The sequence below is a fragment of the Burkholderia sp. Bp9099 genome, assembly GCF_003857805.1.
GTDB lineage: Bacteria > Pseudomonadota > Gammaproteobacteria > Burkholderiales > Burkholderiaceae > Burkholderia.
This window is the reverse complement of sequence record NZ_QTPU01000001.1, coordinates 172,801-230,471: the sequence shown is the minus strand read 5'-3', so window position 1 is coordinate 230,471 and position 57,671 is coordinate 172,801. Positions and strand designations below refer to the sequence as shown.

The 57,671-nt window shown below is 69.3% G+C and carries 48 protein-coding genes and 1 pseudogene (2 of these 49 only partly in view); 30 read left to right on the top strand and 19 right to left on the bottom strand.

The features are described from left to right. The 5 genes in view from DIE17_RS00990 to DIE17_RS00970 are tightly spaced (at most 28 nt apart) and all read left to right on the top strand, a layout consistent with a single transcriptional unit that may run on beyond the window. Positions 1-2,833 carry the 3' portion of an efflux RND transporter permease subunit gene (locus tag DIE17_RS00990; RefSeq protein WP_124484909.1) on the top strand. 335 nt of this gene lie to the left of the window's left edge, so only the last 2,833 of its 3,168 coding nucleotides appear in the window; its start codon lies beyond the left edge, outside the window; it ends in the stop codon at positions 2,831-2,833. 28 nt (positions 2,834-2,861) lie between these two features. Continuing rightward, positions 2,862-4,094, top strand: a complete 1,233-nt coding sequence (locus DIE17_RS00985; RefSeq protein WP_124519522.1) for an efflux RND transporter periplasmic adaptor subunit — start codon at positions 2,862-2,864, stop codon at positions 4,092-4,094. Positions 4,095-4,099: 5 nt separating this feature from the next. After that, a complete protein-coding gene (locus DIE17_RS00980; protein WP_124920627.1) occupies positions 4,100-5,590 on the top strand; it encodes an efflux transporter outer membrane subunit in 1,491 nt (496 codons plus the stop codon). 21 nt (positions 5,591-5,611) lie between these two features. Next, positions 5,612-6,307 (top strand): heavy metal response regulator transcription factor, encoded by a 696-nt coding sequence (locus DIE17_RS00975; RefSeq protein WP_044843022.1) that lies wholly within the window; start codon positions 5,612-5,614, stop codon positions 6,305-6,307. Continuing rightward, positions 6,304-7,752, top strand: a complete 1,449-nt coding sequence (locus DIE17_RS00970) for a heavy metal sensor histidine kinase (protein WP_124920546.1) — start codon at positions 6,304-6,306, stop codon at positions 7,750-7,752. Before DIE17_RS00975 ends, DIE17_RS00970 begins: the two co-directional genes overlap by 4 nt. A gap of 73 nt (positions 7,753-7,825) precedes the next feature. Here DIE17_RS00970 and DIE17_RS00965 read toward each other — a convergent pair whose 3' ends face one another. From DIE17_RS00965 to DIE17_RS00950, 4 genes are all read right to left on the bottom strand, one after another. After that, a complete protein-coding gene (locus tag DIE17_RS00965) occupies positions 7,826-8,866 on the bottom strand; it encodes a helix-turn-helix domain-containing protein (protein WP_044843148.1) in 1,041 nt (346 codons plus the stop codon). A gap of 144 nt (positions 8,867-9,010) precedes the next feature. Further along, positions 9,011-10,537 carry an amidase gene (locus DIE17_RS00960; protein ID WP_124920545.1) on the bottom strand — a complete coding sequence of 509 codons (1,527 nt, stop codon included), beginning with the start codon at positions 10,535-10,537 and terminating at the stop codon, positions 9,011-9,013. 56 nt (positions 10,538-10,593) lie between these two features. Continuing rightward, entirely contained in the window at positions 10,594-11,652 is a 1,059-nt protein-coding gene (locus tag DIE17_RS00955; protein WP_124665855.1) for a phenylacetaldoxime dehydratase family protein, read from the bottom strand. A 95-nt stretch (positions 11,653-11,747) separates the two neighbouring features. Further along, positions 11,748-12,644, bottom strand: a complete 897-nt coding sequence (locus tag DIE17_RS00950; protein ID WP_124920544.1) for a transporter — start codon at positions 12,642-12,644, stop codon at positions 11,748-11,750. A 513-nt stretch (positions 12,645-13,157) separates the two neighbouring features. Here DIE17_RS00950 and nthA point away from each other — a divergent pair. The 4 genes from nthA to DIE17_RS00930 all read left to right on the top strand — a co-directional run bounded on the left by nthA (position 13,158) and on the right by DIE17_RS00930 (position 16,507). Next, positions 13,158-13,757: a nitrile hydratase subunit alpha gene (gene nthA, locus DIE17_RS00945; RefSeq protein WP_124891633.1), complete on the top strand. Its 600-nt coding sequence runs from the start codon at positions 13,158-13,160 to the stop codon at positions 13,755-13,757. Between the two features lie 47 nt (positions 13,758-13,804). Beyond that, positions 13,805-14,458: a nitrile hydratase subunit beta gene (nthB, locus tag DIE17_RS00940; protein WP_044843016.1), complete on the top strand. Its 654-nt coding sequence runs from the start codon at positions 13,805-13,807 to the stop codon at positions 14,456-14,458. Next, the gene (locus DIE17_RS00935) at positions 14,455-15,717 is read left to right on the top strand and encodes a GTP-binding protein (RefSeq protein ID WP_124920543.1); all 1,263 of its coding nucleotides are present in this window, start codon (positions 14,455-14,457) and stop codon (positions 15,715-15,717) included. Before nthB ends, DIE17_RS00935 begins: the two co-directional genes overlap by 4 nt. A gap of 184 nt (positions 15,718-15,901) precedes the next feature. Continuing rightward, entirely contained in the window at positions 15,902-16,507 is a 606-nt protein-coding gene (locus DIE17_RS00930) for a LysE family translocator (protein WP_124920542.1), read from the top strand. Positions 16,508-16,561: 54 nt separating this feature from the next. Here DIE17_RS00930 and DIE17_RS00925 read toward each other — a convergent pair whose 3' ends face one another. Then, a complete protein-coding gene (locus DIE17_RS00925) occupies positions 16,562-17,410 on the bottom strand; it encodes an AraC family transcriptional regulator (protein WP_124665851.1) in 849 nt (282 codons plus the stop codon). Positions 17,411-17,571: 161 nt separating this feature from the next. Between DIE17_RS00925 and DIE17_RS00920 the strand changes: the two genes are divergently transcribed. Continuing rightward, positions 17,572-18,366, top strand: a complete 795-nt coding sequence (locus DIE17_RS00920) for an SDR family NAD(P)-dependent oxidoreductase (RefSeq protein WP_124920541.1) — start codon at positions 17,572-17,574, stop codon at positions 18,364-18,366. Positions 18,367-18,405: 39 nt separating this feature from the next. Here DIE17_RS00920 and DIE17_RS00915 read toward each other — a convergent pair whose 3' ends face one another. From DIE17_RS00915 to DIE17_RS00895, 5 genes are all read right to left on the bottom strand, one after another. After that, positions 18,406-18,780, bottom strand: a complete 375-nt coding sequence (locus DIE17_RS00915) for a hypothetical protein (protein ID WP_044843011.1) — start codon at positions 18,778-18,780, stop codon at positions 18,406-18,408. A gap of 219 nt (positions 18,781-18,999) precedes the next feature. Further along, the gene (locus DIE17_RS00910) at positions 19,000-20,070 is read right to left on the bottom strand and encodes an AI-2E family transporter (protein ID WP_124891623.1); all 1,071 of its coding nucleotides are present in this window, start codon (positions 20,068-20,070) and stop codon (positions 19,000-19,002) included. Positions 20,071-20,229: 159 nt separating this feature from the next. Next, a complete protein-coding gene (locus DIE17_RS00905; RefSeq protein WP_044843009.1) occupies positions 20,230-21,339 on the bottom strand; it encodes an NADH:flavin oxidoreductase/NADH oxidase in 1,110 nt (369 codons plus the stop codon). Between the two features lie 145 nt (positions 21,340-21,484). Continuing rightward, positions 21,485-22,171, bottom strand: coding sequence for a type 1 glutamine amidotransferase domain-containing protein (locus tag DIE17_RS00900; protein WP_044843008.1), 687 nt, complete (start codon positions 22,169-22,171; stop codon positions 21,485-21,487). 366 nt (positions 22,172-22,537) lie between these two features. Further along, a complete protein-coding gene (locus DIE17_RS00895; protein ID WP_124920540.1) occupies positions 22,538-23,572 on the bottom strand; it encodes a substrate-binding domain-containing protein in 1,035 nt (344 codons plus the stop codon). Between the two features lie 167 nt (positions 23,573-23,739). Here DIE17_RS00895 and DIE17_RS00890 point away from each other — a divergent pair, with 167 nt between their 5' ends. Both DIE17_RS00890 and DIE17_RS00885 read left to right on the top strand, forming a co-directional pair. Next, positions 23,740-25,302, top strand: coding sequence for a glycoside hydrolase family 68 protein (locus DIE17_RS00890; RefSeq protein WP_124484917.1), 1,563 nt, complete (start codon positions 23,740-23,742; stop codon positions 25,300-25,302). A 200-nt stretch (positions 25,303-25,502) separates the two neighbouring features. Beyond that, the gene (locus DIE17_RS00885) at positions 25,503-27,158 is read left to right on the top strand and encodes a glycoside hydrolase family 32 protein (protein WP_124920539.1); all 1,656 of its coding nucleotides are present in this window, start codon (positions 25,503-25,505) and stop codon (positions 27,156-27,158) included. Between the two features lie 70 nt (positions 27,159-27,228). Here the strand turns inward: DIE17_RS00885 and DIE17_RS00880 are convergent, their stop codons facing one another. After that, positions 27,229-27,978, bottom strand: a complete 750-nt coding sequence (locus DIE17_RS00880) for an SDR family oxidoreductase (RefSeq protein ID WP_124665847.1) — start codon at positions 27,976-27,978, stop codon at positions 27,229-27,231. 144 nt (positions 27,979-28,122) lie between these two features. Next, positions 28,123-29,040: a LysR family transcriptional regulator gene (locus DIE17_RS00875; RefSeq protein WP_124920538.1), complete on the bottom strand. Its 918-nt coding sequence runs from the start codon at positions 29,038-29,040 to the stop codon at positions 28,123-28,125. Positions 29,041-29,338: 298 nt separating this feature from the next. On the opposite strand from DIE17_RS00875, the gene DIE17_RS00870 reads away from it, so the two are divergent. From DIE17_RS00870 to DIE17_RS00835, 8 genes are all read left to right on the top strand, one after another. Further along, positions 29,339-30,823 carry a PLP-dependent aminotransferase family protein gene (locus DIE17_RS00870; RefSeq protein WP_124920537.1) on the top strand — a complete coding sequence of 495 codons (1,485 nt, stop codon included), beginning with the start codon at positions 29,339-29,341 and terminating at the stop codon, positions 30,821-30,823. Positions 30,824-30,917: 94 nt separating this feature from the next. Then, complete coding sequence (locus DIE17_RS00865) at positions 30,918-31,355, top strand: carboxymuconolactone decarboxylase family protein (RefSeq protein WP_044843002.1); 438 nt, start codon at positions 30,918-30,920, stop codon at positions 31,353-31,355. Positions 31,356-31,367: 12 nt separating this feature from the next. Then, positions 31,368-31,793: a cupin domain-containing protein gene (locus DIE17_RS00860; protein ID WP_124920536.1), complete on the top strand. Its 426-nt coding sequence runs from the start codon at positions 31,368-31,370 to the stop codon at positions 31,791-31,793. A gap of 377 nt (positions 31,794-32,170) precedes the next feature. Beyond that, positions 32,171-32,869, top strand: coding sequence for a TetR/AcrR family transcriptional regulator (locus tag DIE17_RS00855; protein WP_124920626.1), 699 nt, complete (start codon positions 32,171-32,173; stop codon positions 32,867-32,869). Further along, the gene (locus tag DIE17_RS00850) at positions 32,866-33,831 is read left to right on the top strand and encodes an HlyD family secretion protein (protein WP_124920535.1); all 966 of its coding nucleotides are present in this window, start codon (positions 32,866-32,868) and stop codon (positions 33,829-33,831) included. The genes DIE17_RS00855 and DIE17_RS00850 overlap by 4 nt, the downstream gene beginning before the upstream one ends. Next, positions 33,828-34,799, top strand: coding sequence for an ABC transporter ATP-binding protein (locus DIE17_RS00845; RefSeq protein ID WP_124920534.1), 972 nt, complete (start codon positions 33,828-33,830; stop codon positions 34,797-34,799). Before DIE17_RS00850 ends, DIE17_RS00845 begins: the two co-directional genes overlap by 4 nt. Next, positions 34,796-35,950, top strand: a complete 1,155-nt coding sequence (locus tag DIE17_RS00840; RefSeq protein ID WP_044842997.1) for an ABC transporter permease — start codon at positions 34,796-34,798, stop codon at positions 35,948-35,950. The genes DIE17_RS00845 and DIE17_RS00840 overlap by 4 nt, the downstream gene beginning before the upstream one ends. A 10-nt stretch (positions 35,951-35,960) precedes the next feature. Continuing rightward, positions 35,961-37,451 (top strand): efflux transporter outer membrane subunit, encoded by a 1,491-nt coding sequence (locus DIE17_RS00835; RefSeq protein WP_124920533.1) that lies wholly within the window; start codon positions 35,961-35,963, stop codon positions 37,449-37,451. A gap of 226 nt (positions 37,452-37,677) precedes the next feature. Here DIE17_RS00835 and DIE17_RS00830 read toward each other — a convergent pair whose 3' ends face one another. Beyond that, entirely contained in the window at positions 37,678-38,898 is a 1,221-nt protein-coding gene (locus DIE17_RS00830) for a porin (RefSeq protein ID WP_044842995.1), read from the bottom strand. Between the two features lie 533 nt (positions 38,899-39,431). Beyond that, entirely contained in the window at positions 39,432-40,496 is a 1,065-nt protein-coding gene (locus DIE17_RS00820; RefSeq protein ID WP_124484928.1) for a phytoene/squalene synthase family protein, read from the bottom strand. Positions 40,497-40,922: 426 nt separating this feature from the next. Between DIE17_RS00820 and DIE17_RS00815 the strand changes: the two genes are divergently transcribed. Next, on the top strand, positions 40,923-42,068 hold the full coding sequence (locus DIE17_RS00815) for a glycerophosphodiester phosphodiesterase (RefSeq protein WP_124891613.1): 1,146 nt from the start codon (positions 40,923-40,925) through the stop codon (positions 42,066-42,068). A gap of 92 nt (positions 42,069-42,160) precedes the next feature. Here the strand turns inward: DIE17_RS00815 and DIE17_RS00810 are convergent, their stop codons facing one another. Continuing rightward, positions 42,161-43,786: a rhodanese-related sulfurtransferase gene (locus DIE17_RS00810; protein WP_124920532.1), complete on the bottom strand. Its 1,626-nt coding sequence runs from the start codon at positions 43,784-43,786 to the stop codon at positions 42,161-42,163. Positions 43,787-43,908: 122 nt separating this feature from the next. Continuing rightward, a complete protein-coding gene (locus tag DIE17_RS00805; RefSeq protein WP_044842991.1) occupies positions 43,909-44,475 on the bottom strand; it encodes a cysteine dioxygenase in 567 nt (188 codons plus the stop codon). A 74-nt stretch (positions 44,476-44,549) separates the two neighbouring features. On the opposite strand from DIE17_RS00805, the gene DIE17_RS00800 reads away from it, so the two are divergent. After that, positions 44,550-45,473: a LysR family transcriptional regulator gene (locus DIE17_RS00800; protein WP_124920531.1), complete on the top strand. Its 924-nt coding sequence runs from the start codon at positions 44,550-44,552 to the stop codon at positions 45,471-45,473. A gap of 73 nt (positions 45,474-45,546) precedes the next feature. On the opposite strand, the gene DIE17_RS00795 is transcribed toward DIE17_RS00800, so the two are convergent. Next, positions 45,547-46,884, bottom strand: a complete 1,338-nt coding sequence (locus tag DIE17_RS00795; RefSeq protein ID WP_124891610.1) for an acyl-CoA dehydrogenase family protein — start codon at positions 46,882-46,884, stop codon at positions 45,547-45,549. Positions 46,885-47,335: 451 nt separating this feature from the next. Between DIE17_RS00795 and DIE17_RS00790 the strand changes: the two genes are divergently transcribed. The 8 genes from DIE17_RS00790 to DIE17_RS00755 all read left to right on the top strand — a co-directional run bounded on the left by DIE17_RS00790 (position 47,336) and on the right by DIE17_RS00755 (position 55,483). Beyond that, a complete protein-coding gene (locus DIE17_RS00790) occupies positions 47,336-48,421 on the top strand; it encodes an LLM class flavin-dependent oxidoreductase (RefSeq protein ID WP_124920530.1) in 1,086 nt (361 codons plus the stop codon). Between the two features lie 20 nt (positions 48,422-48,441). Beyond that, positions 48,442-49,287, top strand: coding sequence for a class II aldolase/adducin family protein (locus tag DIE17_RS00785; protein WP_124920529.1), 846 nt, complete (start codon positions 48,442-48,444; stop codon positions 49,285-49,287). 35 nt (positions 49,288-49,322) lie between these two features. Further along, a complete protein-coding gene (locus DIE17_RS00780; protein WP_044842987.1) occupies positions 49,323-50,357 on the top strand; it encodes an ABC transporter substrate-binding protein in 1,035 nt (344 codons plus the stop codon). 4 nt (positions 50,358-50,361) lie between these two features. Further along, on the top strand, positions 50,362-51,468 hold the full coding sequence (locus DIE17_RS00775; protein ID WP_124920528.1) for an ABC transporter permease: 1,107 nt from the start codon (positions 50,362-50,364) through the stop codon (positions 51,466-51,468). Then, positions 51,462-52,286 carry an ABC transporter ATP-binding protein gene (locus DIE17_RS00770; protein ID WP_124484935.1) on the top strand — a complete coding sequence of 275 codons (825 nt, stop codon included), beginning with the start codon at positions 51,462-51,464 and terminating at the stop codon, positions 52,284-52,286. The genes DIE17_RS00775 and DIE17_RS00770 overlap by 7 nt, the downstream gene beginning before the upstream one ends. A 50-nt stretch (positions 52,287-52,336) precedes the next feature. Next, positions 52,337-53,521, top strand: coding sequence for a cytochrome c (locus DIE17_RS00765; protein ID WP_124920527.1), 1,185 nt, complete (start codon positions 52,337-52,339; stop codon positions 53,519-53,521). Positions 53,522-53,558: 37 nt separating this feature from the next. Beyond that, positions 53,559-54,518: an ABC transporter substrate-binding protein gene (locus tag DIE17_RS00760; protein ID WP_124920526.1), complete on the top strand. Its 960-nt coding sequence runs from the start codon at positions 53,559-53,561 to the stop codon at positions 54,516-54,518. Between the two features lie 98 nt (positions 54,519-54,616). Next, complete coding sequence (locus DIE17_RS00755) at positions 54,617-55,483, top strand: MOSC domain-containing protein (RefSeq protein WP_124920525.1); 867 nt, start codon at positions 54,617-54,619, stop codon at positions 55,481-55,483. 177 nt (positions 55,484-55,660) lie between these two features. Here the strand turns inward: DIE17_RS00755 and DIE17_RS00750 are convergent. Together DIE17_RS00750 and DIE17_RS00745 are read right to left on the bottom strand one after the other, a co-directional pair. Then, a pseudogene (locus DIE17_RS00750) lies at positions 55,661-57,054 on the bottom strand (sensor histidine kinase N-terminal domain-containing protein). 199 nt (positions 57,055-57,253) lie between these two features. Then, a protein-coding gene (locus DIE17_RS00745; protein ID WP_044842980.1) for a response regulator crosses the window boundary here: on the bottom strand, positions 57,254-57,671 show its 3' portion. The gene runs 257 nt beyond the window's last position; the window shows 418 of its 675 coding nt (coding positions 258-675); its start codon lies beyond the right edge, outside the window; its stop codon occupies positions 57,254-57,256.

Below are 57,671 nucleotides of genomic sequence, written 5' to 3'. Positions count from 1 at the left end.
CGCGCAGGCGATCGTGCGGCAGATGCCGCAGGGCGCGACGCCGCCGCTCGTGATCACCTATTCGGCGTCGAGCATCCCGGTGATCCAGCTCGGGCTGTCGAGCAAGACGCTCAGCGAACAGTCGCTCGCCGACATCGCGCTCAACTTCCTGCGGCCGCAACTGATCACGATCCCGGGCGCGCAGATCCCGTTTCCGTACGGCGGCCGCACGCGCGTGGTCGCGATCGACCTCGATCCGCAGGCGCTGCTCGCGAAGGGCCTCACGCCCGCCGACATCGTCAACGCGGTCAACGCGCAGAACCTCGTGCTGCCGACCGGCACCGCGAAGATGGGTCAGACCGAGTACCGGATCGACACGAACGCGTCTGCCGACACGGTCGCGGACATCAACGGCCTGCCGGTCCAGACCGTCAACGGCGCGACGACCTACCTGCGCGAGGTCGCGTCGGTGCGCGACGGCTTCGCGCCGCAAACCAACGTCGTGCGGCAGAACGGCCAGCGCGGCGTGCTGATGTCGATCCTGAAGACCGGCGACGCGTCGACGCTGAAGGTCGTGTCGGACCTGAAGGCACTGCTGCCGAAGGTGATCCCGACGCTGCCCGAAGGACTCACGATCACGCCGCTGTTCGACCAGTCGGTGTTCGTCAACGCCGCCGTGCAGGGCGTGATCCACGAGGCGCTGATCGCCGCCGTGCTGACCGCAATGATGATCCTGCTGTTCCTCGGCAACTGGCGCAGCACGCTGATCATCGCGATCTCGATTCCGCTGTCGATCTTCACGTCGCTGATCGCACTCTCCGCGCTCGGCGAGACGATCAACATCATGACGCTCGGCGGCCTCGCGCTCGCGGTCGGGATCCTGGTCGACGACGCGACCGTCACGATCGAGAACATCGAGCGGCACCTGCATCTCGGTACGAATCTGCACGACGCGATCCTCGAAGGCGCGGGCGAGATCGCGGTGCCCGCGTTCGTGTCGACGCTGTGCATCTGCATCGTGTTCGTGCCGATGTTCTTCCTGACGGGCGTCGCGCGCTTCCTGTTCGTGCCGCTCGCCGAAGCCGTGGTGTTCGCGATGCTCGCGTCCTACGTGCTGTCGCGCACGCTCGTGCCGACGCTGGCGATGCTGCTGTTCCGCCCGCAGCAGGCCACGAGCGGCCCCGATCATGCGACGTCGCGGTTCGCGCGCCTCCATCACGCGTTCAACGCCGCGTTCGAGCGGCTGCGCGCGTGGTACATCGTGCTGCTCAGCATGCTGCTGGTGCGCCGCCGCTTCTACGCGACGTGCTTCCTCGGCTTCTGCGTGCTGTCGACCGGCCTCGTGTTCGTGCTCGGCCGCGACTTCTTCCCGAACGCCGATTCCGGCAACCTGCGGCTGCACATGCGCGCGCCGACCGGCTACCGGATCGAGGAGACCGCGCGCCTTGCCGACCAGGTCGAGCGCGTGATCCGCGAAACCGTGCCGGCGGACGAACTCGGCGCGATCGTCGACAACCTCGGGCTGCCGGTGAGCGGCATCAACCTGTCGTACAGCAATGCCGGCACGATCGGCACGCTCGACGGCGAACTGATGATCGCGCTGAAGCCGGGCCACCGCGCGACCGCGCACTACGTGCAGACGCTGCGCACGCTGCTGCCGCAGCGCTTCCCGGGCGTCGAGTTCTTCTTCCAGCCGTCGGACATCATCACGCAGATCCTCAACTTCGGTCAGCCCGCCGCGATCGACGTGCAGGTGCTCGGCAACGATCTCGCGAGTAACATGGCTATCGCGAGCAGCCTGATGAAGAAGATCAGGCAAATCCCCGGCACCGTCGACGTGCACGTACTGCAGCGCAACGACGAACCGACCCTGGTGGCCGACATGGACCGTACGCGCATGCAGCAGCTCAGCCTCTCCGCGCAGAACGTCGCGCAGAACATGCTGATCTCGCTGTCCGGCAGTTCCCAGACGACCCCGTCGTTCTGGATCAATCCGCGCTCGGGCGTCCAGTACCCGCTGCAGATCCAGACCCCGCAATACAGCATCGCGTCGATCGACGACCTGCTCGGCACGCCGATTTCCGCGAGCGGGCGCACCGGCATGCCGCTGCAATTGCTCGGCAACCTCGTGCAGATCCATCCCGTCGCGAACCCGGCGGTGATCACGCACTACAACATCCGCCCGGCGATCGACCTGTACGTGAGCGTCGAGGGCCGCGACCTCGGCTCGGTCGCGGGCGCGATCGACCGCATCGTGTCCGACGCGCGCGCGACGCTGCCGCGCGGCACCGACCTGTCGGTGCGCGGCCAGGTCGAGACGATGCGCACGTCGTACCTCGGCCTCGGCGCGGGCGTCGCGATGGCGATCGTGCTCGTCTACCTGCTGATCGTCGTGAATTTCCAGTCGTGGCTCGATCCGCTGATCATCATCAGCGCGATGCCGGCCGCGCTCGCCGGCATCGCGTGGATGCTGTTCATCACCGGCACGCACCTGAGCGTGCCCGCGCTGACGGGCGCGATCATGACGGTGGGCGTCGCGACCGCCAACAGCATCCTGGTCGTGTCGTTCGCGCGCCAGCGCCTCGCGGCCGGCGCGCCGCCGCTCACGGCCGCACTGGAGGCCGGCGCGACGCGAATCCGCCCGGTGCTGATGACGGCGCTCGCGATGATCATCGGGATGGTGCCGATGGCGCTCGGTCTCGGCGAAGGCGCCGAGCAGAACGCGCCGCTCGGCCGCGCGGTGATCGGCGGCCTGCTGTTCGCCACCGTTTCGACGCTGCTGTTCGTGCCGCTCGTGTTCGGCGGCGTGCATGCGCGGCTGGCCCGCCGGCGCGCGCGCCCGGCCGGACACTGACTTTCTAGCCTATCGACCCGGTCAATTCATGGAAGAGAAACATCACAGCTCCGTCGGCATCCAGGTGGACGAACACGGCATGCACCTGCCGACGCGCACGTCGGTGTCGCGGCGCGGGCGGGTCGTCCTGATCGTGATCGGCGTGCTGCTGGCCGCGGGCGCCGCGCGCACGATCGTCGTCAACGTGCTGAACCGGAATCACCTCGACGCGGTGGCCGAGCAGAACACGCGCCAGTACGTGAGCGTCGTGCATCCGGTCGACGCGGCCACCGGCGGCAAGCTGGCGCTGCCCGGCACCCTGCGCGGCTTCGTCGAAGCGCCGATCTACGCGCGTGCGAGCGGCTACGTGCTGCGCTGGCAGGCCGACATCGGCGCGCACGTGAAGCAGGGGCAGCTGCTCGCCGAACTCGACACGCCCGAGCTGAACCAGGAACTCGCGCAGGCCACCGCGCAGCGCCAGCAGGCGCAGGCCGCGCTCGCGCTCGCGAAGACGTCGTTCGACCGCGCGCAGCAGCTGCGCCAGCGCGATGCGGTGTCGCAGCAGGAACTCGACGACCGGCAAGGCGCGTTCAACCAGGGCACCGCGAACCTCGCGGCGGCCGATGCGAACATGCGCCGGCTCACCGAGCTGAAAGGCTTCCAGCGCATCGTCGCGCCGATCGACGGGATCGTCACGCAGCGCAACGTCGACGTCGGCGACCTCGTCAATTCCGGCAACGCGGGCCGCGCACTGTTCACGGTCGTGCAGGCCGACCGGCTGCGCCTGTACGTGCAGGTGCCGCAGGCTTATGCGCAGCAGGTGAAGGTCGGCCAGCGCGTGAGCGTCGCGCAGGCAGAACTGCCCGGCCAGACCTTCGACGGCACCATCACGCGCACGTCCCAGGCGATCGACGTCGCGACGCGCTCGCTGCAGATCGAGATCACGCTGCCGAACCCGGACGGGCGGCTGCTGCCCGGCGCATACGTGCAGGCGACCCTGCCGATGACGCCGGTCGGCCGCCTGCAGATTCCGGCCAACACGCTGCTGTTCCGCGCCGAAGGGCCGACGGTCGCGACCGTCGACGCGAACGGCCAGGTGCGCCTGAAGGCGGTGACGGTCGCGCGCACGATCGGGCAGACGCTCGAAGTCGACGGCCCGCTGACGCCGCACGACCGCCTCGTCGCGAACCCGAGCGATGCGCTCGCGAACGGCGACACCGTGATCGTGCAGGCGCCGCCGGTCGTGAAGCCGGCCTCCGCGGCCGCGGGAGCGCAGTCGTGAGCGCGCTGCGCGCCTGCCTGCCCCCCGCAGCGGTCGTGGCCGTCGTCGCGGCCGCGACGCTCGCCGGCTGTACGGTCGGCCCCGACTACCGGCGCCCCGCCGTCGAGACGCCCGCCGCGTGGCGGCTCGACCCGGCCGATGCTTACTGGCACCCGGCCGCGCCGGCCCGTGCGCCGCTCGACCCGGCGTGGTGGACCGCGTTCGGCGACGCGCAGCTCGACGCGCTCGAAACCGACGCGCTGCGCAACAACCAGAACCTGAAGGCCGTCGCCGCGCGCTACGACCAGGCGAAGGCGACGCTCGCATCGGTCGCGTCCGCGCAGTATCCGGCCGTCGGCCTGAACGCGAGCGGCCAGCGCTTCAAGATCTCCGCCGACCGGCCGCAGACCAACTACGCGACGAAGAGCATGTCGACCGTGCAGAACGACATCCAGGTCGCCGCGAGCGTCAGCTACGAACTCGACCTGTTCGGCCGCGTGCGGCGCAGCGTCGAATCCGCGCAGGCCAGCTCCGAGCAGGCGCGCGACGATTTCGCGAACGCGCGCCTGGTGCTGAGCGCCGATCTCGCATCGAGCTACTTCGCGCTGCGCGAGCTCGACACCGAGATCGACGTCGTCAGGCGTTCGATCGACCTGCAGCAAAAGGCGCTCGACTACGTGAGCGCGCGCCACGACCTCGGCGCGGTGTCCGGCCTCGACCTGCTGCAGCAGCGCGCGCAACTCGACGCGACGCGCACGCAGGCGCAGTTGCTGATCCAGCAGCGCGCTCAGGTCGAGACGGCGATCGCGACGCTGGTCGGCACGCCGGCCCCCGCGTTCTCGCTGCCGCCGCGCGTGGCGCCGATCAACGCGCCCGCGCTGCCGACCGGGATGCCGAGCGACCTGCTGCAGCGCCGGCCCGACGTCGCATCGGCCGAGCGCGCGATGGCCGCGGCGAACGCGCAGATCGGCGTCGCGCGCGCCGCGTATTTCCCGCGCATCGCGCTGTCACCGGACCTCGGCTGGGACGCGACGCGCTTCTCCGGCCTGTTCACCGTGCCGGCGCTGCTGTGGTCGATCGGCGCGTCGGTCAGCCAGCCGCTGTTCGAAGGCGGCAAGCTGAAGGCCGGCGTCGATTTCGCGCAGGCGGGCTACGTCGCCGCGCAGGCCAATTACCGGCAGACCGTGCTCACCGCGTTCCAGGAGGTGCAGAATGCGGTGACGGGCCTGTCGGTGCTGGCCGAGGCCGCGCAGCAGGCGTCGGCGGCCGTCGACGACGCGCGCAAGCTCGTGTCGCTCGCGCAGGACCGCTATGCGGGCGGCCTGACGCCGTTCATCGACGTGCTGACGGCCCAGCAGCAGTTGCTGACGAGCGAGCGCCAGGCCGTGCAGATCCAGGGCCAGCGCGCGGCGCTCGTGGTGTTTCTTGCGAAGGCGCTCGGCGGCGGCTGGGACGGCGCCACGCCGACCGACGTCGCGGCGGCCGGCCCGCGCCCCGCCACGAGCGTCACTCCCTAACCCGGTTACGCGGACCCACCCATGAAAGTCCTGATCGTCGAAGACGAACCGAAAGTCGTCGAATACCTGAAGAGCGGCCTGAGCGAGGAAGGCTGGGTCGTCGACACCGCGCTCGACGGCGAAGACGGCGCGTGGAAGGCCGTCGAATTCGACTACGACGTGGTCGTGCTCGACGTGATGCTGCCGAAGCTCGACGGCTTCGGCGTGCTGCGCGCGTTGCGCGCGCAAAAGCAGACGCCCGTGATCATGCTGACCGCGCGCGACCGCGTCGACGATCGCGTGCGGGGCTTGCGCGGCGGCGCCGACGACTACCTGACCAAGCCCTTCTCGTTCCTCGAGCTGATCGAGCGGCTGCGCGCGCTGACGCGCCGCGCGCGCGTGCAGGAATCGACGCTGATCTCGATCGGCGACCTGCGCGTCGACCTGATCGGCCGGCGCGCGACCCGCGACGGCACACGCCTCGACCTGACCGCGCAGGAATTCCAGCTGCTCGGCGTGCTTGCGCGGCGCAGCGGCGAGGTGCTGTCGAAAACGACGATTGCCGAACTCGTGTGGGACGTGAACTTCGACAGCAACGCGAACGTCGTCGAGACGGCGATCAAGCGCCTGCGCGCGAAACTCGACGGCCCGTTCGCGGAGAAGCTGCTGCATACGATCCGCGGCATGGGCTACGTGCTCGAGGCGCGCGAGGACGGCGACGCGGAGCGGCACGCATGAAACGCTCGATCACCCTGCGCCTGTCGGCAATGTTCGGCATCGTGTCGCTGCTCGTGTTCACGCTGGTCGGCTGCGGGCTGTTCGTGATGATGGAGCGCCAGCTGCTCGCCGAACTGCGTGCGACGATCGACACGCGCGCGAAGGTCGCGCAGATGATCGTGTCGCACGCGACCACGGCCGCGCGCGGCCGCCTGATGCAGGAAAAGCTCGCCGACCTCGAACCGCCCGACGGGTCGACGCGCTACCAGGTCGACAGCCCCGACGCCGACTTCCGCTTCGGCCGTCCGGTCGACGGCGTGCCCGTCGGCGAACCGTTCGGCGCGTTCCAGCAGTACGCGCTGAACCACAGCAGCTACGACGTGATGACGAAGACCGTCCCGATCGCAGGCAGCGGCGAGCGCCCCGACCTGAAGCTGATCGTCGCGTCGTCGTGCGAGCGCACGCAGCGCATGCTGCGTCGTTTCGCGTGGACACTCGCTGCGCTGATCGCGATCGCCACCGTCATCACGCTGCTGCTGAGCCGCGCGGTCGCACGCTTCGGGCTCGCGCCGCTCGAACGGATGTCGCAGGACGCCGCGGCCATCGGCGCCACCGACCGCCGCCAGCGGCTGCACACCGACGCGCTGCCGACCGAGCTGCGCGATCTCGCCGCGTCGTTCAACGGCGCGCTCGAACGCATCCAGCAGACCTACGCGCGGCTCGAGGCGTTCAATGCGGACGTCGCGCACGAGCTGCGCACGCCGATCAGCATCCTGATCGGACAGACCCAGGTCGCGCTGACGAGCCGCGACCGCTCGGTCGACCGGATGCGCCAGACGCTGCAGTCGAACCTCGAGGAATTCGAACGGTTGCGCGTGATCATCAACGACATGCTGTTCCTGTCGCGCAGCGATCGCGGCGAACGCGCGACCGACCTGAAGCACGTGTCGCTCGCCGACGAAGTGCGCCGCATGCTCGACTTCCTCGAGATTCCGCTCGACGAAGCGCAGTTGCGCGCCGAACTGCACGGCGATGCGCGCGCGGCCGTCGACCCGTCGCTGTTCCGCCGCGCGATGACCAACCTGCTGATCAACGCGATCCAGCATTCGGCGCCTGGCGCAACGCTGAACGTGACGATCACGCCGCGCGATACGCTCGTCGACGTGTCGGTCGCCAACCCCGGCGAGCCGATCGACCCGGTGCAGCGCGCGCACGTGTTCGAGCGCTTCTACCGGCTCGAGGAAGCGCGCGCGAACAGCAAGGAGAATCACGGGCTCGGGCTGTCGATCGTCAAGGCCGTCGCGGAGATGCACGGCGGCAGCGTGTTCGTCGCATGCGCGGGCGGCGTCAATACGTTCGGCTTCTCGGTGTCGACGCAACCGGGAGGCAGCGGCCCGCTGCGCGCGGCCGACGCCGGCGACCCGCACGCGCTGCGGCCGGTCCACGCGCCGCGCGCGATGCATTGACGGCAGCCGCGCCTGTCGATATCCCGCCGCTACCGATCGGCGCGTGCCCGCCACGGACGCGGCCCGGGACGCGTCACGCGCGTGGCTTGCTGCCCTGCTCGCGCCACGCCCGCGGCGACATCGCGAACCGCTCGCGAAACACGCGACTGAAATGCGACATGTCGTTGAATCCCCAGCGCAACGCGATGTCGGACACGCGCAGCACCGCGCATTGCGGATTCACGAGATCCTGCGCGCACCGTTCGAGCCGCAGGTTCCATACGTAACGCATCAGCGACGTGTTCTCGGCCTCGAACAGCTTGTTGATGTACCGCGACGAAATCCCGATCGACCGCTCGATCATCAGCGGGTTCAGCTCCGGGTCGTGCAGGTGCTCGAGCAGATGCCGCTTCACACGCGTCAGCGTCAACGCCTTCATCCTCGACTGCGCGAGGTCGTTGCGCTGCATGCCCCCGAGCGTCATCGCGATCAGCGAGATCGCGGTATCCGACAACTGCCGCATCTCGTCCTCGGTCACGCTACCGATCTGCGACGACATCTGCTCGAGAAACGCGCGCATGACGCTGCCGACGCCCTCGCCGGTTTGCGTCGGGCTGGCCGTGCGGTGTTCCATCCCGACGACGAGCTGGTTCAGCGTCGTGCGGGGAATGCTGACGACGATCTCGCGCCACGACTGGCCGAACTGCAGGTGGTGCGGCCGTGTCGCGTCGTAGATCGCGAAATCCCCGGGGTGCAGCGTGACGATCTTGCCGTCCTGCTCGACCGATTGGCTGCCCTCGAGCATCAACACGCCGAAATACTTGTCCTCATACTCGCTGCGCGCCTGCCGATACCGCCGGATCACGGCCTGCTCGCTCGCGTGGATTTCCGAGATTCGCATCTTTTCGCATTTGCGCTGTCGCACCTGGCCGAAGAAATCGTCTTTCTGCACGGCCGCGATCTGCACGTCCGCGAACAGGCGCAGAATCGTCTCGCGCCAGAATTCGATACGCTGGCTGAGCGAGCCTTCGGTCGCCACCTCGATGGCCGAATTCGTCCGCTCATCCGGCGGGCTGTCGGACGCCGGGCCGGGCGCGTCGCCGCTTGCGGCGCGCGCGATAGGACGCATCGTCATGGTCGTGCCCCACATGGGTTAGCAAACACGCAGCCGGTAGCGTGCCCGTTCAAAAGCGCATTGTCCAATCGATCGCCGTGTACGCCGCGTTGCCGGTCGGACCGGCACGCGGCGCGGCGGCGATGCGCTACCGCTCCGGACATGTCATGCGAATGTCGTCTGCCGCCAGTCGGAAGACTGTTCGTACGCGTATGCGCAGCGGTAGAGCGTCGCCTCGTCGAAGCGGCGCCCGACCAGTTGCAGCCCGATCGGCAGTTCGTCGGCCACCCCGCACGGCAGCGACATGGCCGGATGCCCGGACACGTCGAACGGCGCGGTATTCGCGAGCATCTCGAACGCCCGCGTCAGCGACTCGGACATCGCGCAACCGGGCTCCGGCAGTTTCGACGCGCGCATCGGAACGGTCGGCATCACCAATACGTCGTACGACTGCAGCGCCGCGTCGTAAGCCGATCGCAAGCGCCGCGCGAGGTTCTGGCACTTCGCGTAGTAGCGCCCGCGATACCGGCTCGTGAAATATTCGCCGAGCAGCATCGTCACCTTCACGGTATCCGGCAATTCGTCGGCGCGCTCGCGCCAGCCCGCGTGATGATCGATCATGCCGGTCACGTACAGGCCGCCCCAGTTGAAACCGTGGCTGTTGCCCTTCATCATCTGCTGCGTCGCCCCCTCGGCCGCGATCGGCAGCCAGATCGCGGTGCCGGCCGCATGCAGCGGCACCGACACCTCTTCGACGCTCGCGCCCAGCTTGCGCAACCGGTGCGCGGCGACCAGCACGGCCTCGTCGACCACTTTCTCCGAATTCGCGAGCCCGAACGCCTCGCGCAGAATGCCGATCCGCAGGCCTGCGATGCCGTCGCGGATCCCTCCGAGATAGTCGGTGCGCGGCGGCAACGCCCGCTGGCGCGGATCGAGCCCGTCGTCGCCCGCGATGACAGCGAGCAGCAGCGCGTTGTCGAGCACGGTGCTCGTCATCGGCCCCAGATGATCGACGGTCGCCTCGATCGGCATCGCGCCGGTGTAGGGCACGAGCCCGTGCGTCGGCTTCATCCCGTAGACGCCGCAATAGGCGGACGGGATCCTGACCGAACCGCCCTGGTCGCCGCCGAGCGCCATGTCGACCTCGCCGCTCGCGACCAGCGCGCCGCTGCCGGACGACGAGCCGCCGGACGAGTGCCCGGCCTTGCGCGGATTGTGCACGGGCCCCGACGCGCTCGTGTGCGAGCCGCCGGAAAAACAGTAGTACTCGCAGGTCGCCTTGCCGGCGATCGTGCCGCCGGCGTCGAGCACGCGCGTGACGACGGTCGCATCGATATCGGGCACGTAGCCCTCGAACGTGCTCGCGCCATTGCGCATCGGCACGCCGGCGACGCAGATGTTGTCTTTCACGGCCACCGTCTTGCCGCGCAGCTTGCCGTCGGCGGCGCCGTGGATCGTGCTCTTGCGCGCCCACGCGCCGTACCGGTTCTCGTCGCCTTCCGGGCGGTAGCCGGGCGTGCGAGGATACGCGACGACGGGCAGATAGTCGGGCAGCGCGTCGATCGCGTCGTACGCGTCGAAGTTCGCCTGCAGCGCCTCGTCGTATTCGGCGAGTTGGCGGGAATCGACATGAAAGCCGAAACCGGCTGCAATGTCGGACAGTTGTTCGCGGGTCGGGCGTTTGATGGCCATCGACGTTCTCCAGTTCGGTAAGCGGCACCGCCGGCCCCCGGCGGTGCCGGCGGGATTCAGCGGGCGATGGCGACGGCGTCGCGCATCAGCCCCGTGCGCGGTTGGCAGTTCACGTATTCGTAGACCTGATGCCTGGCGTCGAAGACGGAAACCTCGTGATACAGCCGCAGTTTCGACAGCCCGGTGACGACGCGGAAGAACGTGACGAAGATCCGCAGGTGCGTCGGATGGGATTCGGCCCAGCGCTCGAGGCGGTCGAGCGAGCGCCAGTGGCCGATGTTGTAGCTCTCGTCGAGCACGTTGCCGTCGAGATCGATCGAGCGCACGTAGCGATTGCTGTAGCAGCCGACGTCCGTGCCGTTGTCGCGCAGGAATTCCATTCCGCTGCGCAGCGTCGGCTCGATCTCCTCGAGATACAGTCGGCGCTCGTCGTGCTCGGCCGCACGCCAGTCCTGACCGGATCGAATCAGCGCGATGTTGTCGTGGGCCAGTACGACCACGCGGCCACCTCGGGCCGGATCGCCCTCGACGATGCGCAGCTCGCCGTCCGCGCGCATCCAGTCCGTCTGCGAGATCGGGAACCGGTCGCGCATCGATCCCCAGTAGCCGTGCTCCTCGATCTCGCCGCTGACGCCGTCCATGATCGCGCCGACGCCCGGGAAATCGCTCGTGAATGCGTAAAGCGTCTCGAACTGCTCGGCGCGCGGCGCGACGATTTCCCGGAAGTAGCCGATCCCGTCCGCGAGGCGCGCGTCGGAGGCCCACCATTCGACGAGTGCCGGCGACGCGATCCAGCGCGCATACGCGGCCGGATCGCGCCAGTAGCCGACGGCAATCAGGTTCTCGTAGCCCTGGTCGTCGGTGTGTTGCGTCAGATCGAAGTTGTTCGGCCCGTCCTGCGCACCGAAATCGGCGACGATCCGGCGCAACGCGGCCAGTGCCGTGGCGCGCTTGTCGGCGCCGCGATATTGCACGCCGAAATAGCCCATCACGACCTGGCTCAGGTCTTCGGCGGCCCGGGCGACGTACATCGGGAACGGCGGCTGGTAATCGTCGGCGACGCGGCGCGACAGCGTCCGCGGGCAGATCAGGTGTTTGTCGATGGCGGATTCCATGCGTGACCTCTCTGGAAAGGGAATCGGATGTCGAGGTTTCGACGTGGGGGACAAGGAGCGGCCTGCGCCGGGCGTATCCCGGCGCAGGCGGGTCGTCAGAAGATGTGCGCGTAACGCAGGCCGGCGAGCAGGCTGTTCTTCGGGCCGTTGCGCACGCTCAGGTCGGTGCCGAGCTGGATTTGCACCTGATCGGCCTTCGTCACGAATTTCGCCGCGGTGATCCGCATGCGCGTCGTGCGAAGCGCGTCGTTGTTGTCCGCGCCGCCGACGCTCGTTTCACCGCCCCAGAGCTGGGTGACGCCGATCCCGAGCGACGTGCCCGGATCGGGCATGTAACGCACCATCGCCTGTGCGCTGTAGCTCATCCGCTGATGCAGCGTCGTGCCGCTCGCGCCGTATGACGTGTTGTTGCCGTACCAGATCGCGTCGCCGACGAGATCGAGCGACCAGTGCGGCGAAAAGTGCTTGATGTAGGCCGCCTGGAAATCGAGCGACCAGCGGTTGGCGCCGAGATTGAGACCGCGGTTCTGGTCGTAACTCCCCGTGGGCGCGTAAACGTAGACCGTCGCGGCGACGACGTCCTTCGCGTCGTTCAGGCGGAATTTCAACGGCGCGGTCAGGATCACGTCGCCGACACCGTTCGTACTACCAAGCGTTCCGGCGTTGCCGAAGCTGCTGACGTGACCGAACGGCAGCAACACCTGCGGATCGATCGTGAGCCTGTCGGTGAGCTGGAACACATGCAGCAGACGGGCGATGCCGACATTGGACTGCAGGTCGAAATCCGACGTCCGGTGGCCGTTCGCATAGTACGCGTTCGTCGCCGAATAGTTGTAGTACAGCACGCCGATCGTCGCGCCGACCGGATACTGCTCGTAGTCGCCGGGATCGACCTCGACCGCGCCCGCGTAATGCGATGCGACGACCATCAGCGACAAGCCGATCCAGCGCGCGATTCGCTTCAGTTTCATTCTGTTGCCGTTGTCCATCATGCTCCTCACCTGGATGCGCAGACACCGCCACGCTCGACGTACGACGAACGGGAACCGTTTCCGGACGATCAAATCGCGGGGTGCTGGCTGACTGTTGTTCCGCCGGTACTCGCGGGAGTGCCGGCGATTCGCGACATCGAACGGCCGTCGCTTGAGGGTGAGAATAGAAAGGCAAAATCCGCATTTCTGTTTTCCGGCGGAACAAGAAATTGGCTGTGGCGGACCTGTGCTGCCAGTGCCATACGGCGGTCGCAAAACGTGCGCGGGCGACCGCCGTCGCGAGCCGGGCGCCCCGTCGATGCCGCGAATCGCCGTGCATCCGATGCGCGCCGGCCCCTGCCGCGCGCGCGGGGCCGTCTCAGCATAGTTTCCGATCCGTGCCGGCAAAGAACCGCGCTTTTTCTCTTCTTACCCTGCTCGTCGAGCGTGGCCGACACCACGCCTTTGCACCCCGCCACGGCAGCCGCAACGCCACGGCGGCGGTCAACCCGAACCACCATAAGGAGCCCCACGATGAGCGCGACCCCTTCCGCGGAAACAGCCTCGACGCCCGGCGAACGTGCCTGGGCGCTGTTTCGCGTGATGAAAGAAAAGAACCTGATCCCCGACGGCTATATCGAAGGCCTGACCGAGCTGATGTCCACGACGTGGGATCCGGCCAACGGCGCGCGCATCGTCGCGCGTGCGTGGGTCGACCCGGCATTTCGCGAACTGCTGCTGAAGGACGGCACGGCCGCGTGTGCGCAGTTCGGCTACACCGGCCCGCAGGGCGAATACATCGTCGCGCTCGAGGACACGCCGACGCTGAAGAACGTGATCGTCTGCAGCCTGTGCTCATGCACGAACTGGCCGGTGCTCGGGTTGCCGCCCGAGTGGTACAAGGGCTTCGAATATCGTGCGCGGCTCGTCCGCGAAGGGCGCACGGTGCTGCGGGAACTCGGCACCGACCTGCCCGACGACGTCGTCGTGAAGGTCTGGGATACGACCGCCGAAAGCCGCTATCTCGTGCTGCCCGTGCGGCCGGCAGGCAGCGAGCACATGACCGAGGAACAACTGCGCACGCTCGTCACGAAGGACGTGCTGATCGGCGTTGCGCTGCCGCGCGCGCACTGACGCGCCCCCCGTTTCGCTCTCGACCTTCATCTCGGAGATCACCTCATATGGACGGCTTTCACGACCTCGGCGGATTCCAGGGTTTCGGCCCGGTGCCGCACACGATCAACAGTCTCGGCTACAAGCCGGTCTTCAAGGAAGACTGGGAGCATCTCGCGTACAGCCTGATGTTCGTCGGCGTGGACCAACTGAAAAAATTCAGCGTCGACGAGGTACGTCACGCAGTCGAACGCATCGACGTGCGCCAGCACGTCGGCACGCGCTACTACGAGCGCTACGTGATCGCGACCGCAACCTTGCTCGTCGAAACCGGCGTGCTCACGCAGGACGAACTCGACCGCGCGCTCGGTTCGCATTTCCGGCTCGCGAACCCGCCGCGATCCGGCGGCCGGGCGGCGCCGCCCGACTCGACGCGGTTCGAGGTCGGCGATCGCGTCGTCGTGCGCGACGAATACGTCAGCGGCCACATCCGCGCGCCGGGCTACGTTCGCGGCAAGGAAGGCATCGTGCTGCACCGGACGACCGAATCGTGGCCATTCCCGGACGCGATCGGGCACGGCGACACCGGCGCCGCGCATCAGCCGACCTATCATGTCGAGTTCCGCGTGAAGGATCTGTGGGGCGACGCCGCCGACGACGGCTACGTCGTGGTCGACCTGTTCGAAGGCTACCTGGATCGCGCGTCCGGGCAGAACGCATGACGACGCCGGAACACCGGCGAGCGCCGGCCGCCGCGCCGCCGAGGATTCCGGTCACCGTGCTGTCCGGCTTCCTCGGCGCCGGGAAAACGACGTTGCTGAACCACATCCTGCGCAACCGCGCCGGCCTGAAGGTCGCCGTGATCGTCAACGACATGAGCGAAGTAAACGTCGACGCCGACGATGTGCGGCGCAACGTCGAGCTGCATCGCGGCGAGGACGAACTGGTCGAAATGAGCAACGGCTGCATCTGCTGCACGCTGCGCGCCGATCTGCTCGAGCAGATCAGCACGCTGGCGCGGCAGCGTCGTTTCGATTATCTGCTGATCGAGTCGACCGGCATCTCGGAGCCGATGCCGGTTGCGGAGACGTTCGCGTTTCTCGACCGGGACGGTTTCAGCCTCAGCGAGCTCGCGCGGCTGGACACGCTCGTCACGGTGGTCAACGGCGAGACGTTCGAGGACATGATCGCGTCGGCCGAACCGGTCACGCGCGACGCCACGCTCGCGAACGGCAGCGATTCCGGTCCGCCGCGCAAGCTGTCGGACCTGCTGATCGAACAAGTCGAATACGCGAACGTGATTCTCGTGAGCCGACTCGACCGGATCGGCCATGCGGGTTTCGACCGGCTGCGCGCCATTCTGGCGTCGCTGAATCCCTCTGCGCGAATCCTGCCGATGCAGCACGGCAAGGTCGATCCGTCAGACGTCCTGGATACGCGGCGCTTCGATCTCCCGGCGCTCGTCGAATCGCCGGGATGGATGCAACGCATGCAGGTCGACGAGCGCCCCTCGGAATCGGATGCGTACGGGATCGCATCGTGGACCTATCGCGAACGTGCGCCGTTTCATCCGGCGCGCCTGCTCGCGTTGCTGCGTCGCCCCTGGACCAACGGCCGACTGCTTCGCTGCAAGGGATATGTCTGGGCTGCGCACCGATATGCGGACATCGCCATGCTCGTGCAGACGGGCGGAGCGTTCCAGTGGGGTTACGTGGGGCGATGGTGGCGATTCGTTTCTCGGTCGGACTGGCCGCACGACGACTATCGGCGCGATGGCGTGCTGCAAAAATGGCAAGAGCCGACCGGTGATTGCCGGCAGGAAATCGTGTTCATCGGGCAGTCGATCGATCACGTCCGGTTGCGTCGCGAACTCGATGCCTGTCTGCTGACGGTCGAAGAAATCGACGCAGGCCCGGAGTCGTGGCTCCAGCTTCCGGAAGCCGACGCGTTCGACGCGCTCGCGACCACCGCCCGTCCGTGACGCGAGACTCGATGACTTCGGCCGCAACGCCAGCGTCCAGTGGCTTTCGGTCGCCGGTGAGCGCTGCGCCCGGTTCAGCGTGACGTGAATCCCGACAGCGCCGCCGAGGGCAGTTTTCTTCAATACGGACCCGCACGGCTTCTTTAGTCTCGATGCGACTTTGACATTCGCATGGAGGCAATCAATGAGCATGCTGGTTTCGATGGCCGCGTTCGCGCTGGCGTCGTCGATCACGCCCGGTCCCGTCAACATCGTCGCGCTCAGCGCGGGCGCACGCCACGGCCTTGGCGCGAGCCTGCGCTATGCGGCCGGCGCGACGCTCGGCTTCGTCGCGCTGTTCCTGCTGATCGGCCTCGGGCTGCACGCGGCGCTCGCGCGCTGGCCGATGCTGACCACCGCCGCCCAGTGGTCGGGGATCGCGTTCCTGCTTTACCTCGCGCTGCGGCTCGCGCTCGACGACGGCCGGCTGTCGGCCGATCCGGACGATCCGGCTGCGCCGAACGTCGCCGGCCCGTCGGCGGCGGCCGGCGCGGCGATGCAATGGCTGAATCCGAAGGCGTGGCTCGCGTGCGTGGCTGCGATGGGCGCATATGCGGCCGACGGCGAGCCCGCGCAGGTGTGGCAATTCGCGGCGTTGTATCTGGTGATCTGCTTTGCGTCGATCGCGTGCTGGGCGTACGCGGGTGCGTCGCTGCGGCACCGGCTCGCGAATGCGCGGCGGATGCGGCTGTTCAATCGCGCGATGGCGCTGCTGCTCGCGGGCAGCGCGCTTTATCTGCTCGACGTTTAGCGCCATTGTTTCGGTGTGTGGTCGCGAGGCCGGCACCGCCCCACGGTTCGCCGGTCAGCTCGCGGCGCTTCGATACTGCCCCGGCGTGGCGGCCGCGATGCGCCGGAATGCGCGCTGGAAATGCGCCTGGTCCGCGAAGCCCGCATCGAGCGCGACGTCGGCGATCGGCCGGCCGCGGCGCAACTCGGCCCGCCCGTACTGCACGCGGCGGTCGATCAGGAACGCATGCGGCGTCATCCCGTAGCGGGCGTTGAACGCGCGGATCAGGTAGGACGGCGACAGGTCGGCGGCCGCGCAGATCGCATCGAGCGAGACGGCCTGACGGCAATGCGCGGCGATGTAGTCGGCCGCGCGCGCGAGCTTCGCGTTGTCGGCCCCGCGCCGGGCGGCGTCGGGCAGCTCGCGATCGAGCGCGCCGTGCAGCCGTGTGAAGAACTCGACCGCCGCGCTCTCCTTGCCGAGCGGATCGACGCCGGGCGCCACGAGCGTGCGGTAAAAGCCGCCGAACCGTGCGAACAGGTCGCGCCGTTCCGTCAACTTCGGCGAAAAGCCGTGAAAATCGCGGTTCGGGTCGCGCCCGAGCGAATGCTGCAGGCGGGTGAGCCACGGCACGTCCACGTAGACCATCCGGTACGCCCATGCGTCGGGGCCGTACGGATTGCACGCATGCACCTGCTCCGGATCGATGATCACGAGCACGCCGCGCCCGACGTGCTCCTTCGTCGCGCCGTTCAGGTAGGTGCTCGTGCCGCCGACGATCGCGCCGAGCGAAAACGTGTCGTGCGTGTGCTTCGCGTAGCAGATCGTCCGACCGTCGTCGACGGTGCGTGCCTCGATGAACGGCAGCGCGGCGTCTCGCCAGAACGGCGACGGCATGGCGCAGGGGTTGGCGGAACGGCTCACGCGACGGGCTCCCGGATCGGATGGCGAACGCACACCGTACAAGACTGCGCGGCGCGATGCAACCGCGACCCGACGCTTCGCGGCCGGATCGCCTAAGCTTTGAATTCCGGCCGCCGCGGCACGCCCGGCGGGTTCCGTTCCCTCTTCCAACCGGTACACTCATGCACATCGATCTGACAGGCAAGACCGCGGTCGTCACCGCTTCCACCGCCGGCATCGGGCTGGCGATCGCCGAAGGGCTTGCGCAGGCGGGCGCGCGCGTCGTCGTCAACGGACGCAGCGACAAGTCGGTCGACGCCGCGCTCGCGCAGCTGCGCAGCGCCGTACCCGGCGCGGACCTCGACGGCGTCGCGGCCGACCTGTCCGACGCCGCCGGCGTCGCGCGCATCACGCAGCACACGCCGGAGGCCGACATCCTCGTCAACAACGCGGGCATCTACGGGCTGAAGGCGTTCTTCGACATCGACGACGACGAATGGGCCCACTACTTCCAGATGAACGTGATGTCGGGCGTGCGTCTCGCGCGGCACTACCTGAAGGGGATGCTCGCGCGGAACACGGGCCGCATCGTGTTCGTTTCGTCGGAGTCCGGGCTGAACATCCCGGTCGACATGATTCACTACGGGTTCACGAAAACCGCGCAGCTCGCGATCGCGCGCGGCCTCGCGAAACTCGCGGCCGGGACGCGCGTGACGGTCAATTCGGTGCTGCCGGGGCCGACGATGTCGGAAGGCGTGCGGGCGCTGCTGAAGGAAACGGCCGACGCCACGGGCCGCAGCATCGACGACGTCGCGGTCGATTTCGTGCGCAGCGAGCGCGCGAGCTCGATCATCCAGCGGCCGGCGACGACGGAGGAAGTCGCGAATCTCGTTGTGTACGTGTGCTCGCCGCAGGCCTCGGCGACGACGGGCGCGGCATTGCGCGTCGATGGCGGCGTGGTCGACACGATAGCGTGACGACGGCGTGACACGCTCGCGCGGCGCATGGCGGCCGCGCTAGCGCGAGGCGGCCTTGTCCGATTGAAGCGTGCCCTTGCGATCGGCGTCCATGCAGGTATCGAAGCCGTGTTGCGTGACCGCACCGGCCTTGTCGAACACGACGAAGAAAGCCCGGTGATCGTTGTCGTGCTCGATGAAGTAGTTGTAGCAGACGCCGCTGCCGTTGCGGACCATCCACACGCTGCGCGGGTTGCCGCCGGCGCGGACGACGTCGGCGCGCGTCGCGCCGTGCCGCGACGCGGCCCTCGCCAGCGGCGTGCGCGAATACGAGAACGGCAGCCACGAGTCGAACCACGCGCAACCGTGCAGCATCAGGCAGCTGGCGGCCAGGGACAGCGTCGCTGCGGGGCGGGACATCGGAATCAATCGCATGCTTGGTGAAATCTGCTGCGCCATGCCGGCGTGATCGAAAGCCCCATGCTACTCGACCTTTGGGTCCGGATCGAAAAGAAATGTAGAGACTTGTGTCCGATGCGCTGCCCGACGCAGTCCGGCGCGTGCCCGATCGTCACGAATCGTGGCCGTGCCGGGCGCGTTCGCGCGCCCGCCTTCTGACGTCGATGCGTCGGAGCGGCGCGACGGGCGGCGTCGTCAAGCAACCCATTCCGCCCACAGCATCGTCAGCACCGTCATCAGCGCGGGGCCGACGAACAGCCCGATCAGGCCGAACGTCTCGGCCCCGCCGAGGATGCCGAACAACACGAGCAGGAACGGCAGGCGGGTCGAGCTGCCGATCAGCACCGGCCGCACGAAATGCTCGGCGACGAACACGACCACGAAGCCGAGCACCAGCACCACGACGGCCCACGCGGTCGCGCCCTGCACGAACAGCCAGAGCGCCGCGCCGCAGAACACGATCGGCGCGCAGAACGGCAGCATCGCGGCGACGGCCGTGACGAGGCCGAGCAGCGCCGCATGCGGAACCCCGGCGAGCGCATACGCGACGCCGAGAATGGCGCCCTCGCCCAGCCCGACGACGACCAGCCCGGTCACCGTGCCGTACACGGCCGAGACCATCCGTTCGATCAGGTCCGCGCCTCCGCGGCCGAACGCGCGCCGCGCACCCTGTAGTAACGCGCCCGACAGCTTGTGGCCGGCCCGCATGATCACGAACAGCGTGACCAGCATGAAGCCGAACTCGAACAGCGCATGCGCGAGCTTCGTGCCGAACTGCCGGCCGAACGCGATGAACTTCTCGCCGCTCGCGCCATGCATCGCGCTGCCCGCGTGCAGCGGATGACCGAGATTGGCCTGCCACCACTCGGTGACCTGCGCGGCACCGTACGGCAACCGGCCGACGACGTCCGGAAGCGGAATGCCGTTGTCCTGGATCGAATGCAGCCAGAGGCGCAGGTCGTGCGCCTGCGAGATCGCCTGCGCGAGCGCGATCGCGACCGGCAGCACGACCAGCAGCGACACGCCGGCGGTAATCACGGTCGCGATCAGGGTCGGCCGGTCGCGAAACCAGCGGTGGGATTCGAAGCGTTTCAGCAGCGGCCACAACGCGATCGCGATCACGCAGGCCCACGCGATGGCGGGCAGGAAATCGCGGATCACCCACAGCGCGAGCACCAGCAGCGCCGCATACAGCACGGCGCGGGCGATCTGCTGGGCACGCGGCCGCGTGGCGGAATCCTGGGAAGGCGAGACATGTGCGCGCATGGCACCTCGGTCGAAATGAAAAAATGGCGGTCGTGCAGGCCGCGAGCCTGTACGAACCGCCATTCTATCCATCGACGCCGCTACGGCATGCGCACGCACTGCCAAGCATCGTCAAATGCGTGCCGCGAACGCCGCACCGCCGCGCGGTGCAACGCGTGCTCAGGCCGCCTTGTCGGCGACGCGGTAGCGTTCGAGCCAGTGCGCGTACGGCGCGGGCAGCGTCCACGACGGCCGCTCGACCCCGAGCTGCCTGGCCGCGTAGTACGGCCAGTGCGGATCGGCAAGATGCGCGCGGCCGACCATCACGAGATCGAGCTGCTGCTCGGCGACGACGCGCTCGGCCAGTTGCGGCGTATCGATCCCCCAGGCGGACGACACCGGCAAGCCGGCCTCGCGGCGCACGCGTTCCGCGATCGGCGCGAGGAACGCCGGGCCCCACGGAATGCGCGCGTCGGGCGTCGAGAAGCCGACCGACACGCTCAGCATGTCGAGGCCTTCCTGCTTCATCCGCTGCGTGAGCGCGATCGATTCGGCGAGCGTTGCTTCATCGCGCCCGTCGTATTCGATCACGCCGAGACGCGCGGTCAGCGGCAGGTGCTCCGGCCAGACCTGGCGGACGGCCTTCAGCGTGTCGACGAGGAACCGGCCGCGGTTTTCCGCCGAACCGCCGTACTCGTCGTCGCGCTGGTTCGAATGCACGGAGAAGAAGCTCTGGCCGAGGTAGCCGTGCGCGAAGTGCAGTTCGAGCCATTCGAAGCCGAGGTCGCGGGCGCGCTTCGCCGACGCGACGAAGTCGGCCTGCACGCGGGCGATGTCGTCGTGCGTCATCGCGCGCGGCGTCTTCGGCAGGTGCGCGCCGAACGGCACCGCCGACGGTGCGATGGTCTGCCAGCCGCGCGGATCGCCGTCGGCGATGTGGTCGTCGCCTTCCCACGGACGGTTCGCGCTCGCCTTGCGGCCCGCATGCGCGATCTGGATGCCGGGCACCGCGCCGGCCGCCTTGATCGCCGCGACCGACGGCGCGAACGCCGCGGCCTGCGCATCGGTCCACAGCCCGGCACAGCCCGGCGTGATGCGGCCTTCCGGCGACACGGCCGTCGCCTCCGCGATCACGAGGCCCGCGCCGCCGCGCGCGATACCGGCCAGATGCACGTGATGCCAGTCGTTGACGACGCCGTCTTCGGCGACGTACTGGCACATCGGCGGCACCGCGATGCGGTTGCGCAGCGTGACATCCTTGAGTTTGAACGGTTCGAACAGGGCAGACATCCACCACTCCTTTGCTTGGTTCTGCGAAACGACCGGATGAGCCGCCGCGCGGTGCGCACGGCGGAACGATGCGAGCCGTCGCCGGGACGGTCGCGCCCGACGACGGAAACCATCCGGCGCCGGTCATGCCGGCGCCAGGCTCGGCTTACTGACGGCCGAGCTTCGCGAGCAGCGCCTCGGCTGCCGGCTCCGACGACGCGGGGTTCTGCCCCGTGATCAGCAGCCCGTCGGTGACGACATGCGGCGCCCAGTCGGCGCTGCGCTCGAACTGCGCACCGTTGGTCTTCAGCATGTCCTCGACGAGGAACGGCACCACTTCCGTCAGCTCGACGGCCGCTTCCTCGCTGTTGGTGAAGCCCGTCACACGCTTGCCGCGCACGACCGACTCGCCGGTCTTCGGGTCCTTCACGTGGCGCAGCACGCCCGGCGCGTGGCACACGGCCGCGACCGGCTTGCCGGCCGCCAGCGCGCGCTCGATCAGGCCGATCGAATGCAGGTCCTCGGCGAGATCCCACAGCGGGCCATGCCCGCCCGGATAGAACACCGCGTCGTAATCGTCGACCGACACCTCGGCCAGCTTGCGCGTGGCGGCGAGTTCGGCCTTGGCCGCCGGATCCGCGTCGAAGCGGCGCGTCGCGTCGGTCTGCGCGGACGGATCGCTGCTTTTCGGATCGAGCGGCGGCTGGCCGCCCTGCGGCGACGCGAGCGTCAACTCGACGCCCGCATCCTTGAACGTGTAATACGGCGCGGCCAGTTCCTCGAGCCAGAAGCCGGTTTTCTTGCCGGTGTCGCCGAGCGTGTCGTGCGAGGTCAGGACAACCAGAATCTTCATGATCGGACACTCCTTAGAAATGGGGGAACGGGGCCGCGTCGCGGCGGCGACGGCGCGCCTGCGCGTTAGGCCGCTGGCGCGCGTCAACGTGCCGGCTCCGTACCAAAAATATTGCCAGGTCTAATAGACCAGTCGTCTAGAAATGGCTCGAAAAAAAGCGACGGCATAACCTGCGCGCCCAGCATCGCAGCGCGATATGGCATTTTCGCGACGTCGCATTCATGAGGCTGGATGATAGCGTCGAATTAGACCGGTCGTCTAGAAACCCGCCATTCGGCCCTGCCGCCGTCATGGCTTTTGCGACGGAGCGCGTGCCGCAACGTCCGTTGCGGATCGCGCCCCGCTCCCCGGTTCGCGCCGCGTCGGCTACCCGTGCAGCGGCCCGTCCGTATCGCCGGCGTCGATCACCGGCGTCTCGAGCCGATGGCCGCGAACGCCGTCCGTGAGCAACGCCAGCATCAGGTCCGCGAGCGCACGCCCGGTCGCATGTCCGGTCGGCTGCACCACCGCCGTCACGCGATGCGGATGCGCGACGTCCGGCGGCACGCCGTCGTAGACGATCAGCGACATGTCCCGCCCAAGCTGCAAGCCGCCGTCGATCAGCGCCCGGAACGCGCCGCCGCCCACGATGTTGTTGTCGACCAGCAGCGCGGTCGGCCGTTCGGCCCGGGTGAGCAGCGCCTGCACGCCCTGCTGCCCGCCGTCGCGCGTAAACGGACACTCGACGAGCAGTGCCGGATCGGGCGCGATGCCGGCCTCGCGCAGCGCCGCAAGATACCCGGCGCGACGCTGCATCGCGAAATTGAGCGACAGCGGCGCACTGATCATCGCGATACGGCGATGACCGAAGCCGATCAGGCGCCGCACCGCATCGCGCGCGCCGGCCTCGTTGTCGAAATCGAACCACGCGTAGGGCTCGGCGGCTTGCGTGCGGCCGTACGCGACGTACGGAAACGCTTGCGAACGCAGGTACGCGAGGCGCGGATCGTCGACCAGCGTGCGCGCGACGATCAGCCCGTCGACGAGCTTCCCGTCGACGAGCCGCCGATATGTGTCCAGTTCGGCGTTCGGCCGCGCGGCCGCGATGATGAAGTCGAGATTGCGCTCGCCGAGCCGTTCGGTGATGCCCGCGACGACCTCGCCGAAGCGCGGATCGCCGAGATCTCCCGCGCCGAACGGGTACACGATGCCGATCGCATCCGAGCGCCCCGTCGCCAGCCGGCGCGCGGTCGGATCCGCGACATAGCCAAGGTCGCGCGCGGCCTTCATCACGCGCTCGCGGGTCGCCTCGCTCACGTCGTCATAGCCGTTCAGCGCCCGACTGACCGTCGTGCGCGACAGCCCGAGCGCATCCGACAGTGCCTTCAGATTCACCTTCACGTCGCTCCTCGCGTTGTGCATGCCATTCGGCCGCGCCGCTCGCGCAGCAATTATTGCCGAATGGTAGTTATTACCGTCAAATATTTATCTTTTGACGTCCAAACCGGTTTGAATTAGCATCCAAACCGGTTTGGATATCGATATCCCGTCAGCAGTTCCTTCTCACCGTCAACGGAAACTACGCCTACATGACTTACTTTCCTTTTTGCCGCGCGACCGCGGCCAAACGTTTGCTGTTCGCTGGCGCGGCACTGGCCGCCTTCGCGTCCGCGTCGGGCGTCGCCCATGCGCAGAGCACCGGCGCCCCCGCGCCCACGCCGCATACGCAGCAGGCCTATGACCCCGAAGGCAACTTCACGATGCGCTGGACCCGCGCGGACATCCGCCAGATCGTCGCGCAGTCGCACACGGCCGGCGCCGACAAGAACTCGCTGCCGCAGGCGCTGACGATGCCGGACATCCCGCAGGATTTCCCGCTGATCAACTCGAACGTGTGGGTCTGGGATACCTGGCCGCTCGCCGACCTGCGCGCGAACCAGCTCAGCTACAAGGGCTGGGAGGTGATCTTCTCGCTCACGGCCGACCCGCATGCCGGCTACACGTTCGACGATCGTCACGTCCACGCGCGCATCGGCTTCTTCTACCGCCGCGCCGGCATTCCCGCGTCGCAGCGGCCCGCGAACGGCGGCTGGACCTGGGGCGGCCACCTGTTCCCGGACGGGGCGAGCGTCAAGGTGTTCGGCACGTCGCCGATGACCAACAACGCCGAATGGTCGGGCTCCGCGCGCCTCACGCAGGGCGACAACGTCAGCCTGTACTACACCGCGACGTCGTTCAACCGCTCGGCGCCCGGCGGCGCCGACATCACGCCGCCGCAGGCGATCATCACGCGCGCCGACGGTCATATCCATGCCGACGACAAGCACGTGTGGTTCAGCGGCTTCGACGATCACAAGGCGCTGCTGCAGCCGGACGGCAACTACTACCAGACCGGCCAGCAGAACACCTACTTCTCGTTCCGCGATCCGTTCGTGTTCACCGACCCCGCGCATCCGGGCAAGACCTACATGGTGTTCGAAGGCAACACGGGCGGCCAGCGCGGCGCCCGGACCTGCACCGAGGCCGACCTCGGCTACGCGCCGAACGATCCGTACCGCGAAGACCTCAACGCCGTGATGAACTCGGGCGCAGTGTATCAAAAGGCCAACGTCGGCCTGGCGGTCGCGACGAACCCGCAACTGACCGAATGGAAGTTCCTGCCGCCGATCCTGTCGGCGAACTGCGTCGACGACCAGACCGAGCGCCCGCAGATCTATCTGAAGGACGGCAAGTACTACCTGTTCACGATCAGCCACCGCACGACGATGGCCGCGGGCGTCGACGGGCCGGACGGCGTCTACGGCTTCGTCGGCAACGGCATCCGCAGCGACTTCCTGCCGCTGAACGGCGGCAGCGGCCTCGTGCTCGGCAACCCGACCGACTTCTCCGCACCGGCCGGCGCGCCGTATTCGCAGGACCCGAACCAGAACCCGCGCGAATTCCAGTCGTATTCGCACTTCGTGATGCCGGGCGGGCTCGTCGAGTCGTTCATCGATGCGATCGGCCCGCGTCGCGGCGGCACGCTCGCGCCGACGGTGAAGGTCAACATCAACGGCACGTCGACGGCGGTCGACCGCACGTACGGACGTGGCGGCCTCGGCGGTTACGGCGACATCCCGGCGAACCTGCCGGCGACGGGCGCCGGTCACTGACGGCGACGCGGGCACCCGCCCGTGACGAGTCCGTAAAGGGCTCGCTACGAACGCGGCGGGCACCGCCCGCGTCGAGGCGGCGCACGTCATGCGTGTCGCGTGCGCGCCGCCTCCCTCCTTCGCAGAAATCGCGCATGCCGCCGTCGCAAGCGGCGTGCGCGTTCCTTTCCCGCTTCGCGCGCCGAAGCACGGAACCCCGCATGAAATCGACGTCTTTTCGCTTTTCCCTCCGGATCGCCCGGCTGCTGTTCGCGTGTGCGGCAAGCGCGGCCTGCACGCACGCCACCGCCGCGCCCTGCGGCACGCCGCCCGGGAACGCCACGCCGCAATGGCGACCGGCCGTGCATTACACGCCGCAACGCAACTGGATGAACGATCCGAACGGCCTCGTGTACGAGAACGGCCGCTATCACCTGTTCTACCAATACAACCCGCTCGGCCACGACTGGGGCAACATGTCGTGGGGCCACGCGACCAGCACCGACCTCGTCCACTGGCGCGAGCAGCCGGTCGCGATGCGCGCGAGCGCGACGGAGGAAATCTTCTCCGGCTCGATCGTCGCCGACACGCACAATACGTCCGGCCTCGGCGCGGCGGGCGAGACACCGCTGGTTGCGCTTTACACGAGCGTCTACAAGGACGGCTCGGGTCACGCAGCCGGCACGCAGGCGCAGTCGCTCGCGTACAGCCTCGACCACGGCGCGACCTGGCGGCCCTACGCGCGCAATCCGGTGCTCACGCTCGATCCGGAATCGAAGCAGTTCCGCGACCCGAAGGTGTCGTGGTACGCGCCGGGACGCTACTGGCTGATGACGACCGTCGTCGCCGATGCGCAGGTCGTGAAGCTCTACCGTTCCGACGACCTGATTCACTGGTCGTTCCTGAGCGATTTCACGCTGCCGGACGTGCCGCATGCGGGCGCGTTGTGGGAAATGCCCGACCTCGTGCCGCTGCCCGTCGACGACGATCCGCGGCACATCAAGTGGGTCATGATCGTCAACGTCAACCCGTGGTCGATCGCCGGCGGTTCCGGCGCGATGTATTTCGTCGGCGACTTCGACGGCCGCACGTTCGTCCCCGATCGGGTCGCACCGGCCGGTTCGGATCCCGCACGATTCCGCTGGGTCGATCACGGCGCCGACTTCTACGCGGCCGGCACGTTCTCCGGCGCGCCGGGCGCGCGCCCTGTCGCGATTGCATGGATGAGCAACTGGGACTACGCGGCGAAAGCGCCGACGGCGCCCTGGCGCGGCGCGACGACGGTGCCGCGCGAACTCGCGTTGAAGACGATCGGCGGTGAACCGACGCTCATCGTGACGCCGGCAGCCGCGTTCGATGCGTGGGCCGACGGGCGGCCCGCCGTGCATGAAGGCAACCTGAACGTCGAGTCCGCCACGCGCACGCTGTCGGACGCCACGCGCGGCACCGTCCAGCGCATCACGGTGACGATCGCGCCGCGGCGCGCGGCCCGCGCGGGTTTGATCGTGCGGGGCTCCGCGGATGGCTCGATCGGCACCCGGATCGTGTACGACACGGCGAAGCGCACGCTGACGCTCGACCGCTCGCGCTCCGGCGCCACGGATTTCGCGGGCACGTTCAGCCGCGAGCACATCGTCGATCTGCCACTCGAGCACGGGCAGCTTCGGCTCGAAATCGTCGTCGATCGTGGTTCGGTCGAGGTGTTCGCGAACGGCGGCCGCGTCGCGCTGACGGACCTGATCTTCCCGCCGCCCGATGCGGACCGCGTCGCCGTGTTCGCCGAGCACGGCAGCGCGACGTTCTCGGGGTTGACGGTCACGCAGCTCCACGGACGCGATCAGGCCGGCGACGTCCGTGACGCCTGTGCATCGCGCTAGCGATGAGGTTGCACGGCGGGCTGCACAGCCTGACCTCGCGTCAGGCCGTGCAGCCCCGCCGGTTCCACGCTCAAAGCAAGCCCATCCCGCCCGACGCGATGATTTCCGCGCCGACGATGAATGCCGACTCGGGCGCGCTCAGGTGCAGCACCGTCGACGCGATCTCGTCCGGCGTGCCGAACCGGCCGATCGGGACGAGCCCCCTGATCTTGTCGGCCGTCTCGTCGAGCGTCGCCGCATCGAGGCCGAGCTTGCCGTACAGCGGCGTCTGGACCGGCCCGGGGCTCACCACGTTCACCCGTACGCCGTGCGGCAGCAGTTCCGTCGACAGCGTCTTCGCGAACGAATTGACGGCCGCCTTGCTCGCCGCATACACGGACGACCCCGGCATCCCGATGTGCGCGTTGATCGAGCCGTTGATCACGATCGACGCGCCGCGGTTCAGCAGCGGGACGAGCGCCTGGATCTGGAAATACGCGCCCTTCACGTTCGTGTCGAACACGAGGTCCCACAACGCCTCGTCGATATCCGCGAACGGTGCGAGTTTGGCGACGCCCGCGTTGATGAACACGGCGTCGAGGCGCGCACCGGCGGCCGCGATCGCGTCCGCGAGCGCTCGCGCCGACGCGACGCTGCCGGCCTCGTTGCGGATCGCGAGCGCGCCGTCGCCGAGCGACTCGCGCGCGGCGGCAAGCGTCTGCTCGTCGCGGCCGGTGATGACGACCCGCGCGCCTTCGGCCGCGAATGCCCGTGCGGCCGCCAGGCCGATGCCGCTGTTGCCGCCCGTGACGAGGACCGTTTTTCCTTCGAAGCGTTGCATGATGTTCTCCTTGAACCGGTGAGTTGACCGTGAACACAGGATGCGCGCGGCGCCCGGCCTTGCCGTACGGCCGGCGCGGCAGACACGTGCGAAATCTTCGAACGTGTTTGCCCCGGCCGTCCGGCGCGTGCCGGCCCGGCGCGCTCAGCCCGACACGTCGATCCCGTCGAGCAGGCGCTGCGCGAGCCGCGGTTCGCGCAGTTGCTCCAGCCACCATTGCAGCGCGCGGCCGTCGCGGTCGCCGCGCCACGCGACATACAAAACGTTCGGCTCGCGCGGATCGGCCGTTTCCTTTTCGACCAGCTCGCCGCGCGCCAGCAGCGACGCGACCCGCCGGCGCGGCACCCAGCCGACGCCGAGCCCGTCGCGCTGCGCGAGGATCTTCGCGCGCATCGACGGCACCGCGAGCACCGCCTGCCCGCCGAGCAGTCCGTACACGCGGCCGACGGCCTGCCGCGACGAGTCGGCGACGACGACCGCGCGATGCGCGCCGATCGCGTCCCGGGTCAGCCGCGCGCCCGCCGACGCCAGCGGATGGCGCGGCGCGACGGCGAACACCCACTCCATCGCGCCGAGTTCGAACCATTTGAAGCCCGGAATCGCCGGCGGCTCGTTGGTAGCGCCGACGACCAGATCCGCGCGACCGTCGCGCAGCGCTTCCCAGGTGCCGCCGAGCACTTCGTGCGTGAAACGCAGCGACACGCCCGAATCGAGCGCATCGAATGCGCGGACGACCGGCAGCAGCGTATCGAATTCCAGCACCTCGTCGCTGACGATCCACAGCCGGTCCTCCCAGCCGCTCGCGACCTGCCGCACGCGCTGCGTGAGCCGCGCGACGTCCAGCGCGAGGCGCGATGCCTCGTCGGTCAGCAGCTGGCCGGCCGGCGTGAGCTGCAGCCGGTAGCCGCGGCGGTCGAACAGCAGCGCGTCGAAGCACGTTTCGAGCTGCCGCGCGGCGTGCGACACGGTCGACGGCGCCTTGCCGAGCCGTGCGGCCGCCCGCGACAGGCTGCCGGTGGCGCGGATCGCATCGAGCAGCGCGAGTTCCTCTTCGGACAGCATGAGCGCACTCCGGTCGGGGGGTCTGGTGGATCGTAAGGCAGCGGCGGGCGCCAACGCAATCGAATGGCACTGCCGGCAGCGGGCGGATGCCGTGCCGGCCGGGGCACCGCAGCGCGCCGTGCCATTTGCCGCATCCGGCGCGCGTTGCGTGCCAGGTGCCGCCTTTCCCTGCCCCCTCGACGCCACGCGCGTGCCCTGGCCGAGCGATGCCGCCCGCGCATGCGCGAACGCCGATCCGGCCATGAACTTCCGGTATGCTGATCGACGTCATATTTCCGCATTCGAGGTAACCACTGCGATGGACATCGCGATCCGCATCGAAGGCCGTCACGACCTGACCGGGCAGATCTTCCGGCAGTTGCGCACCGCGATCGTCGACGGGCGGCTCGAAGGCGGCGCCCGGCTGCCGTCGACGCGCGATCTCGCGAAGCAGCTCGGCGTGTCGCGCAAGACGACGCTCGACGCGTTCGAACGTCTCGTCGCCGAGGGTTACCTGAACACGCGCGCGGGCGACGGCACGTTCGTCGCCGGCGGCCTCGCGCGGGTTCCGCACGCGGCGGCGGCCGCGACGCCGTCGCTCGTCGAGGACGCGCCACCCGTCCATGCCGTCGACGCACGCGCGCTGTGGGACGAGTTGCCCGACGCGCTCGCGATGCCCACCCCGCAGGACACGCCCGCGTTCGACTTCCGCGGCGGCGTGACCGACAAGGCACTGTTTCCGTTCGACGCATGGCGCCGCTGCCTGCATCACGCGCTGCGCCAGCAGGCGCGCGGCCCCGGCCAGTACCATGCGCCGGCCGGCGACCCGCAGCTGCGCGGCGCGATCGCGCGCTACGTCGCGTTCAGCCGCGCGGTCGCGTGCGGCTGGGACGACGTGCTCGTCACGCAAGGCGCGCAACAGGCGCTCGACCTGATCGCACGCGTGGTCGTGCGGCCCGGCGACGTCGTCGCGGTCGAGAATCCCGGTTATCCGCCGGCGCGCGCGGCGTTCGCGTCGCTCGGCGCGACGGTGATCGGCGTGCCGGTCGATGCGCACGGCCTCGTCACCGGGCGGCTGCCCGACGACGCGCGCCTCGTCTACGTGACACCGTCGCACCAGTTCCCGCTCGGGATGCCGATGACGCTGGAGCGGCGCGTCGCGCTGCTCGAATGGGCGCAGCGCCGCCGCGCGGTGATCATCGAGGACGACTACGACGGCGAGTTCCGCTTCGAAGGCCGGCCGGTGGAATCGCTGAAGAGCCTCGACCGCACGGGTCTGGTCGCGTACGTCGGCACCTTCTCGAAGACGATCTTTCCCGAACTGCGGATCGGCTACGCGATTCCGCCGCGCGGGCTGCGCGGCGCGCTCGCCAAGGCGAAGCAGATCGTCGACTGGCACACCTGCACGCTGACGCAGGCGGCGCTCGCGCGCTTCATGCTCGAAGGCGATTTCGCGCGGCACCTGCGGCGCGTGCAGAAACACTACGACGCGCGCCGCAAGATGCTGCTCGCGCATCTGCGCGGCGGCCTCGCGCCGTGGTTCGACACGATCGTGCCGACCGCCGGCATCCACCTCGCCGCGCACCTGAAACCGGGGCTCGACGAAGCCGCGCTGGTCCGCGCGGCGCGTGAGCACGACATCGGCCTGTACGGGATCACCGCGTTCCACGTCGGCTCGGCGGCCCGCGCGGGGCTGCTGTTCGGCTATGGCGGGATCGACGCGCTGCGCATCGACACCGCGCTCGCGAAGCTGGCCGCGCTGCTGGATTCAGGCCGGGTCGGCGGACCGCCACTGGTTACCTGAATTTTCCATGAATTGGCCATTCAAGCAGGCCAGTGGCACGCTTAAAGTGGGTCCTGTCGCGCCACCGGGCGCATCCAACCGAACAGGACCTGCCATGCAACCGCGTCTGAACTTCTATACCGCCAGCCCGAACGCCATCAAGGTGATGCGCAACGCCGAGGAATTCCTCGCGAAAAGCTCGATCGAGAAGCCGCTCGCCGAACTCGTCCGGCTGCGCGCGTCGCAGATCAACGGCTGTGCGTTCTGCGTCGACATGCACACCACCGACGCACGCAACGGCGGCGAAACCGATCGCCGCCTGGCGACCGTCGTCGTCTGGCGCGAAACGCCGTTCTTCACCGAGCGCGAACGTGCGGCGCTCGAATGGACCGAAGCGCTGACGCTGGTCGCCGACAATCACGTGCCCGATGCCGTGTGGGAAGCCGTGAAGCCCCATTTCAGCGACACGGAGTTGTTCGAGCTGTCGATGCTGATCGCGACGATCAACACGTGGAACCGCTTCGCGATCGCGTTCCGCAAGATGCCCGAGTAAGGGGAGACGACGATGATGCGCTCCAGCTCCACGTTCCGCCGCGCGATGCTGTGCACGTCGCTCGCGCTCGGCGCCGCGTTGCCGGCCGCCGCCCGCGCGCACGATACCGGCGACAGCGCGCATGCGATCATGCAACAGGCCATGCCCGAAGCGCCCGGCAAGCTCGCCGTCGTCGCGACCGTCGACTATGCGCCCGGTCAGGCATCCGAAGCGCACAAGCACCTCGGCTCGGTGTTCGCGGTCGTGTCGAAAGGCGAAGTGCTGTCGCAGGTGAACGACAGCCCGGTGCGCCGCTATCGCACCGGCGAAGGCTGGTACGAGCCGCCCGGTTCGCGCCACCGGGTGTCGCGCAATGCGAGCGCGACCGAACCCGCGCAACTCGTCGTGTTCGGGCTGACGGGCGAGCATGTGCCGCTGAAGTCGCCGATCGATCAGTGATTTAGGAGGCCGTGCCGCGTCGGGCGCGCCTCCGTGCTGCACGGCCGGCGTCCCGCCCCGTGCCGCGCGACTTCCTCGCAGGTGTCGGGCTCGGCCGTTTCGCCCGCTGTTTCGCCGCTGTTTCGCCGCCGTTTCACCCACGTTTCGATCAACGTTTCACCCGCCATTTCCCCCGTCGATCACCCGCCAGTTCCCCGCGAGTTCCCGCGTCTTCCGCATTAGCCGCTCCCTACACTCCACCGCCGGCGCACGCCCCTTCGCCACGCCGCCGCCCCGCCCGCCCGTCCGCCCCGCCATTCGCCACTCGCCTGATCGCGATCAACGCGGGCGAAAACCCTTCCTTGAAATTAACTAACTCATCAATTAGCGTCGATTTCATGAACGCGAAATCCACCGTCGCCAGGCCGCGCGGGCGCCGCCCGTCGGTGGACGACTTCGACCTGCGCGACCACATGCTCGACGTCGCGATCCAGCTGTTCGCCGAGCGCGGCATCGCCGCGACGACGGTCGCGCAGATCGCTGCGGCCGCCGGCGTCACGTCGGCGATGGTCCACTACTACTTCACGAATCGCGAGCAGCTGCTCGACGCGATCGTCGAGGAGCGGCTCGCGCAGGTCATCGCGTTCGTGTGGCGGCCGACCGCGCCGCAGATCGAAAACGATCCGTTCGCGCTCGTCGCCGAGCTCGTCGACCGCTTCTTCGACGTCACGCATCGCATGCCCTGGCTGCCGTCGATCTGGCTGCGCGAGATCGTCCACGAGGGCGGGCTGCTGCGTGAGCGGATGATCCGGCGCATTCCGCTCGAGCATGTCGGGCGGTTTGCCGAGCGCATCCGCGCCGCGCAGCAGGCCGGCACGCTGAACCCCGCGCTCGAACCCGCGTTCCTGTTCCATTCGATCATTGCGCTGGTGATGCTGCCGCTCGCCACCGCGAAGCTGTGGCAGAGCGCGCGCGGCCTGCCGCCGATCGATCGCGACGTGCTGCAGCGCCACGTCCGCGCGCTGCTCGGTTCCGGCATGCAACCGCCCGCCGCGGCGCCGGATCCCGACGCGCATTCGCGACGGAGGCCGTCGTGAACGCACCCCGCCCGCTGCCGCTCGCGCTGGCCGCCGCCGTCGCGCTGCTCGCCGGTTGCGGACGGCCGGCGAACGACGTCACGACCTTCCAGGGCTATGTCGAAGGCGAGTTCGTATACCTGTCGTCGTCGCAGGCGGGCACGTTGACGCAACTGTCGGTCGAACGCGGCCAGGCCGTCGCGGCCGGCGCGCCGGTGTTCTCGCTCGAAGCCGTCAACGAAACGGCCGCGCTGCGGCAGGCGCAACACCAGTTCGAGGCCGCGCGCGCGCAGCTTGCCGACCTGCAGACCGGCAAGCGCCCGCCGGAAGTCGCGGTCACGCGGGCCCAGCTCGCGCAGGCCGCGGCACAGGCCGCGCGGGCCGCCGCGCAATTCGCGCGCGACGAACGCCAGTACGCGGCCGGCGGCCTGTCGAGGCAGCAGCTCGACGATTCGCGCACGTCCGCGCAAACCACCGCCGCACAGGTGCGCGAGTTGCAGAACCAGGTCGACGTCGCGCGCCTGCCGGGCCGCGCGCAGCAGGTGGCGGCCCAGGCCGCGCAGGTCGATGCCGCGCAGGCGGCCGTCACCGAAGCGCAATGGAAACTCGACCAGAAGCGCGTCGCCGCGCCCGCCGCCGGGCGCGTGTACGACACGCTGTACCGCGTCGGCGAATGGGTGCAGGCCGGCAATCCGGTCGTGCAGATGCTGCCGCCGCAGAACCTGAAAGTGCGGTTCTTCGTGCCGGAGGCCTCCGTCGCGTCGATCGCGCCGGGGCGCACGGTTGCGATCCGCTGCGACGGCTGCCCGGCCGACGTCCCCGCGCGCGTCACCTACGTGTCGCGCGCGGCCGAGTACACGCCGCCCGTGATCTACAGCAACGAGAGCCGGACCAAACTCGTATTCATGGTCGAGGCGCGCCCCGCCGTCGCCGACGCGCCGAAGCTGCACCCGGGCCAGCCCGTCGCCGTGAGGATGCGATGAACGCATCGCCCGCCCCGTATGCGATCGACGTCGACCGCCTGAACAAGCGCTTCGGCGACAAGCACGTCGTGAAGGACGTCTCGCTGCGCGTCGCGCGCGGGGAGATCTTCGGCTTTCTCGGGCCGAACGGCAGCGGCAAGACGACGTCGATCCGCATGATGTGCGGCCTGCTCACGCCCGACTCGGGCAGCGGCACCTGTCTCGGCTACGACATCGTGCGCGACAGCGCGCAGATCAAGCGCCGCGTCGGCTACATGACGCAGCGCTTCTCGTACTGGGAAGACCTGTCGATCCGCGAGAACCTCGATTTCGTCGCACGCGTGTACGGGATGCCCGATCGCCAGGCGGCTGTCGCGCGCGCGCTCGACGGGCTCGGTCTCGCGAGCCGCGCGGACCAGCTCACGGGCGCGTTGTCGGGCGGCTGGAAGCAGCGCCTCGCGCTCGCCGCATGCATGCTGCACGAGCCCGAGCTGCTGCTGCTCGACGAACCGACCGCCGGCGTCGATCCGGCCGCGCGCCGCGACTTCTGGGAAGAGCTGCACCGGCTGGCCGCGCAAGGCATCTCGGTACTCGTCAGCACGCACTACATGGACGAGGCCGAGCGCTGTCACAAGCTCGCGTACATCGCGTCCGGCGAACTGCTCGCGCAGGGCACGGCCGCGGAAATCGTCGCGTCGCAGCACCTGTCGACGCGCACGGTCACCGGCGGGCACCTGGCGGAACTGTCCGCGCGCCTGCGCACGATGCCGGGCGTAGACCAGACGGTCGTGTTCGGCTCGACGCTGCACGTGAGCGGCCGCGATCGTGCGCTGCTCGACGCGACGCTCGCGCAGGTCGCGGCGCAGGCCGGCACGCAGGAGAACGGTCACGCGCCGCTGCAGGTCGCGCCGATCGACACCGGGCTCGAAGACGTCTTCATCTACATGATGGGCCGCGCATCCGGGCCGCCCGGCGGAGCGGCGACATGAGCACGTGGACGGGCCTGCGCGACGCGTTCTCGGTCGCGCGCTGGTGGAGCATCGTGCTGAAGGAATTCCTGCAGCTGCGCCGCGACCGCGTGACGTTCGCGATGATCGTCGGCGTGCCGATCATCCAGCTCGCGCTGTTCGGCTTCGCGATCAACACCGATCCGAAGCACCTGCCGACCGCGGTGATCGTCGCCGACTCGAGCCCGTTCGCGCGCAGCTTCATCGCCGCGATGCGCAATTCCGCGTATTTCGACATCGTCGCGACGCTGCCCGACGAAGCGGCCGGCCGGCATGCGCTCGCACGCGGCGACGTGCAGTTCGTGCTGAGCGTGCCGGCCGACTTCTCGAAGCGGCTGCTGCGCGGCGAGCGCCCGTCGCTGCTCGTCGAGGCGGACGCGACCGACCCCGTCGCGACCGCATCGGCGCTCGGCGCGCTGCCGGGCCTCGTGCAACCCGTCGCCGACAAGGACCTGACGGGCCCGCTCGCGCACCTGAACGGCCGCCCGGCCGCGTTCGACATCGTGCTGCACCGCCTGTACAACCCGGAAGGCATCACGCAGTACAACGTCGTGCCGGGCCTGATGGGCGTGATCCTGACGATGACGATGGTGATGATGACGGGCCTCGCGATCACGCGCGAACGCGAGCGCGGCACGATGGAGAACCTGCTGGCGACGCCCGTGCGGCCGCTGGAGGTGATGACGGGCAAGATCGTCCCGTACGTGTTCATCGGGCTGATCCAGGTGTCGATCATCCTCGTGGCCGCGCGCTTCGTGTTCCACGTGCCGTTCGTCGGCGGCATGGTCGCGATCTACCTGTCCGCGCTGCTCTTCATCGCCGCGAACCTGACGGTCGGCATCACGCTGTCGTCGCTCGCGCAGAACCAGTTGCAGGCGATGCAGCTCGCGGTGTTCTACTTCCTGCCGAACATCCTGCTGTCGGGCTTCATGTTTCCGTTCGCCGGGATGCCGAAGTGGGCGCAGTTCATCGGCAACCTGCTGCCGCTCACCTACTTCAACCGCCTGGTGCGCGGCATCCTGCTGAAAGGCAACGGCTGGGCCGACCTGTGGCCGTCCGTGTGGCCCGTCGCGCTGTTTACGCTGGTCGTGATGGGCGTCGCGCTGCGCTTCTACCGGCGCACGCTCGACTAGGAGCCGCACGATGAAACCGGCTTCGCGTCGCGCCCGTCCCGCCGCCCGCCGCAGCGCATGGGCAGCCGTTGCGCTGCTCGTCGCCGGTTGCACGGTCGGGCCGGATTTCCGCACGCCCGACGCGCCGGCCACACGGCAATACACGCGCGATGACCCGCCGGTCACGACGGCCGCCGCCGGCGGCCCGGCCGGCGACGCGCAGACGTTCGCATCGGCCGCGCACACGCCGCAACAGTGGTGGACCGCGTTCGGCTCGGCACCGCTGAACCGGCTCGTCGATACCGCGTGGCACAACAGCCCGACGCTCGCCGAGGCCCGCGCGCGGCTCGACGAAGCGCGACAGAACCACGCGGCCGAAGCCGGCGCGACGATGCTGCCGCGCGTCGATGCGAACCTGTCCGCCACGCGCGAGAAGGTCGACATCACTGCATTCGGGCTGCCCGCCAACGTGCCGAATCCCGGGCCGTTCACGCTGTACGACGCGTCGGTGAGCGTGTCGTACGCGCTCGACGTGTTCGGCGGCAACCGGCGCGCGCTCGAGGCGTTGCGCGCCCAGGTCGACTATCAGGCGTACCTGCTCGACGCCGCACGCCTGACGCTCGCGGGCAACGTCGTCGCGACTGCGATCCTGCGCGCGTCGCTCGCGCAGCAGATCGCGCTCACGCGGCAGCTCGTCGACGCGCAAGCCCGGCAGTTGCGGATCGTCGACGCGCGCTTCGCGGCGGGCGGCGTATCGCAGGCCGACGTGCATGCGCAGCGCACGCTGCTCGCGCAGACGCAGGCCTCGCTGCCGCCGCTCGCGGCCCGCTACGCGCAGGCCGGCCACCGGCTCGCGATCCTGCTGGGCGCGCCGCCGTCCGGCGCCGAGCTGCCCGACCTCGCGCTCGACGCGCTCACGCTGCCGCGCACGCTGCCGGTCGCACTGCCGTCGACGCTCGCGCGCGAACGCCCCGATATCCGCGCGGCGGAGGCCGTGTTGCACCAGGCGAGCGCGAACGTCGGCGTGGCGACCGCGAACCTGTATCCGCGTTTTTCGATTTCGGCGGGGATCGGTTCGGAACGCACGCGCATCGCGGATGTCGTGAGCGGGCTGAATGTGTGGAATGTCGGCCTCGGCCTGACGCAGCCGCTCTTTCATGGCGGCGAGCTGCGCGCGAGGAAGCGCGCGGCCGAAGCCGCGTACGACGCCGCGTTCGCGAGCTATCGGGAAACCGTGCTGCTGGCGCTCCAGCAGGTCGCCGACGCGATGCGCGCGGTCGAACACGATGCGACGGCGCTGCAAGCGCGGGACACGGCCGCACGGGAAGCGGCGGCAGGCAACGCGATCGCCGGCGACCGTTACGCGGCGGGCGGGATCAGCGCGTTCGCACTGCTCGACGCCCAGCGGCAGGCATTGCAGACCGCGCTCGACCGCACGCGCGCGCAGGCTGACCGGCTGGCCGACACGGCGGCGCTGTTCCAGGCGCTGGCGGGGAACTGGATGGATGATGCAGCGCGGTGATCGACACGACGGCGTCGGCGCCGACCGGGCATTGCCGGCCTGCACGTCATGCACCGCATGAGCGGCACACTTGTCGGGCTCGACAGCCGTCGCCGCGCGCTTCCATTCGACGACCATCCATGACCGAATCCGCAATACGCACAACGCGTGCCGCAAATGGAAAAACCGGCCCGAAGGCCGGTTTTCGTACCGCAAGCCGTAAGCGGCGCTCGCGCGCCGCGCGGCATCAGAAGCGGTGGATCAGGCCGACGCCGGCCGCGATCTGGTTCTGCTTCGAACCTGCGCCCACGCCGTCGCCGATCGACGTCGTTGCATTGACGATGCCGCCGGTCAGGCCGCTGATCGTGTTGCCGGTAGCGTGCTGATACGCTTCAACCGCGTACAGGCCCGTGCGCTTCGACAGGCTGTAGTACTGCGACAGCGTGACCTGATGGTACTTGGCCGAGCTCGAGATGCCGTTCGACTGGGTCGCACGCGTGTACGAGTAGCCTGCCGCGAAGTCCCACTGCGGCGCTGCCTTCCAGTGCAGCACTGCGCCCGCCGTGTTGAAGATCGCCGTATTGTGGAATGCCGACAGGTTGCCCGGGATGTACTGGACGTTCGAGTACGACACCGAGATGTCCCACGCCGGCGTGAACTGGTAACCGGCCGTCACGGCGACACGTTGCTGCGACTGTGCCGTCTTGTAGCCGCCGTTGATCGACGACACGGCCTGCTCCGCACCGTTGCCGCTCGAATCCAGACCGTTTTGCGCGGTCGAGTTCGCGCCCCACACGCCGCCGCCGAGCGTCGCGTTGTTGATGCGCTGATAGCCAACCGCGATGCCTGCCGGGCCGTTCAGGTACTGGACCGCCGCGCTCCAGGTCGAGCCGCGGTTGAAGCTGCCTGCCACGCCGCCGAGCGAGTACGAACCGCCGACCGTGAAGCCGTAGAACTTCGGCGACATGTAGACGAGCGAGTTGTTCGCGCGGTAGCTGGTGTCGAGCGAGTCGATATCGCCCGGGTGCGCGCCGTAGTAACCGGTCAGCCAGGTCGTCGGGCTATACGGCGACAGCAGCGTGTAGTACGCGGTGTACTGGCGGCCGGCCGTCAGCGTACCGTACGTCGCGTTGGTCAGACCAACCCACGCCTGACGCGTGAAGATGCCGTTCGTCCATTGCGACGAGCCGTTGTTCGCGTTGAAGCCGGCTTCCAACTGGAAAATCGCCTTCGTGCCGCCGCCGAGGTCTTCGCTGCCCTTCAGGCCGAAGCGGCTGCCTGCCCAAATGCCGGTGGCCATCTGCACCTTCGAGTGACCGCCCGAAACCGCGCTGGTGGCCGACGAGTTGTTCTGCCAGGCGATAGCGTTATCGACGATACCGTACAGGGTCACGCTGCTCTGGGCGTGGGCTGCGGTAGCGGCTGCGAGACCCGCTGCCGTCATGGCGAAAGCGACGCGCTTTTTCATTGATTCTCCGTCCTCAAAGAATGATTTCTTTTCTGGTGTGGTTTTATGACTGACACATGTGCGAGTACATGCCGGTGCGATTCTGACGGATTACCAATCGTTTCCCAACATGTGCGGTCGGTCATCGTATGATCGACGCAACGCGGGGGTTCACCAAACGGTTACATAACACCTGAAAACGCTTACGCAGCGGGCCTTTCCGACATTTCCCGGTGAAAACCCTAGCTTTACATTTTTACTGGTGCATCGCGACCGTCCAATGTCGTCAGACGCCCTCGGCAACAACCTTCTTACGAATGCGCGAGCGCGGCTGACGCCGCGATTCACGCCGCCGCGCAGGATCGCTGACATTCATGACACCCACGTTTCGGGAAGCGAAATCGTGAAAACGTTTCAGTCCGCGCGCGGACAATCGGACGGGAGACGTGAGCGGCCCGGCGAACGCGGGCCGAGGGGCGATGCCGATGCAGGTCGCGCCACGCGCCGGCATCGTTCAGCGCGATTCAGCGCGATTCAGCGCGATTCAGCGCGATTCAGCGCGCGGACGGCTGCGCGATCCGCGCGTTCACCGCGTCGACGAGCGCGGTGATCCGCGCACGGATCGCGGCGTTCGAACCGACGAGCGCGAGCGACGACGCCATGATCCGGTAGATCCGCTTGCGCGGCACCTTCGCCGGCGTCGCCGGATCGAGCCACGCATCGTGGCCGGCCAGCAGTTCGAGCGTTTCGAGGCCGATCATGATCGGCCACAGGCACGCGAGCCGCAGCCGCACGAAGCGGCGCGGGATCGCGAGCGTGTAGCGGCACGCGTCGCGATACTGGTCGAGCGTCACGCGCAGCAGGTCGACCAGCACGCCGCGCGCGCGCGCCGACGCATCGGGTGTCATCAGGTCGGCGACGCCGACGCCGTATGCGGCCAGCACGTCCTCCGGCAGATAGCAGCGGCCGATCCGCAGATCCTTCGCGCAGTCGCGCAGGATGTTGGTCATCTGCAGCGCCTTGCCGAAACGGATGCCCTTCTCGCGCATGTCCGGCACGTCCCAGCCGCGCGCGGCGCGCGTGTGCGCGCCGGTCATGTCGGTCCAGAATTCGCCGACGCAGCCGGCGACCAGGTACGTGTAGCGATCGAGTTCGGCACGGTTCGGCAGCGACGCGACGCGGCCCGACTGTTCGTCGGGGAACGTGCGCAGGTCGAATTCCATCCCCGACGTCAGCGTCGCGACGACCTTGCGGATCGATGCGCAGTCCGCATCCGGCTGCGCGCGCAGCAGCGCGAGCATCGGCTGCATCGAGCCGAGCAGCACGTGTTCGTGCGAATCCGTCTGCATCCGCGTCACGTCCTCGAGCGAGCGCGACAGCGCCGCGCCGTCGCCGAGCCGCTCGACTTCGTTCCGCAGGTCGGTCAGCAGCGCCGCGCGGCGATCGGGCGCGACCAGCGCCGTGTCGGCGATCGTGTCGGCCGCGCGCGCGAGCAGGTAGGCCAGGCCGACCGGGTCGCGCATGCCGTCGGGCAGCACGCGCAGCGTCAGGTAGAAGGAGCGGGAAACGTTCTTCAGCAGGTCGCCGAGCAGGTAGGCGGGATCGGTATGCGTCGTCATGGGTCGGTAAAAATCGGCCGGCGCGGGCCCCGGACGCACGCGGGCGCCGGGCGCCCGCGCCGGCCCGCGAGTCGCCGCATCGCCGTGCGCGGGCGGGTGTCGGCCCGGCGCGGCGATGCAAAAGTCCCGCAAGTTTAGTGCATCCGGCGACCACGCTCGCGATCCGTCCGACGAAGTGGGCGCGCAACCGCCGAACCGCGTCGGCGCGACGATCGCGGCGCCGGCTGGCGGCGACGGGCGGATCGCACCGTCTCGACCGCGACGTGTTCCCGCAATTCTCGCGCCTGACGCGACAACAAAACAGAAAGGCGCAAGTAATACATATGTAATGATCCGGTGCGACGATCGCGTCCCGTTCGCTCACCCGGCCCCGCATCGCCGGACCGCTTGCCCTTTCACCGACTTCCGTTCCGAAGGTTCATCGACATGCTCTTCCCGCGCCCGACCGCCCTGCGCTGCATCCCGTTCGCCTGTGCCGCCGCCGTCCTGCTTGCCGCCTGCGGCGGCGACGACGTCTCGGCGTCCGATTCCGCCCGGCCGATCTCCGCGAAGGTCCAGGTGGTCGGCCATCGCGGCGCGAGCGCGCTGCGCCCCGAGCACACGCTCGCGTCGTACCGCAAGGCGATCGAGGACGGCGCGGACGTGATCGAGCCCGACCTCGTCGCGACCCGCGACGGCGTGCTCGTCGCGCGCCACGAGAACGAGATCTCCGGCACGACGAACGTGTCGACGCTGCCGCAGTTCGCGAGCCGCAAGGCGACCAGGACCATCGACGGCACGCAGCTGACCGGCTGGTTCACCGAGGACTTCACGCTCGCCGAGCTCAAGACGCTGCGTGCCCGCGAGCGCATTCCGCAGGTGCGCCCGGCGAACACCGCGTACAACGACCAGTTCGAGATTCCGACCTTCGACGAGATCGTCGCGCTCGCGAAACAGATGTCCGCGCAGACCGGCCGCACGATCCACCTGTATCCGGAAACCAAGCACCCGACCTACTTCCAGTCGATCGGCCTGCCGCTCGAGGACCGTCTCGTCGACGCGCTGCTGAAGGATCCGTACACGGCGCGCACGGCAACCGTCTACATCCAGTCGTTCGAGGTCGCGAACCTGAAGGCGATCCGCAACCGGATCAAGTCGAGCCAGCCGAACTGGAAGCTCGTGCAGTTGATGGACGAAGCCGGCCAGCGTCCGTACGACTTCGTGAAGGCGAACGACAAGCGCACTTACGGCGACCTGTCGACGCGCGACGGGATGCGCGAGATCGCGTCCTATGCGAACGGCGTCGGCCCGTACAAGACGTCGATCATCGCGGTGGCCGCGGACGGCACGCTGCAGCAGCCGACGTCATACGTGCGTGACGCGCACGCAGCCGGCCTCGTCGTGCATCCGTATACGTTCCGTCCGGAGAACAACTTCCTGCCCGCGTCGCTGAAGGACGGCGGTACACCGGCCACGCGCAACACCGCGGGCTCGGTGCGCGAGATCCAGGCCTACCTGCGCGCGGGCATCGACGGCTTCTTCACCGACGATCCGGCCGTCGGCCGCACGGCCGTCGATACGTTCAAGCGCTGAGCGCGCTGAACGTGCCGCATACGATGAGCCGCTGAACATGCGGCAACCGGGCGCGGCGCATCGCATGCCGCACGCCGGTTGCCGCGCCGTGGTCAGATCACGCGGAAGTGGTGCGTGCCGTCCCGCTTCAACTGGTCGACCAGCCCGTATTCCCAGTCGAGATACGCCTGCATCGCGGCGGCCGCGTTGTCGGTGCCTTCGTACGGGCGCCGGTAGCGATCGACGCGCGGCGACGCGAGATGTGTGTCGCCGTGCTCGAGCGGCAACCCCGCGTCGATCCATGCGGCCGTGCCGCCGGTCAGCACCGAGATCGCCGCGGAAGCCGGCAGCAAGGCGCGCGCGTCGTCCGCCGCGAACCGCGCGAGCAGGCTCGATCCGCATGTGAACACATAGCGCCGCGCCGGCGGAATCGCGGCGAGCGCGTCGCGCAACTGCGCGCGCACGACGAACCACGCGCCGGGGATATGGCGCTTCACGTAGTTCGCGCTGGCCGTCACGTCGACGATCGCGAGCTCGCCCGCGGCCGCCTCCTTCAGCCAGCCCGCGAGCGTCGCGGGCGACACCTCGCTCACCTGCGGCGTCGCGGGCACGTCGCGCGGCGGCTGGCCGCGCTCGGTGAACGCCGCCGTGCCGGCCGGCTCGAGCACCCGCACGTCCCAGCCCATCTGCGCGAGCCACGACGCGGTCATGTCCGCGCGCACGCCGTCATCGTCGGCGAGCACGATCCGCGCGCCGCGCACCGCCGCGTGATGGTCGGTCTCCTGCACGAGCTGGCCGCCCGGCGTGCCCAGGAAGCCCGGCAGATGGCCGGCCTCGTATTCCTCCGGCGTGCGCACGTCGAAGCGGTACAGCGTGCGGCCCGGTTCGTCGAGCGCGGCGAGCTCCGCGAGCGCGATGCGCGGCACGCCCGCGCGCTCGGCCACCGCGCGCGCGGCGCGGCGTGCTTCCTCACGCTGCGCGGGTGCGATCTCGTCCGGAAAGCGTCGCGCGGCGCCGTGCTCGAGCGTCTGGCCGGCGAGCGTCCAGCCGATCGTGCCGTTGCGCAGTGCCGCGACCGGGTTCGGCAACCCCGCGTTGACGAGCGACTGCGTGCCGATGATGCTGCGCGTGCGGCCCGCGCAGTTCACCACCACCTGCGTTGCCGGATTCGGCGCGAGCGCGCGCACGCGCAGCACGAGTTCCGCGCCCGGCACGCTCGTCGACGTCGGGATGTTCATCGTCTGGTATTCGTCGAAGCGGCGCGCGTCGACGATCACGACGTCGGCCCTTTCATCGATCAGCGCCTGCACCTCCTGCGCGGACAGCGACGGCGTATGGCGCTCGGCCTCGACCCATTCGCCGAACGACTTGCTCGGCACGTTCACGTCGATGAACAGTTCGCCGCCCGCGGCGAGCCAGCCCGCGAGGCCGCCGTCGAGCAGCCGCACGTCGGTATAGCCGAGCTGCGCGAGTTTCTCGGCCGCGCGCGGCGCGAGATCCTCGCCGCCGGCTTCGCCGAACACGACGATCGGCGTGTCGCGGCGCGGAATGCGCGTCCATGCGTCGAGTTCGAGCTTCGACAGCGGAAAATTGGCGGCCCACAGCGGGTGGCCCTGCGCGTAGGGATCTTCCTCGCGCACGTCGATCAGCGCGATTTCGTCGCGGGCCAGCAGGCGCGCGCGTACGTCCTGGTACGACGCGACGGGGAAACGGGAAGTGGAATCAACGGATTGCGTCACGATGTCTCTGTCGGATTCTGTTGGAGTCGGTGAAGAAAGCACACGGAAAACGGATGCAGCTCGATGCCCGCGGGCGCGCCCTCGCAACGGGGCGCCCGCGACTTGCGGCGTCACGCGTCCGGTCACGCGTTCGAATAGCCGGACACGAACGGCTTCACGGTGCCGTCGTCCAGGAACACCGCACGTTCGACCTGGCCGATGTTCGCGCCGTACACGTGGATGCTGATCGACACCTGATCGTCGAACGCGTTGGTCACTCGATGGACGTCGCCGATGCGCGGCGACACGGCCTCGACGTCGCCCGGCTGCAGCCGTACCGCGTCGCCCGCCGGCACCGGCCTGCCGGCCGCGTCGAACCGGTACGGTTGCGAAAACTCGCCGCCGCGCAGCATCCCGATCAGACCCCACACCGTGTGGTTGTGGATCGGCGTCGTCTGGCCGGGCCCCCACACGAAGCTGACGACGGAAAACCGCGCGTCGGGATCGAGATGCAGCAGGTACTGGCGGTAACGCTCGGGATCGGGCTGCGCGAACGCGTCGGGCAGCCAGTCGTCGTGCGCGACGAGCGCGGCCAGCAGCGCGCCGCCCTCGTCGAGGATGCGCGCCTCGTTCGCGCCGGACGCGAGCAGCGCGCCCAGCCCGTCGACGAACGGACGCAGCGGCGTCTGCTGCAACGAAAGCGTACTCATCGGCTGCCTCCTCGAATATGATGCCGAATATGATGGATCGTCATGATGCACCCGAAATACCATGCAGAACAAACATGAAAATTAGCGATATCGATGCTTTTGCAGCGGTCGTTCGCGGCCAGACGCTGAGCCAGGCCGCGGCCGAGCTCGGCATGACGCAGCCCGCGATCACGCGGCGCGTGCAGAACCTCGAGGAGGCGCTCGGCGTCACGCTGCTCGACCGCAACACGAAGCCGCCGCGCCCGACCGACATCGGCCTGCAGGTGTTCGAGCAGTGCCGCGCGATCCTGCGCGAAGTCGACGCGCTGCGCGAACTGACGGCCGGCCAGCGGCCGCCCGCCGGCGAATTCCGCGTCGGCCTCACGCAAGGGCTCGGCGAGCTGATGCTGCCCGGCCTGATCGCGCAGCTCGCCGCGCAATGGCCGGCGCTCGCCACGCAGGTCACGACCGCGTGGGGCGGCATGCTCGTCGAACGCGTCGCGCACCGCGAACTCGACGCCGCGCTGGTGTTTCTGGCCCGCGAGATGGTGCTGCCGCCGCAGGTCGAAGGCCAGCGGCTGCTGGCCACGCGGCTCGTCGCGGTCGGCCGCAAGGGCGACTGGCCGCGCCGCAGCTACCGGCTCGCCGACTGCCAGGCGCGCGGCTGGGTGCTCAATCCCGACGGCTGCGGCTTTCGTGCGGGGCTGCGCCGCGCGCTCGACGCGCAGGGGCTGCCGATGCCGGTCACGCTCGACGCCTACGGCCGCGACCTGCAATTGCAGAGCGTCGCGAACGGCTTCGGGATCGGGCTGATGCCGCTGCCGCTCGTCGAAGGCAGCCCGCTGCGCGACGCGGTCGACATCGTCCCGCTCGCCGATTTCAAGCCGCAGATCGATCTGTGGCTGCTGCACCGGCAGGACGCCGCGCGCTTCAAGGCGCCGCTCCTGGCCGTGGCCGCGCACGCGCGCACCGCGTTTGCGCTGCCGGCGGATGCGGCCGGGCACGACGAAGCCGCTTGACCACGCGCGACGGCGCCTGCGCGGCGGCGTTGCGTTTGCGTCGGCCTTTGCGCCCACCATCCCGCCGCCCCGCTCACGCATCGCTGTCGCGACCGGATGCCGGCGCGTCGCGTGACGTTCCGCCCGCTTCCGCGTTCGCGGCAGCGCGTCGCGCCGCCGCGTCGAGCACGGCCCGTCCGGCGGCCACCGCGATCGCATCGTCCTGCGGCGTATGCACGCGGCTGCACAGCACGTCGCGATAGTGGCGTTCGAGCGGATTGTGGCGGCTCAGCCCGTGATTGCCCGACAGCTTCAACGCATGCTCGACCGTGCGGATCGCCTGTTCCGTCACGGTCCGCTTGACGAGGCCGCTCGTCGTCACCGTCGGCGGGTCGCCCGCATCGGTGCGCGCGATGTGCTCGTCGAGCAGCACGCGGTTAGCATGCAGCCACCCTTCGATCTCGCCGACGGCCTCCTGCACGCGCGGCAGCGTCGCGAGCGGCGCACCGAGCCCGCTCGGCGCGCGCGTCGTCGCGAAATCGAGCAGCCAGTCGCGCGACGCGCGGGCGACCGCGTCGTAGAGGCTGCCGAGCAGCGCGACCATCCAGGCCTGCTGGTCGGCCTGCGCATCGACATCCGCATGACTCGCGGCCGACACGGCCCACGCATCGGGCGCGCGCACGTCCACCGCATGATCCGCGGGCAGCCGCACGTCGTCGAACACCACCTCGTGACTGCCCGATGCGCGCAGGCCCAGGTGATTCCAGCTTTCGATCACGCGGATGCGCGCATCGACTTCCGTGTCGCGCTCGCGCCGCACGAGGAACACGCCGACGCGCGGCTCGGGTTCGTCCGTGCGGGCCCACACGGCCAGCCAGCGCAGCGCCGGAATGCCGGTGCTGTACAGCTTGTGGCCGGACAGCCGCCAGCCGTCGCCGTCGCGACGCGCGATCGTTTCGGGCAGGCCGCCGCGCGACGGCGAACCGAGCGCCGGCTCGACGCGCAGCGCGTTGATCAGCGCGCCGTCGGCAACCGCGCTGTCGAACACCGCACGCCGCAGGCGCGCGGGCCAGCGGTTGTCCGCGCGGCCGAGCGCGCGATGCTGCAGGTAGGTCATCGTCAGCACCAGCGCGGTCGCCGGATCGGCGCGCGCGACCGCGGCCACGATCCGGCTCGCCTGCGCGAGCGTCGCGCCCGCGCCGCCGTGCTCGCGCGGCACGACCTGCGCGATCAGCCCGGCGCGATGCAGCCGCGCGAAATTCTCGTGCGGGAAACGGCCGTCGACGTCGTTGCGGGCGGCGTCAGCCGCGAGTTCGGGCGCGAGACGCGCGAGCAACGCGGTAACGCGCGCATCGTCGGCAGGCAGGTGGCGCAGCGACGACTGGGACGACTGCGGTGATAGCGGCGAGGAAGCGGCAAGGCTGGCGGACATCGGTACGGATTCCCTCGGTGACTGGGTAACGGGATAAAACGTCGTGGCGAAGATCGCTCGGCGAATGGCGGCGGTGGCTCGTGGAGACGGCGGCGATCGGCGCTGGATTCGCCGGGGGCGCGTGGCGTGGATCCGAGGTGCTCGCGCACGCATCCGCCGCACAACTCTGCCTTCGACCCGAGCCGCTGCTTCCGAACCCGATGCCGATCCGGCTCCCGTCGTGTGGATCCGGCGCGCAAGCCCCGCTCGACACGCAGCCGGCGCCCCGTTCGGCCCGATCGTGAGCCCATAGCGTATGCGCAACGCACACGCGCCCAAACCATGCAAATCTGATATTCAATTCGGGATTGATTATTTCCGTTCCGCATGATCCCGGCGGTAATCTGCGCTCCATTCCCGCCCGGCCGGCCATCGCTGGCCGCGCCGGGCCGTCCTTGCATCGGAGACCCAGATGAGCGTCGAATTCATCGGCATGATCCAGAGCCAGAAGCAGTCGGAAATCCATCCGCCTGCCGGCCCCGTCGTCGACCCCGACTACGTGCGCGACTTCGCCCGCGCCCACGAAACGGCCGGCTTCGACCGGATCCTCGTCCCGCACCACTCGACCGGCCCGTCGGCGACGCTGACGATCGCGTTCGCCGCCGCGGCGACCGAACGCATCCACTTCATGCTCGCGCATCGCCCCGGCTTCACCGCGCCGACGCTCGCCGCACGGCAGATCGCGACGCTCGACCAGTTCAGCCGCGGCCGGCTCGCCGTGCACTTCATCTCCGGCGGCTCGGACAGCGAGCAGCAGCGCGACGGCGATTTCCTCGACCACGACGCACGCTACGCGCGCACCGACGAATACCTCGGCATTCTGCGCCGCATCTGGACCGACACGCAGCCGTTCGATCACGACGGCGCGCACTACCGCTTCACGCAGGGTTTTTCGGAAGTGAAGCCGTTCCAGAAGCCGCACGTGCCGATCTACTTCGGCGGCGCCTCGGAAGCGGCGATGGAAGTCGCCGGGAAGCACGCGGACGTCTATGCGCTGTGGGGCGAATCGCTCGACCAGGTGCGCGACCTGACGACGCGCGTGCGCGCCGAAGCCGCGAAGCACGGCCGGCAGGTGCGCTTCTCCGTGTCGTTCCGGCCGATCCTCGCGGCGACCGAAGACGAAGCGTGGGCGCGCGCGCACCGGATCCTCGACGAAACCCGCCGGCTGCGCGAAGCGGCCGGCCTCGCCACCGGCGGCCCGCAGCAGAGCGAAGGCGCGCGGCGCCTGCTCGCCGCGGCCGAACGCGGCGCGCGCGTCGACAAGCGGCTGTGGACCGAGATCGCGAAGCTCACCGGCGCGCGCTCGAATTCGACCGCGCTGGTCGGCACGCCCGAACAGGTCGCCGACGCGCTGCTCGACTACTACGACCTCGGCGTGACGACGTTCCTGATTCGCGGCTTCGATCCGCTCGAAGACGCGATCGACTACGGCCGCGAACTGATTCCGCGCGTGCGCAGCGCCGTCGCGGCACGCGACGCGGCGCGCCGCGCGGCCTGACGCACGGGGAGATGCCGACCATGTCCGCCGTCCTGTCTTCGTCCTCGCCCGTGCGCACCGCGTCGGGCCTCGTCCTCGCCGACACGCCGCGCCAGCATTTCTGGTTCGATCCGCCCGCGCCGCGCTTCGACGTCGCCGCCGAGCGCCGCCACCGGCAGGAGCGGCTCGCGGCCGCGTTCCGCCTGTTCGCGCGCTTCGGCTTCGCGTCGGGCCTCGCCGGCCACATCACCGCGCGCGACCCGGAACTGCCCGACCACTTCTGGGTGAATCCGCTCGGCGTGCATTTCTCGCAGATCAAGGTGTCGGACCTGCTGCTCGTCAATTCGCGCGGCGAAACCGCGATCGGCAACCGGCCGCTGAACAAGGCCGCGTTCGCGATCCATGCGGCGATTCACGACGCGCATCCGCACCTCGTCGCGGCCGCGCATACGCATTCGACCTACGGCAAGGCGTGGTCGACGCTCGGCCGCCCGCTCGAACCGCTGACGCAGGACGCGTGCGTGTTCTACGAGGACCACGCGCTGTTCGACGACTTCACCGGGATGGTCGTCGATACGAGCGAAGGCGCGCGGATCGCGGATGCGCTCGCGAAGCCCGACGGCACCACGCACAAGGGCGTGATCCTGAAGAACCACGGCATCCTGACGGCCGGCCCGACGGTCGAGGCCGCCGCGTGGTGGTACATCGCGCTCGACAACGCCGCGCACACGCAGCTGCTGGCCGAAGCGGCCGGCACGCCGCAACCGATCGATCATGCGACCGCGCGACACACGCACGGCCAGATCGGCGGCCCCGACGGCGCATTGCACGCGTTCGACAGCCTGTTCGCGCGCGTCGTCGCCGACGAACCCGACCTGCTCGACTGAGCGCCCGCCGCACGACCGGAACCGGAGACCACACCATGACCAAAACCACCGCACCCGCGCCGACCGGCGCCCATGACGACAAGCGCCGCCGGCTGCTGCGCGCGGCCGGGGCCGCCGCGCTCGCCGCACCGGCGATCACGCTCGGCCGCAAGGCCTGGTCGGCGCCGCCGCTGAAGAAGCTCACGTTCGCGTGGAACCAGAACGCGTTCTGCCTGACGCCGATCGTCGTCGCGCAGGAGAACGGCTTCTTCGAGAAGAACGGGCTGAAGGTCGAACTGATCAACTACAGCGGATCGACCGACCAACTGCTCGAATCGATCGCGACCGGCAAGGCCGATGCCGCGGTCGGGATGATCCACCGCTGGCTGAAGCCGCTCGAAGCCGGCTTCGACGTGAAGATCATCGGCAGCTCGCACGGCGGCTGCGTGCGGCTGCTCGGGTCGAAGACGGCGGGCGTGACGACCCTGCAGGCACTGAAGGGCAAGACGGTCGGCGTCAGCGATCTCGCGGCGCCCGGCAAGCACTTCTTCTCGATCCTGCTCGCGAAGAACGGCATCGATCCCGAACGCGACATCACGTGGCGGCAGTATCCGGCCGACCTGCTCGGCGTCGCGGTCGACAAGGGCGAGATCCAGGCCATCGCCGACGGCGACCCGAACCTCTATCTGCTCGAGAAGCGCAGCAACGGCGCGTACACCGAACTCGCGACGAACCTGTCCGGCGAATACGCGCGCAAGGTGTGCTGCGTGATCGGCGCGCGCGGCGACCTCGTGCGCAACGACCGGCCGGCGGCCGCCGCACTCGCACGCTCGATCGTGCAGGCCACCGAGTACACGCACGACAACCCGAACGAAGCCGCGAAGGCATTCGCGAAGTATTCGCCGAAGATCAACCCCGACGACCTGCGCAAGCTGTACGCGACGCTGACCTACACGCACCATCCGACCAACGTCGACCTGCAGCAGGAAATCGCGTTCTACGCGGACGACTTCCGCCGCATCAGCGTGCTGAAGAAGAGCACCGACCCGCAGCGCTTCGCGCAGCAGGTCTATGCGAACGTGCTGGGGTGACGCGATGTCGACGATCGAACACGCGTCCGCCGCGCGCACCGCGTCCACCTCGGGCAATGCCGCCACCGCGGCGGCGCCCGCGACTGCCACGTCCCGTCCCGCGTGCACGGCCTGCGACGCGACGCTCGCGGCCGAAGCCCGCCGGGCACGCACCTGGCCGACCGGCGTCGTCGCGGCGCTCGCGTGGGCCGCGCTCGGCGCGGTGACCTACGTGTGGCCGAACCGCGTCGTGGGTTTCACCGACTGGGCGTACACCGACACGTTCGGCATCGCCGCGTGGGCGATCGGCGCGCTGCTGCTGGCCGCCGCGACGCTCGGCCATCGCGTGCCGGCCACGCGTGCGCGGCTCGCCCGCGTGCGCCCGGCCGGCCCGTGGCTCGTGGCGCTGCCGCTCGTGCTCGCCGTGTGGGAAATCGTCACGGCCAAGACCGGCTGGCTGCCGACGCCGTTCTTCGCGCCGCCGCAGGCGCTGATCGAGGTCTACGCCGACGACTGGCCGCGCCTTGCCGGCAGCGCCGGCAACACGCTGAAGCTGCTTTCCCTCGGGTTCGCGTACGGCGTCGCGGTCGGGTTCGCGGTCGGCGTCTCGATCGGCTGGTCGCGCCGCATCGGCTACTGGGTGCATCCGGTGCTGCGCGTGCTCGGCCCCGTGCCGGCCACCGCGCTGCTGCCGCTCACGTTCTACTTCTTCCCGACGAGCTATTCGGCCGCCGCGTTCCTGATCGCGCTGTCGACCGGCTTCCCGGTCGCGGTGCTGACGTGGTCGGGCGTCGCGAGCGTAAACCGGCAGTACTACGACGTCGCGCGCACGCTCGGCGCGAACGCGCGCTTCCTCGTGTTGCGCGTCGCGATTCCGGCCGCGCTGCCGCACGTGTTCGTCGGCATCTTCATGGGGCTGAGCGCGTCGTTCACGGTGCTGGTCGTCGCCGAGATGATGGGCGTCAAGTCGGGGCTCGGCTGGTACCTGAGCTGGGCGCAGGGCTGGGCATCGTACGTGAACATGTATGCGGCGCTGATCGTGATGGCGCTGCTGTTTTCCGGGCTGATCGCGCTGCTGTTCGCGGTGCGCGACCGTGTGCTCGCGTGGCAGAAAGGAACCGTCAAATGGTAAGCGCCGCCGTTCTCGAATCGTCCGTTGCCACGCCGCCCGCCGCGCTCGACGCCACGGCGCCGCGCGGCGCGCGCATCGACATCCGCCGCGTGAGCCATGCGTTCGACGGCCCCGGCGGCCCGCTGCCGGTGCTCGACGACGTCACGCTGTCGGTCGCGGCCGGCGAATTCGTCGCGCTGCTCGGCCCGAGCGGCTGCGGAAAATCGACGCTGCTGCGGCTCGTCGCGGGCCTCGACGCCGCACGGCAAGGCACGATCGCGCAGGACGGCACGCCGATCGAGCGGCCCGATCCGTCGCGCATCGTCGTGTTCCAGGATCCGACGCTCTACCCGTGGCGCCGCGTGCGCGCGAACGTCGCGCTCGGCCTCGAGGCGCGCGGCGTGGCCCGCACGTCGCAGCATCGCGTCGACGATGCGCTCGCGCGCGTCGGGTTGCAGGAATTCTCGAACGTGTTTCCGCATCAGCTGTCGGGCGGGATGGCGCAGCGTGTCGCGCTCGCCCGCGCGCTTGTCAACGATCCACGCCTGCTGATCCTCGACGAACCGCTCGGCAAGCTCGATTCATTGACGCGGCTGACGATGCAGGCCGAGTTGACCGCGCTGTGGCAACGCGACGGGTTCTCCGCGCTGCTCGTCACGCACGATGTCGAGGAAGCGCTGTTTCTCGCGCAGCGCGTGATCGTGTTCGGGCCGCGGCCCGCACGCATCGTCGCGGAACTGCGTGTCGACCTGCCGTATCCGCGCCATCGCGGCGACCCGCGTCTCGCCGAACTGCGTCACGAAGCGCTGCGGCATCTCGGACTCGATGCGAGCTGGTAGATGCGCAGTGCCTTTCGCAGGATGGCCGGTGCGCGGCAAGGGCCGCGCCGATGAACGCGCCGCCGTTCGCCGACTGGGCGCTCCTGTTCCTGCAACTGCTGTATCGCGCACAGATCGCGTTGGCCCGGGTGCTGCATGCGATCGGCCTGACCGGCGATGCCGACGGACAGGCCGCGTGGCCCTGGGCACACCGCATCGCGCTCGAAACGCTGCGCATCGACGCGGGGCTCACGCGACAGCTTGCATTCGCCGTCGCGATGACCACGCTCGCCGCGGCGCTCGGCTGCATCGCACTCGTGTCGCGCAAGTGGCGGGCGGCAGCGGCGGTCGCCGCGCTGGCCGTCGCGTGGTTCGCGCCGTGGCCGCCGGCGTCGCTGTGGCTCGCGCCGGCGGCGCCCACGAGTTTCCAGCGCAGTCCCGCCGCGTTTTCCGTCGTGAACCTGATGCGCGGCGCGCATCTGTATGCGCAGCATTGCGCAGCCTGTCACGGCGCGGACGGCCGCGGCGAAGGCCCGCTCGCGGCGAGCCTCGCGCATTGGCCGCCGACCTTCGCGGGCGCACTGCTTGCCCGCCGGCTCGACGGCGAACTGTATTGGCGCATGCGCCACGGTACGCGCGACGCGCGCGGCGCGGCGTCGATGCCGGGCTTTGCCGCGACGCTCGGCCCGGCCGACACCTGGGCCGTGCTCGATTACCTGAAAGCGCTGTCGGCCGGCAGCGGCGCGCAGGCGGAAGGGGCGTGGCCCGTGCCCGTTCCGCTGCCGGCGCTCGACGTGCGCTGCGGCAGCGCCGCGCCGCAACCGCTCGAGCGCTGGCGCGAAGGCCAGCGCGTGCGCATCGTCGCGCTCGCGCCGGGCGGCACGCCGCCTCGGGAAGACCCGCGCTGGCAGACGCTGCTCGTCACCGCCGGCGATCCGTCCACGCCGCCACCGCCGGTCGGCACGCGCGCGAACTGCGTCGCATCGACGCCCGATGCATGGCAAGCGTTCGCGACGATTGCCGGCGTGCCGCCCGCTGCGTTCGGCGGCACGCAACTGCTTGCCGACCGGCGCGGCTGGCTGCGGGCGCGCGCGTTGCCGGGCAGCGCGGGCTGGTCGGCCGACGACTTGCTGTGCCGCTCCGATGCCGCGGCGCGAGCGCCGGCCGACGCCGCGAACGTCGATCCGCTGACCGCGCTGCTGCTGCGCGTGGACGCCGAACCCGTACGCGACGTGCAGGCCGGGCTCCCGCATTGAATCCCTGAACCGTTTTCCCGACGAACCGAACTTCACGATGAATCCGACCCGACGCCACTTCCTCGCGCAAGCGAGCGCCCTCGCCGCCGCCGCCCTCGCCGCCGCGCCGACCACGCTGCATGCGCAATCGGACGCGCGGCCGCTGCTGCGTGCCGGCGACCAGAAAGGCGGCCTGCGCGCGCTGCTCGAAGCGGCCGGCGAACTGAACGGCCTCGCGTACGACATCGCATGGACCGAATTCCCGGCCGCCGCCCCCCTGGCCGAAGCGCTGAACGCGGCGGCCGTCGACTGCGGGCCGATCGGCGACGCGCCGGTGATCTTCGCGCTCGCCTCGGGCGCCCGCATCAAGGTGATCGGCGCGAACCGGTCCGACCCGTACGGCACCGCCGTGCTCGTGCGGCCCGACGCGACGCTGAAGGACGCCGCCGACCTGAAAGGCAAGCGCATCGGCACCACGCGCGGCTCGATCGGCCATTTCGTCACGTTGAAGGCGCTCGACGCGGCCGGCCTGCCGCCCGACGCCGTCTCGTTCCGCTTCCTGCCGCCGGCCGACACGATGCTTGCGCTCGCAACCGGTTCGATCGATGCGTGGGCGACGTGGGAACCCTATACCGCCCTCGCGGAAACGAGCGGCCGCGCGCGCGTGCTCGTCAACGGCCGCGGTCTGTGGTCGGGCTTCAGCTACATCGCGGCGACCGACGCGGCGATCGCGTCGAAGCGAGAGGTGCTGCACGACTTCCTGCAACGGGTGGTGCGCGCGCAGGTCTGGTCGTACCGGCACGTCGACGCGTATTCCGCGGCACTCGCGCGCATCATCGGCATCCCGCCGGCGGCCGCGAAGCTGCAGTTCGAGCGCCGCAACACGCGCTGGCAGCCGATCGACGCGACGGTGATCGCCGGGCAGCAGCGCACGGCCGACTTCTACCTGAAGGCCGGGCTGTTGCGCCAGCCGCTCGACGTGCGCACGACCTTCGACCTCGGCTTTCCGCTGGCGTGACCGGCCGCGGCCGTGCGGCGGCCGGCAACCGCCCAAACGGCTTTCGCACGATCTGGCACAATCGCGATTCGACCATCCTGCCCGTGTCAGCCAGCGTCATGCCAGCCATCTCCGAACTCTTCGTCTACCCGATCAAATCCTGCGCCGGCATCGCGCTGTCGCGCGCGCAACTGCTCGAAACGGGCCTCGCGTACGATCGCCACTGGCTGATCACCACCCCGGACGGGATGATGATCACGCAGCGCACGCACCCGCGCCTCGCGCTGATCCACACCGCGCTCGAGCACGACGCGCTCGTGCTGAACGCGCCGGGCATGCCCGAGATCCGCACGCCGCTCGACGGCGACGCGACGCCGGCCACGCCGAAGATGGCCGCGACCGTCTGGCGCGACACCGTCGACGCGATCGACACGGGCGCCGCGACAGCCGCATGGCTCACCGAATTCCTCGGCACGCCGCTGAAGCTCGCGCGCTTCAGCGCGGATGCGCGCCGCGGCTGCAACCGCAAATGGACCGGCGACATCGACACGCACACGCAGTTCGCGGACGGCTATCCGCTGCTCGTGATCGGCCAGTCGTCGCTCGACGACCTGAACGCGAAGCTCGTCGCGAAAGGCGCGCCGGCGATTCCGATGAACCGCTTCCGCCCGAACATCGTCGTGTCGGATCTCGATGCGTATGAAGAGGATTTCGTCGAGCATCTGGACGCCGAAGGCGACACACCCGTGCGGCTGCGCCTCGTGAAGCTGTGCACGCGTTGCCCGATGCCGACGATCGACCAGGTGACCGGCGCGCCGAACCCGGCGTGGCCGCACGAGCCGACCGACACGATGCAGACGTATCGCGCGAATCCGAACTACGACGACGCGCTGACCTTCGGCATCAATGCGATCGTCGTCGAAGGCGCGGGAGCCTGGCTGGAGGTCGGGCAATCGCTCGAAGCGGAGATCGGATTCGGCGATTGAGCGACTGAGCGGGGCGGCGGACGGCGCGTCGTATGCATCGCCGCCGAGGGCGATGCGTCGAAGACATCCGCCGCGACGTTGCCGGCGCGCCCACCTCCCTCCCCCCCTCGGAGATGCCGCTCGCCGCCATTCGCTCACATTCGCCGCGATTCTCCGCGACCAAGCGAACCAGCCCTTCTACTGCGCCGCCGCCGGCACCGTCGGCAACATCACCGTCACGATCAACCCGCCTCCCGCCGCATCGGCCAGCGTCACGCTGCCCTGATGCACGCGCGCGATCCCGCGCACGATCGACAGCCCGAGCCCCGTGCCTTCGACCGTCTGCGTCTTGCTGCCGCGATGGAAACGCTCGAACACCGCGTCGCGTTCGCCGGCCGGAATGCCCGGCCCGTTGTCGATCACGTCGAGCCGCGCATGGTCGCCATCGCGCGACACGCGCACCGTGATCACCGCGCGGTCGCCCGAATAACGAATCGCGTTGTCGATCAGGTTGCCGATCAATTCGCCGAGCAGGTCCGGTTGGCCGAGCACGTCGACATCCGCCTCGTGCTCGAAGCCGAGATCGATGTCGCGCGCGCGACCGGCGACCAGTCGAGCGTCACGCTGCGCGCGAGCCGGTGCAGCGCGACCGGCTGGTGCGCGACCGCCTGGCCGCTGTCCGAATCGAGCCGCGACAGCGACAGCAGCTGCTGGACGATCTTCACGGCCTGCCGCACCGCGCCGTTCACGCGCCGCAGATGCACGTTCACGCGCGGCTGCTCGTCCGGCCGCAACGCCAGCTCGACGCCGGCCTGCACCGCCGCGAGCGGGGTCTTCAGCTGATGGGCCGCGTCCGCGAAGAAACGCCGCCGCGCGACCTGCATCCGCTGCGTGCGGCCGATGTACTGGTTGATCGACTCGACGAGTGGCGCGAGTTCGCTCGGCATGCCGCCGGTATCGAGCGGCGTCGGATCGCCGTCGCTGCGCGCGGCGACCGTCGCCGACAGCCGGTTCAGCGGCCGCAGCCCGCGCCCGACGCCGAGCCACACGATCCCGAGCGCGAGCACGACGAGCAGCCCCTCCTGCAGCAGCGAGCCCATCAGGATCTCGCGCGCGAGCGCCTGGCGCGCCTCGATCGTCTCGCCGACCATCACCCACACGATGCGCGTCTGCGCGGTCGGCACGTCGTGCACCGGCACGCGCAGCGCGGCCATGCGCAATTGCTCGCCGCGATAGACGACGTTGTAGTAGCGCGTGACGAACAGCGTGCCGTCGCCCTGCGGCAGCGGCAGGTCCGGATAGCCGGTGATCGTGCGGCCGTTGTCCTCGCGGATCAGGTAATAGATCTTGCCGCCGTCGCCCGACTCGAACATCTCGAGCGCGAGATACGGCAGGTCGACCTCGATCTCGCCCTCGTTGAACCGCACGCCTTCGCGGATCGACTTCAGCGACGACGACAGCGTGCGGTCGAACGCGACGTGCGCGGCGCTCATCGCGCGCTGATACGTGAGCCACGAGTCGAGCGCGAGCAGTCCGAGCAGCGGCAGCAGCAGCCACAGCGCGACCTGTGCGCGCAGGTTCGGGCGTGTCACCATGCTTCCCGCCGGGCTGCACCGACCAGCGTGGCGGAAAACGCGTGCGGCCTCGCTCCGCGCCCGTGCAGCCGGCCGGCTTTGCCAGGCCGGCCGCGGATGGCTGGCGCGCCCGCGGCAAGCAGCGAACGTGCCGATCCCGCGCAGCGCTTTGGCGCGTACCGCGGCCCCATGCAAAGAAGGCAAGCCCGGCGGTGATTCATCCGGCCGCCTTCGCTTCGAGCAAGTATCCGAGGCCGCGCAGCGTGACGATCGCGACACCGGTGTTCTCCAGTTTCTTGCGCAGCCGGTACACGTAGATCTCGATCGCATCCGCGTTGACCGACTCGTCGAGCCCGAAGATCTTCTCCGACAGCGTCTCCTTGTTGATCGCGCGGCCGTTGCGCAGGATCAGCACCTCCAGCACCGAGCGCTCGCGCGGCGTTAGCGGCAGCGGTTCGCCGGCGAGGTGGAAGCTGCGGTCGATACTGTCATACGAAAGCGGCCCGCACTCGACCCGCGAATGCTCGTGGCCGAGGCTGCGCCGGATCAGCGCGCGGGCGCGCGCCTCCAGCTCGGTCAGCTCGAACGGCTTCGCGAGGTAATCGTCGGCGCCGAGATCGAGCCCCTTCACGCGG

Excerpts from the sequence above, each read along its gene's own strand:
- DIE17_RS00985 (WP_124519522.1), top strand. The coding sequence starts at position 2,862 with ATGGAAGAGAAACATCACAGCTCCGTCGGCATCCAGGTGGACGAACAC.
- DIE17_RS00975 (WP_044843022.1), top strand. The coding sequence starts at position 5,612 with ATGAAAGTCCTGATCGTCGAAGACGAACCGAAAGTCGTCGAATACCTG.
- DIE17_RS00970 (WP_124920546.1), top strand. The coding sequence starts at position 6,304 with ATGAAACGCTCGATCACCCTGCGCCTGTCGGCAATGTTCGGCATCGTG.
- DIE17_RS00965 (WP_044843148.1), bottom strand. The coding sequence starts at position 8,866 with ATGACGATGCGTCCTATCGCGCGCGCCGCAAGCGGCGACGCGCCCGGC.
- DIE17_RS00960 (WP_124920545.1), bottom strand. The coding sequence starts at position 10,537 with ATGGCCATCAAACGCCCGACCCGCGAACAACTGTCCGACATTGCAGCC.
- DIE17_RS00955 (WP_124665855.1), bottom strand. The coding sequence starts at position 11,652 with ATGGAATCCGCCATCGACAAACACCTGATCTGCCCGCGGACGCTGTCG.
- DIE17_RS00950 (WP_124920544.1), bottom strand. The coding sequence starts at position 12,644 with ATGATGGACAACGGCAACAGAATGAAACTGAAGCGAATCGCGCGCTGG.
- nthA (WP_124891633.1), top strand. The coding sequence starts at position 13,158 with ATGAGCGCGACCCCTTCCGCGGAAACAGCCTCGACGCCCGGCGAACGT.
- nthB (WP_044843016.1), top strand. The coding sequence starts at position 13,805 with ATGGACGGCTTTCACGACCTCGGCGGATTCCAGGGTTTCGGCCCGGTG.
- DIE17_RS00935 (WP_124920543.1), top strand. The coding sequence starts at position 14,455 with ATGACGACGCCGGAACACCGGCGAGCGCCGGCCGCCGCGCCGCCGAGG.
- DIE17_RS00930 (WP_124920542.1), top strand. The coding sequence starts at position 15,902 with ATGAGCATGCTGGTTTCGATGGCCGCGTTCGCGCTGGCGTCGTCGATC.
- DIE17_RS00920 (WP_124920541.1), top strand. The coding sequence starts at position 17,572 with ATGCACATCGATCTGACAGGCAAGACCGCGGTCGTCACCGCTTCCACC.
- DIE17_RS00915 (WP_044843011.1), bottom strand. The coding sequence starts at position 18,780 with ATGCGATTGATTCCGATGTCCCGCCCCGCAGCGACGCTGTCCCTGGCC.
- DIE17_RS00910 (WP_124891623.1), bottom strand. The coding sequence starts at position 20,070 with ATGCGCGCACATGTCTCGCCTTCCCAGGATTCCGCCACGCGGCCGCGT.
- DIE17_RS00905 (WP_044843009.1), bottom strand. The coding sequence starts at position 21,339 with ATGTCTGCCCTGTTCGAACCGTTCAAACTCAAGGATGTCACGCTGCGC.
- DIE17_RS00900 (WP_044843008.1), bottom strand. The coding sequence starts at position 22,171 with ATGAAGATTCTGGTTGTCCTGACCTCGCACGACACGCTCGGCGACACC.
- DIE17_RS00895 (WP_124920540.1), bottom strand. The coding sequence starts at position 23,572 with ATGCACAACGCGAGGAGCGACGTGAAGGTGAATCTGAAGGCACTGTCG.
- DIE17_RS00890 (WP_124484917.1), top strand. The coding sequence starts at position 23,740 with ATGACTTACTTTCCTTTTTGCCGCGCGACCGCGGCCAAACGTTTGCTG.
- DIE17_RS00885 (WP_124920539.1), top strand. The coding sequence starts at position 25,503 with ATGAAATCGACGTCTTTTCGCTTTTCCCTCCGGATCGCCCGGCTGCTG.
- DIE17_RS00880 (WP_124665847.1), bottom strand. The coding sequence starts at position 27,978 with ATGCAACGCTTCGAAGGAAAAACGGTCCTCGTCACGGGCGGCAACAGC.
- DIE17_RS00875 (WP_124920538.1), bottom strand. The coding sequence starts at position 29,040 with ATGCTGTCCGAAGAGGAACTCGCGCTGCTCGATGCGATCCGCGCCACC.
- DIE17_RS00870 (WP_124920537.1), top strand. The coding sequence starts at position 29,339 with ATGGACATCGCGATCCGCATCGAAGGCCGTCACGACCTGACCGGGCAG.
- DIE17_RS00865 (WP_044843002.1), top strand. The coding sequence starts at position 30,918 with ATGCAACCGCGTCTGAACTTCTATACCGCCAGCCCGAACGCCATCAAG.
- DIE17_RS00860 (WP_124920536.1), top strand. The coding sequence starts at position 31,368 with ATGATGCGCTCCAGCTCCACGTTCCGCCGCGCGATGCTGTGCACGTCG.
- DIE17_RS00855 (WP_124920626.1), top strand. The coding sequence starts at position 32,171 with ATGAACGCGAAATCCACCGTCGCCAGGCCGCGCGGGCGCCGCCCGTCG.
- DIE17_RS00845 (WP_124920534.1), top strand. The coding sequence starts at position 33,828 with ATGAACGCATCGCCCGCCCCGTATGCGATCGACGTCGACCGCCTGAAC.
- DIE17_RS00840 (WP_044842997.1), top strand. The coding sequence starts at position 34,796 with ATGAGCACGTGGACGGGCCTGCGCGACGCGTTCTCGGTCGCGCGCTGG.
- DIE17_RS00835 (WP_124920533.1), top strand. The coding sequence starts at position 35,961 with ATGAAACCGGCTTCGCGTCGCGCCCGTCCCGCCGCCCGCCGCAGCGCA.
- DIE17_RS00830 (WP_044842995.1), bottom strand. The coding sequence starts at position 38,898 with ATGAAAAAGCGCGTCGCTTTCGCCATGACGGCAGCGGGTCTCGCAGCC.
- DIE17_RS00820 (WP_124484928.1), bottom strand. The coding sequence starts at position 40,496 with ATGACGACGCATACCGATCCCGCCTACCTGCTCGGCGACCTGCTGAAG.
- DIE17_RS00815 (WP_124891613.1), top strand. The coding sequence starts at position 40,923 with ATGCTCTTCCCGCGCCCGACCGCCCTGCGCTGCATCCCGTTCGCCTGT.
- DIE17_RS00805 (WP_044842991.1), bottom strand. The coding sequence starts at position 44,475 with ATGAGTACGCTTTCGTTGCAGCAGACGCCGCTGCGTCCGTTCGTCGAC.
- DIE17_RS00800 (WP_124920531.1), top strand. The coding sequence starts at position 44,550 with ATGAAAATTAGCGATATCGATGCTTTTGCAGCGGTCGTTCGCGGCCAG.
- DIE17_RS00795 (WP_124891610.1), bottom strand. The coding sequence starts at position 46,884 with ATGTCCGCCAGCCTTGCCGCTTCCTCGCCGCTATCACCGCAGTCGTCC.
- DIE17_RS00790 (WP_124920530.1), top strand. The coding sequence starts at position 47,336 with ATGAGCGTCGAATTCATCGGCATGATCCAGAGCCAGAAGCAGTCGGAA.
- DIE17_RS00785 (WP_124920529.1), top strand. The coding sequence starts at position 48,442 with ATGTCCGCCGTCCTGTCTTCGTCCTCGCCCGTGCGCACCGCGTCGGGC.
- DIE17_RS00780 (WP_044842987.1), top strand. The coding sequence starts at position 49,323 with ATGACCAAAACCACCGCACCCGCGCCGACCGGCGCCCATGACGACAAG.
- DIE17_RS00775 (WP_124920528.1), top strand. The coding sequence starts at position 50,362 with ATGTCGACGATCGAACACGCGTCCGCCGCGCGCACCGCGTCCACCTCG.
- DIE17_RS00770 (WP_124484935.1), top strand. The coding sequence starts at position 51,462 with ATGGTAAGCGCCGCCGTTCTCGAATCGTCCGTTGCCACGCCGCCCGCC.
- DIE17_RS00765 (WP_124920527.1), top strand. The coding sequence starts at position 52,337 with ATGAACGCGCCGCCGTTCGCCGACTGGGCGCTCCTGTTCCTGCAACTG.
- DIE17_RS00760 (WP_124920526.1), top strand. The coding sequence starts at position 53,559 with ATGAATCCGACCCGACGCCACTTCCTCGCGCAAGCGAGCGCCCTCGCC.
- DIE17_RS00755 (WP_124920525.1), top strand. The coding sequence starts at position 54,617 with ATGCCAGCCATCTCCGAACTCTTCGTCTACCCGATCAAATCCTGCGCC.